General features: G+C 32.5%; 54 protein-coding genes and 2 pseudogenes (2 of these 56 only partly in view). 23 read left to right on the top strand and 33 right to left on the bottom strand.

All coding sequences use genetic code 11. The annotated features are described in order from the left end of the window. On the bottom strand, nt 1-21 hold the 5' end (the start) of the coding sequence (locus IPK06_15665; protein ID MBK7981411.1) for an HAD-IIA family hydrolase. The gene continues 759 nt to the left of window position 1, outside the view; only the first 21 of its 780 coding nucleotides appear in the window; its start codon is at nt 19-21; the stop codon falls past the left edge of the window. Beyond that, nucleotides 8-879: pseudogene (rfbD, locus tag IPK06_15660) on the bottom strand (dTDP-4-dehydrorhamnose reductase). The gene IPK06_15665 and the pseudogene rfbD overlap by 14 nt, the downstream one beginning before the upstream one ends. A 158-nt stretch (nt 880-1,037) precedes the next feature. Between rfbD and bshA the strand changes: the two are divergent. Then, on the top strand, nt 1,038-2,165 hold the full coding sequence (gene bshA / locus IPK06_15655; GenBank protein ID MBK7981410.1) for an N-acetyl-alpha-D-glucosaminyl L-malate synthase BshA: 1,128 nt from the start codon (nt 1,038-1,040) through the stop codon (nt 2,163-2,165). On the opposite strand, the gene IPK06_15650 is transcribed toward bshA, so the two are convergent. Genes IPK06_15650 through galE form a run of 3 tightly spaced genes read right to left on the bottom strand, consistent with a single transcriptional unit; the run spans nt 2,166 to nt 5,036 of the window. After that, a complete protein-coding gene (locus tag IPK06_15650; GenBank protein MBK7981409.1) occupies nt 2,166-3,494 on the bottom strand; it encodes a UDP-glucose/GDP-mannose dehydrogenase family protein in 1,329 nt (442 codons plus the stop codon). It lies immediately after the preceding gene. 16 nt (nt 3,495-3,510) lie between these two features. Further along, the gene (rfbC, locus tag IPK06_15645) at nt 3,511-4,062 is read right to left on the bottom strand and encodes a dTDP-4-dehydrorhamnose 3,5-epimerase (protein MBK7981408.1); all 552 of its coding nucleotides are present in this window, start codon (nt 4,060-4,062) and stop codon (nt 3,511-3,513) included. After that, nucleotides 4,062-5,036 (bottom strand): UDP-glucose 4-epimerase GalE, encoded by a 975-nt coding sequence (gene galE, locus IPK06_15640; protein MBK7981407.1) that lies wholly within the window; start codon nt 5,034-5,036, stop codon nt 4,062-4,064. Before galE ends, rfbC begins: the two co-directional genes overlap by 1 nt. 151 nt (nt 5,037-5,187) lie before the next feature. Between galE and IPK06_15635 the strand changes: the two genes are divergently transcribed. Then, nucleotides 5,188-5,658 (top strand): MarR family transcriptional regulator, encoded by a 471-nt coding sequence (locus IPK06_15635; GenBank protein MBK7981406.1) that lies wholly within the window; start codon nt 5,188-5,190, stop codon nt 5,656-5,658. 33 nt (nt 5,659-5,691) lie between these two features. On the opposite strand, the gene IPK06_15630 is transcribed toward IPK06_15635, so the two are convergent. The 15 genes from IPK06_15630 to IPK06_15560 all read right to left on the bottom strand — a co-directional run bounded on the left by IPK06_15630 (nt 5,692) and on the right by IPK06_15560 (nt 19,922). Further along, entirely contained in the window at nt 5,692-6,348 is a 657-nt protein-coding gene (locus tag IPK06_15630) for a rhodanese-like domain-containing protein (protein ID MBK7981405.1), read from the bottom strand. A gap of 2 nt (nt 6,349-6,350) precedes the next feature. After that, nucleotides 6,351-6,950 carry a YeeE/YedE family protein gene (locus IPK06_15625; GenBank protein MBK7981404.1) on the bottom strand — a complete coding sequence of 200 codons (600 nt, stop codon included), beginning with the start codon at nt 6,948-6,950 and terminating at the stop codon, nt 6,351-6,353. Further along, nucleotides 6,947-7,525, bottom strand: coding sequence for a YeeE/YedE family protein (locus tag IPK06_15620; protein MBK7981403.1), 579 nt, complete (start codon nt 7,523-7,525; stop codon nt 6,947-6,949). The genes IPK06_15625 and IPK06_15620 overlap by 4 nt, the downstream gene beginning before the upstream one ends. Before the next feature lie 15 nt (nt 7,526-7,540). Next, on the bottom strand, nt 7,541-8,488 hold the full coding sequence (gene nrfD, locus IPK06_15615; GenBank protein MBK7981402.1) for a polysulfide reductase NrfD: 948 nt from the start codon (nt 8,486-8,488) through the stop codon (nt 7,541-7,543). A 9-nt stretch (nt 8,489-8,497) separates the two neighbouring features. Further along, on the bottom strand, nt 8,498-9,037 hold the full coding sequence (locus IPK06_15610) for a 4Fe-4S dicluster domain-containing protein (GenBank protein MBK7981401.1): 540 nt from the start codon (nt 9,035-9,037) through the stop codon (nt 8,498-8,500). After that, a complete protein-coding gene (locus IPK06_15605; protein MBK7981400.1) occupies nt 9,038-11,248 on the bottom strand; it encodes a molybdopterin-dependent oxidoreductase in 2,211 nt (736 codons plus the stop codon). Nucleotides 11,249-11,251: 3 nt separating this feature from the next. After that, nucleotides 11,252-11,695: a MerR family transcriptional regulator gene (locus tag IPK06_15600; GenBank protein MBK7981399.1), complete on the bottom strand. Its 444-nt coding sequence runs from the start codon at nt 11,693-11,695 to the stop codon at nt 11,252-11,254. Between the two features lie 237 nt (nt 11,696-11,932). Continuing rightward, nucleotides 11,933-13,123: a YeeE/YedE family protein gene (locus tag IPK06_15595; protein ID MBK7981398.1), complete on the bottom strand. Its 1,191-nt coding sequence runs from the start codon at nt 13,121-13,123 to the stop codon at nt 11,933-11,935. Nucleotides 13,124-13,135: 12 nt separating this feature from the next. Then, nucleotides 13,136-13,648: a YeeE/YedE family protein gene (locus tag IPK06_15590; GenBank protein ID MBK7981397.1), complete on the bottom strand. Its 513-nt coding sequence runs from the start codon at nt 13,646-13,648 to the stop codon at nt 13,136-13,138. Further along, nucleotides 13,648-14,292 carry a cytochrome b/b6 domain-containing protein gene (locus IPK06_15585; GenBank protein MBK7981396.1) on the bottom strand — a complete coding sequence of 215 codons (645 nt, stop codon included), beginning with the start codon at nt 14,290-14,292 and terminating at the stop codon, nt 13,648-13,650. The genes IPK06_15590 and IPK06_15585 overlap by 1 nt, the downstream gene beginning before the upstream one ends. Beyond that, a complete protein-coding gene (locus IPK06_15580) occupies nt 14,285-15,868 on the bottom strand; it encodes a tetrathionate reductase family octaheme c-type cytochrome (protein MBK7981395.1) in 1,584 nt (527 codons plus the stop codon). Before IPK06_15580 ends, IPK06_15585 begins: the two co-directional genes overlap by 8 nt. A gap of 225 nt (nt 15,869-16,093) precedes the next feature. Further along, on the bottom strand, nt 16,094-18,010 hold the full coding sequence (locus tag IPK06_15575; protein ID MBK7981394.1) for a hypothetical protein: 1,917 nt from the start codon (nt 18,008-18,010) through the stop codon (nt 16,094-16,096). A gap of 78 nt (nt 18,011-18,088) precedes the next feature. Then, complete coding sequence (locus IPK06_15570) at nt 18,089-18,709, bottom strand: molybdenum cofactor guanylyltransferase (protein ID MBK7981393.1); 621 nt, start codon at nt 18,707-18,709, stop codon at nt 18,089-18,091. A 66-nt stretch (nt 18,710-18,775) separates the two neighbouring features. Further along, complete coding sequence (locus tag IPK06_15565; protein MBK7981392.1) at nt 18,776-19,324, bottom strand: RsbRD N-terminal domain-containing protein; 549 nt, start codon at nt 19,322-19,324, stop codon at nt 18,776-18,778. Nucleotides 19,325-19,349: 25 nt separating this feature from the next. Next, nucleotides 19,350-19,922, bottom strand: a complete 573-nt coding sequence (locus IPK06_15560) for a hypothetical protein (GenBank protein ID MBK7981391.1) — start codon at nt 19,920-19,922, stop codon at nt 19,350-19,352. 152 nt (nt 19,923-20,074) lie between these two features. On the opposite strand from IPK06_15560, the gene IPK06_15555 reads away from it, so the two are divergent. Further along, on the top strand, nt 20,075-20,866 hold the full coding sequence (locus IPK06_15555) for an alpha/beta fold hydrolase (protein ID MBK7981390.1): 792 nt from the start codon (nt 20,075-20,077) through the stop codon (nt 20,864-20,866). Here IPK06_15555 and IPK06_15550 read toward each other — a convergent pair. Next, the gene (locus IPK06_15550; GenBank protein ID MBK7981389.1) at nt 20,863-21,321 is read right to left on the bottom strand and encodes an 8-oxo-dGTP diphosphatase; all 459 of its coding nucleotides are present in this window, start codon (nt 21,319-21,321) and stop codon (nt 20,863-20,865) included. The two genes, IPK06_15555 and IPK06_15550, sit on opposite strands and share 4 nt — an antisense overlap. A 95-nt stretch (nt 21,322-21,416) precedes the next feature. Continuing rightward, nucleotides 21,417-22,388, bottom strand: a complete 972-nt coding sequence (gene rfaD, locus IPK06_15545; protein ID MBK7981388.1) for an ADP-glyceromanno-heptose 6-epimerase — start codon at nt 22,386-22,388, stop codon at nt 21,417-21,419. A 97-nt stretch (nt 22,389-22,485) separates the two neighbouring features. Here rfaD and metH point away from each other — a divergent pair, with 97 nt between their 5' ends. Next, a complete protein-coding gene (metH, locus tag IPK06_15540; GenBank protein ID MBK7981387.1) occupies nt 22,486-26,148 on the top strand; it encodes a methionine synthase in 3,663 nt (1,220 codons plus the stop codon). Nucleotides 26,149-26,211: 63 nt separating this feature from the next. Here metH and IPK06_15535 read toward each other — a convergent pair whose 3' ends face one another. Next, a complete protein-coding gene (locus IPK06_15535) occupies nt 26,212-27,735 on the bottom strand; it encodes a serine hydrolase (GenBank protein MBK7981386.1) in 1,524 nt (507 codons plus the stop codon). A 266-nt stretch (nt 27,736-28,001) separates the two neighbouring features. Here IPK06_15535 and IPK06_15530 point away from each other — a divergent pair, with 266 nt between their 5' ends. The 3 genes and pseudogenes from IPK06_15530 (at nt 28,002) to IPK06_15520 (ending at nt 32,324) form a co-directional block, all read left to right on the top strand. After that, complete coding sequence (locus IPK06_15530) at nt 28,002-29,153, top strand: T9SS type A sorting domain-containing protein (GenBank protein MBK7981385.1); 1,152 nt, start codon at nt 28,002-28,004, stop codon at nt 29,151-29,153. 135 nt (nt 29,154-29,288) lie between these two features. Next, nucleotides 29,289-31,189: pseudogene (locus IPK06_15525) on the top strand (CocE/NonD family hydrolase). A 1-nt stretch (nt 31,190) separates the two neighbouring features. Next, nucleotides 31,191-32,324: an amidohydrolase gene (locus IPK06_15520; protein ID MBK7981384.1), complete on the top strand. Its 1,134-nt coding sequence runs from the start codon at nt 31,191-31,193 to the stop codon at nt 32,322-32,324. Between the two features lie 85 nt (nt 32,325-32,409). Here the strand turns inward: IPK06_15520 and IPK06_15515 are convergent, their stop codons facing one another. After that, a complete protein-coding gene (locus tag IPK06_15515; protein ID MBK7981383.1) occupies nt 32,410-33,243 on the bottom strand; it encodes an enoyl-ACP reductase in 834 nt (277 codons plus the stop codon). Nucleotides 33,244-33,378: 135 nt separating this feature from the next. Further along, nucleotides 33,379-34,542, bottom strand: a complete 1,164-nt coding sequence (locus IPK06_15510) for a Gfo/Idh/MocA family oxidoreductase (protein MBK7981382.1) — start codon at nt 34,540-34,542, stop codon at nt 33,379-33,381. Between the two features lie 160 nt (nt 34,543-34,702). Here IPK06_15510 and IPK06_15505 point away from each other — a divergent pair, with 160 nt between their 5' ends. Beyond that, nucleotides 34,703-35,122 (top strand): DUF1801 domain-containing protein, encoded by a 420-nt coding sequence (locus IPK06_15505; GenBank protein MBK7981381.1) that lies wholly within the window; start codon nt 34,703-34,705, stop codon nt 35,120-35,122. Nucleotides 35,123-35,167: 45 nt separating this feature from the next. Here IPK06_15505 and IPK06_15500 read toward each other — a convergent pair whose 3' ends face one another. After that, nucleotides 35,168-36,244, bottom strand: coding sequence for a DUF2911 domain-containing protein (locus IPK06_15500; protein ID MBK7981380.1), 1,077 nt, complete (start codon nt 36,242-36,244; stop codon nt 35,168-35,170). A gap of 380 nt (nt 36,245-36,624) precedes the next feature. On the opposite strand from IPK06_15500, the gene IPK06_15495 reads away from it, so the two are divergent. The 9 genes from IPK06_15495 to IPK06_15455 all read left to right on the top strand — a co-directional run bounded on the left by IPK06_15495 (nt 36,625) and on the right by IPK06_15455 (nt 44,757). After that, nucleotides 36,625-37,098: a hypothetical protein gene (locus IPK06_15495; GenBank protein ID MBK7981379.1), complete on the top strand. Its 474-nt coding sequence runs from the start codon at nt 36,625-36,627 to the stop codon at nt 37,096-37,098. After that, complete coding sequence (locus tag IPK06_15490; protein MBK7981378.1) at nt 37,046-37,642, top strand: hypothetical protein; 597 nt, start codon at nt 37,046-37,048, stop codon at nt 37,640-37,642. The genes IPK06_15495 and IPK06_15490 overlap by 53 nt, the downstream gene beginning before the upstream one ends. Before the next feature lie 16 nt (nt 37,643-37,658). After that, the gene (gene argJ, locus IPK06_15485) at nt 37,659-38,873 is read left to right on the top strand and encodes a bifunctional glutamate N-acetyltransferase/amino-acid acetyltransferase ArgJ (protein MBK7981377.1); all 1,215 of its coding nucleotides are present in this window, start codon (nt 37,659-37,661) and stop codon (nt 38,871-38,873) included. 10 nt (nt 38,874-38,883) lie between these two features. Then, on the top strand, nt 38,884-39,636 hold the full coding sequence (gene argB / locus IPK06_15480; GenBank protein MBK7981376.1) for an acetylglutamate kinase: 753 nt from the start codon (nt 38,884-38,886) through the stop codon (nt 39,634-39,636). Beyond that, entirely contained in the window at nt 39,626-40,831 is a 1,206-nt protein-coding gene (locus tag IPK06_15475) for an aspartate aminotransferase family protein (GenBank protein ID MBK7981375.1), read from the top strand. Before argB ends, IPK06_15475 begins: the two co-directional genes overlap by 11 nt. Next, nucleotides 40,816-41,274 carry an arginine repressor gene (locus IPK06_15470; protein ID MBK7981374.1) on the top strand — a complete coding sequence of 153 codons (459 nt, stop codon included), beginning with the start codon at nt 40,816-40,818 and terminating at the stop codon, nt 41,272-41,274. The genes IPK06_15475 and IPK06_15470 overlap by 16 nt, the downstream gene beginning before the upstream one ends. Nucleotides 41,275-41,286: 12 nt before the next feature. Beyond that, nucleotides 41,287-42,510 carry an argininosuccinate synthase gene (locus IPK06_15465; protein ID MBK7981373.1) on the top strand — a complete coding sequence of 408 codons (1,224 nt, stop codon included), beginning with the start codon at nt 41,287-41,289 and terminating at the stop codon, nt 42,508-42,510. Between the two features lie 145 nt (nt 42,511-42,655). Further along, nucleotides 42,656-44,029, top strand: a complete 1,374-nt coding sequence (gene argH / locus IPK06_15460; GenBank protein ID MBK7981372.1) for an argininosuccinate lyase — start codon at nt 42,656-42,658, stop codon at nt 44,027-44,029. A 161-nt stretch (nt 44,030-44,190) separates the two neighbouring features. After that, entirely contained in the window at nt 44,191-44,757 is a 567-nt protein-coding gene (locus IPK06_15455; GenBank protein ID MBK7981371.1) for a hypothetical protein, read from the top strand. A 78-nt stretch (nt 44,758-44,835) separates the two neighbouring features. On the opposite strand, the gene IPK06_15450 is transcribed toward IPK06_15455, so the two are convergent. The 6 genes from IPK06_15450 to IPK06_15425 form a co-directional block, all read right to left on the bottom strand. Next, nucleotides 44,836-46,230: a T9SS type A sorting domain-containing protein gene (locus IPK06_15450; protein MBK7981370.1), complete on the bottom strand. Its 1,395-nt coding sequence runs from the start codon at nt 46,228-46,230 to the stop codon at nt 44,836-44,838. Nucleotides 46,231-46,243: 13 nt separating this feature from the next. Next, on the bottom strand, nt 46,244-46,438 hold the full coding sequence (locus IPK06_15445) for a DUF2892 domain-containing protein (protein ID MBK7981369.1): 195 nt from the start codon (nt 46,436-46,438) through the stop codon (nt 46,244-46,246). 16 nt (nt 46,439-46,454) lie between these two features. Further along, a complete protein-coding gene (locus IPK06_15440) occupies nt 46,455-47,309 on the bottom strand; it encodes a hypothetical protein (protein MBK7981368.1) in 855 nt (284 codons plus the stop codon). A 13-nt stretch (nt 47,310-47,322) separates the two neighbouring features. Beyond that, complete coding sequence (locus tag IPK06_15435) at nt 47,323-47,892, bottom strand: YceI family protein (protein MBK7981367.1); 570 nt, start codon at nt 47,890-47,892, stop codon at nt 47,323-47,325. Between the two features lie 11 nt (nt 47,893-47,903). Then, nucleotides 47,904-48,329, bottom strand: coding sequence for a hypothetical protein (locus IPK06_15430; protein ID MBK7981366.1), 426 nt, complete (start codon nt 48,327-48,329; stop codon nt 47,904-47,906). A 111-nt stretch (nt 48,330-48,440) separates the two neighbouring features. Next, nucleotides 48,441-49,109: a Crp/Fnr family transcriptional regulator gene (locus IPK06_15425; protein MBK7981365.1), complete on the bottom strand. Its 669-nt coding sequence runs from the start codon at nt 49,107-49,109 to the stop codon at nt 48,441-48,443. A gap of 126 nt (nt 49,110-49,235) precedes the next feature. On the opposite strand from IPK06_15425, the gene IPK06_15420 reads away from it, so the two are divergent. From IPK06_15420 to IPK06_15410, 3 genes are all read left to right on the top strand, one after another. Next, complete coding sequence (locus tag IPK06_15420) at nt 49,236-50,474, top strand: arginine deiminase (GenBank protein MBK7981364.1); 1,239 nt, start codon at nt 49,236-49,238, stop codon at nt 50,472-50,474. Nucleotides 50,475-50,495: 21 nt separating this feature from the next. Next, nucleotides 50,496-51,488 carry a DUF1028 domain-containing protein gene (locus IPK06_15415; GenBank protein MBK7981363.1) on the top strand — a complete coding sequence of 331 codons (993 nt, stop codon included), beginning with the start codon at nt 50,496-50,498 and terminating at the stop codon, nt 51,486-51,488. A 248-nt stretch (nt 51,489-51,736) separates the two neighbouring features. Then, nucleotides 51,737-52,909, top strand: a complete 1,173-nt coding sequence (locus IPK06_15410) for a class I SAM-dependent RNA methyltransferase (GenBank protein MBK7981362.1) — start codon at nt 51,737-51,739, stop codon at nt 52,907-52,909. 101 nt (nt 52,910-53,010) lie between these two features. Here the strand turns inward: IPK06_15410 and IPK06_15405 are convergent, their stop codons facing one another. Next, nucleotides 53,011-53,646, bottom strand: coding sequence for a glycosyltransferase family 2 protein (locus IPK06_15405; protein MBK7981361.1), 636 nt, complete (start codon nt 53,644-53,646; stop codon nt 53,011-53,013). A 69-nt stretch (nt 53,647-53,715) separates the two neighbouring features. Between IPK06_15405 and IPK06_15400 the strand changes: the two genes are divergently transcribed. The 3 genes in view from IPK06_15400 to IPK06_15390 are tightly spaced (at most 57 nt apart) and all read left to right on the top strand, a layout consistent with a single transcriptional unit that may run on beyond the window. Next, nucleotides 53,716-54,837, top strand: a complete 1,122-nt coding sequence (locus IPK06_15400) for a glycosyltransferase family 4 protein (protein ID MBK7981360.1) — start codon at nt 53,716-53,718, stop codon at nt 54,835-54,837. A gap of 57 nt (nt 54,838-54,894) precedes the next feature. After that, complete coding sequence (locus IPK06_15395) at nt 54,895-55,113, top strand: hypothetical protein (protein ID MBK7981359.1); 219 nt, start codon at nt 54,895-54,897, stop codon at nt 55,111-55,113. Between the two features lie 17 nt (nt 55,114-55,130). Further along, nucleotides 55,131-57,671, top strand: the 5' portion of a protein-coding gene (locus IPK06_15390) for a DUF2723 domain-containing protein (protein ID MBK7981358.1). The gene runs 351 nt beyond the window's last position; 2,541 of the gene's 2,892 nt are visible here — the first part of the coding sequence; its start codon is at nt 55,131-55,133; its stop codon lies beyond the right edge, outside the window.

Raw genomic sequence — 57,671 nt, 5'->3', positions numbered from 1 at the left:
ATATTTTTCAATTAGATTCATTTTCATTCCAGAATTTCTTAATATTTTGAAAACATTGCTCTAAGCTTTTAGGTTTATAATTAAATTCTGTTTCGGCTTTTAAATTTATCAATCCCGATTTCAACGGTCGCTGAGCCGGTTGATTTAAATCTTTTGTTAAAATCGGTTCAACTAATGAAAAGTCTAAATTAAAAAACTGTGCAATTTTTCTGGTAAACTCAAATCTATTTAAAATTCGTTACCGCCTATATTGTAAATTCCTGTTTTTCCTAAATCACAAACTTCAATTATTGCAGACGCAATATCATTTATAAAAGTAGGATTATTAATTTGGTCCGTTACAATTTTAATTTTCTGGTTTTTAGTTAGTGAATCAAAAACCCATTTTACAAAATCCGGTCTCCCGTATTTTGTTGAGCCGAATAAAACATTCGTCCTTATTATTGTATTTTTAATGTTAAATCGTTTTATAATATTTTCACCAGCTAGTTTGCTTCTACCATAATAGCTTATCGGATTAGGAATATCTTGCTCGGTATAAGGACCTTCTTTTCCGTCAAAAACGTAATCGGTAGAAATATGAATTAAATGTGCATTTGATGGAACCGAGTATTTAGCCAAATTTTCCACACCGTTTACATTTATGCTCCACGCCAATTCCCTTTCGGTTTCACATTTATCTACGTTTGTATAAGCTGCGGTGTTAATTATAAAGTCGGGATAAAAGTTCATAACTAAATTTTTAACATTCTTTTTATCGGCTATGTCAATTTTTGAATAATTCAAATCACCGAAATATGAAAAATCCTCAGCAGATGAAAGACACAGCTCGATATCAGATCTAAATTTTAACATTTCTATGAGACTTTGTCCCAACATTCCATTGGAACCTACAATTAATATTCGTTTTTTAATCATCATAATAAATAAATTTTGTAAAAATATTTTTCAAATATAGTTATAATAAAATAAATAGGAATATTTTAGTAACTTAGTTGTATTATAAAAAATAAGTAAACTTTTTTGAAAGACAATTTATGAAAATTGGAATAACATGTTATCCAACGTATGGAGGAAGCGGAGTTGTTGCTACAGAATTGGGCAAATCCCTGGCAGCTTTAGGTCATGAAGTACATTTTATTAGCTATGCACTTCCTCATCGCTTAACACAATTTGTTGAAAATATTTACTATCATGAAGTTGAAGTAAGCAATTATCCGCTCTTTGAACATCAGCTTTATAGTTTAGCTTTAACAAGTAAAATGTTGGAAGTTATTGAATATGAACAATTAGATTTGCTACATGTTCACTACGCAATACCTCACGCAACAAGCGCATATTTGGCAAAACAAATTTTGAAGAAAAACGGATCGGATATTAAAGTTGTAACCACGCTTCACGGAACGGATATTACTTTAGTAGGACTCGAACCGTCATTTTTACCATTAATGAAATTAAGTATTGAAGAAAGCGACGGAGTAACGGCAGTTTCAAGATTCTTAAAGGAAAAAACTATCACGAATTATCATATTGAAAAAGAAATTGAAGTAATATATAATTTTATAGATACAAATTTATACAAACCAATTTGCAACAAACAGTTTAAGGATCACGTAGCTCCCAATGGAGAAAAAATTTTAATTCATACTTCAAATTTCCGTCCGGTTAAAAGAGTCGGAGATACAATTAAAATTCTAGCAAAAGTTAATAAAGTTATTCCTACAAAATTAATTTTAATTGGTGATGGACCTGATAGATCAGAATGCGAAAGGCTGACAAGAGAATTAAAGTTAGAACACAGCGTTTTATTTTTAGGAAAACAAGACGGCTTAGAAAATCTTTTAAGTGTTGCTGATATTTTTCTATTGCCAAGTCAGCAGGAAAGTTTTGGTTTATCGGCACTTGAGGCAATGTCGTGCGGAATTCCGGTAATTGGCTCTAGTGTTGGAGGTTTGCCTGAATTGATAGTACATAACACAACCGGTTTTATTGCAGAATTCGGTGACGTTGATAGAATGGCAAAATATGCTTTAGAGCTATTGACAAATAAAAAGAAGTTTAATTCCTTCTCAAAAAACTCCAGGAAAAGATCGGAGAATTATTTTGAGAAGGATTTAATAGTTCCGCAATACATTAAATATTACGAGAAAATTTTAAACAGTTGATTATTGTATAATAGGAGTTTTGCCGATACTATAATGCGTAAAACCTAACTCTTTGGTTTTTCTTCTGTTGAATACGTTTCTTCCATCAAAAATTATTGGTTTTGCAAGCAGAGATTTCACTTGTTCCAAATCCGGATTATTGAATTCATTCCATTCAGTTAAAACCAATAGAGCATTTGCGCCTTCAACAGCTTTATATTGATCTTCCGCATATTTTATTCTTTCTTGCAAATAAAATTTAGCATTTTCCATTGCTTCAGGATCATAAGCTGTTACAGTTGCGCCTCTTTTTAGTAACTCTTCAATTATAACAACAGAAGGAGCTTCGCGCATATCATCTGTATTTGGTTTGAATGCCAATCCCCAAATTGCAAATTTCATACCTTTGATATTCTCGCCAAAATGCTGCAATATTTTCTTTACTATAACTTGTTTCTGATCTTTGTTAACTTGATCGACAAGAGTTAGCAATCTCATTTCAGAGCCTTTTTCCTTAGATGTTTTTATTAAAGCATTAACATCCTTTGGAAAACACGAACCGCCGTATCCTATACCAGCATATAAAAATCTTTTTCCAATTCTTGTATCTGAACCCATCCCTTTTCTAACCAAATCAATATTGGCGCCAACAACTTCGCAGAAATTTGCGAGTTCATTCATAAAAGTAATTCTCATTGCCAAATAAGAATTTGCGGCGTATTTTGTTACCTCAGAACTTTCAGGGTTCATTTCAATAATTGTACTTCCTTTAAGAACAAATGGATAATAAAGGGATTTCATCTTTTCCATTGCTAATTCGGTCGATGCACCAATAACAATTCTGTCAGGTTTCATGAAATCATCAACTGCGTAACCTTCTCGCAAAAACTCTGGATTTGAAACAACTTCGAAATTCTTTAAATTATATTTTTTGAGAATGTTTGTAACCGCTGCTGAAGTTCCAACAGGAACGGTACTTTTATTCGCGATTATTTTAAAATCACTATCACCATTTTCACTCAATATTTTTCCAATATCTTCCGCAATACCATAAACATACTTTAAATCTGCAGAACCATCTTCGCCTTGAGGAGTGGGTAAACAGAGCATTATTACTTCACAGTCTAAAACAGCCGACTTTAGATCGTCGGTAAAATGAAGTCTGCTTTTTGCAATGTTTCTGTAAAACAACAAATCCAAACCGGGTTCATAAATTGGAACTTCGGCTTTTTTCAATTGTGCAAGTTTTTGCGGGTTATTATCAACGCAAATAACATCGTTTCCCATTTCTGCAAAACATGTTCCTGATACTAAACCAACATAACCTGACCCAATTACTGAAATTTTCATTTATTCTCCTAATTTTTTAAAAATTAAAATCTTTTTCTATAACTGAAAATACGATACCTTTCAAATCTTTATCAGATATAATCGGATTTTCAATTCCCCAGTTTACATTTAAACTTTTATCATTATATATAATACACCTTTCATTCTCTTTACTATAATAATTTGTGCATTTATAACTAAAAATCGCGTTTTCCGACAAAACCGAAAAACCATGAGCAAATCCGGGCGGAATCCATAGCTGTTTCTTGTTTTCTTGAGATAATTCAACAGCAAAATATTTACCAAATGTAGGAGAATTAAATCTGATATCAACTGCCACATCTAAAACTTTGCCAAGCAATACCTGACATAATTTTCCTTGAGCAAATTCTCCAATTTGATAGTGAAGTCCTCTTATTGTCCCAAAGCTTGATAATGAAACATTATCCTGAACAAATTTTAAATTGATTCCTAATTCCAAATATTTTTTTTCTGAGTAAGACTCATAGAAATATCCTCTATCATCTTGAAAAATATCCGGTTCAATAATAAATAGATCACGAAACAGAGTGTCAACTTTTTTTAACATTAAAAATCCTTATTTTTATGCCATTTATATGCCGATTCAATAATTTCTTCTAATTGGTATTTATTATTCCAGCCTAAAATTTCTTTTGCCTTTTTGTTATCGGCAATTAAAACAGCCGGATCCCCTTCTCTTCGTTCAACAATTTGAAAAGATATTTTCGTATTTGTAATTCTTTCCGCTGTTTCAATTATTTCTTTTACAGAATTACCGTCACCGGTTCCTAAATTGAAGACATTGCTTTTCCCGTTATTATTCAGATATTCAATAGCTTTAAAATGCGCGTCGCCTAAATCATTTACATGAATATAATCTCTTACACAAGTTCCGTCTTTAGTTTCATAATCATCACCAAAAATTAAAACTTTTTCTCTCTTTCCTAGCGCGGTATTTAATACAATTGGTATTAAATGAGGTTCGGGTTCATGACTTTCACCAATTTGTCCCGAAAAATCAGCCCCGGCAGCGTTGAAATACCGAAGAGCAACATATTTTAATCCATATGAATTATCAAAATCTTTCAGCATTGTTTCAATCATTAATTTTGTTTGAGCATATGGATTTATTGGATTGGTTTTTTGATTTTCCGAAATTGGTATAATTTCAGGATTACCGTAAAGCGAACAAGTTGATGAAAAAACGAATTTTTTAATATTATTTTTTACGCATGCCTTAAGCAAATTAAAACTGCCTACTACGTTATTCTCATAATATATACTGGGATTTTCTACAGATTCTCCAACATAAGCAAATGCAGCAAAATGAACTACTGCATCAAAATTACGGCCATTTAAGACTTTATCCAGATTCTTATAATCCAATAAATCGACTATTTCTAATTTAACATTTTGAGGTACTGCTTCTTTATGACCTCTGCTTAAATTATCTAAAACAACAACTTCAATATCTTTTTCGTTTAAAATTTTCACAAAGTGAGAACCAATATATCCGGCGCCTCCTGTTACAAGTATTTTCATTAATATTGTTCCGTTTTTAATTTTTAATAATCAAAAATAATTGAATTTACTAAGTTAAGCTAAATAATAGAATTATTTTATAGAATGTAATATTTGATAATTATATAAGATTATTTTACTTTAGCACGTAAAATAAAAAATAGTGAACAAAATGAACATAACAAAATCTCAAGCAGTTGAAATGTCGGAATTAACATGCCGGCTTTCAAGAGCATGCAATAAGAAAGAAAGCAGTTTTGCGGCATTATTTAATTTGACTCCAACAGAGTTAAAGTGTTTAAGAATGTTTGCCAAAAAATCTACTGTATCTATTAAGGAAATGATAGAAGAATTGGAAATTAGCGCAGGAAGGGTTACTCATATTCTAACAAGTTTGGAAGAAAAAAAGTATATAATTAGAAGAATTGACAATTCCGATAAACGAAATCATCTTGTTGATTTAACTCCGGAAAGTAAAAAGTTTATTGGCTTGCTTACAAAAAAACATATTGAACTTCATCAGAATATTTTAAGCAACTTTGATATAGAAAAGCAAAAATTCGTAAGCGTAATTATGAGTGAGCTTATCAATGCTTTGGAAAAATGGAGTGAACTCAATAAGCAAAAATTAAACGATGAATAAAAAATTCTCCCACATAGTGGGAGAATATAATTCTTAACAACCTTCTCTTTTTTTCTTTCCGGATGTTTTCTTTAACGTTATTCCGCTTTGCGTTGATAATTTTGGCATTTCGTTTTTAACGACTGATTGTACCGTTTCGGTCGTCTGCATACTTCCGCCATAGTATTTACTTACTTCCGCCAATTTATCATGTTTGTGCTTTTGTTCGTCTGTTGGGTTTTCACCACAGTCGCACTTTGGAAATAACACATTATCTTTCCAACTGTTAATTCCGCCTAAAATTATGTTTACGCCTTTATAATCATTTGACTTTAGCAAAAACCAAGCCTGTGTTGCTTCAACGTCGTTATCCGAATAAAGAATTATTTTTTCGTTTCGCTGTAAATCAGATTTCAATATATCATCAACTTGAATATTTTCAGAATTTGGAATATTATATTTAGCAAATTCTTCAGGTTTTCTTAAGTCAATCAGTCTAAAATCCGCTTCAGATTTTATTATATCATCTGCCAAATTTTCAACCTTAATTTTTCCAATATCATCGGATGAGATGAGAGATAATTCCTTAGCATTAATTTTTAACGTATTTTTTCCATAAGGATCACCAGAAAAAAGCGCAATGATTCCAAGCAGAATTGCAAACATCGCCAGCTTCTTTTCCGGACTAAAATTTGAGAAAAACTTTTTCATAATTATTTCCCCACTGATTTATTTGCCATTTTTCTTTCACCCCATTCGGCAGCGGCAAACGCGGCAACAGCCATTAGTACAACTAGAAAAACAACAACTCCATAAGGAATTTTAAAATATTGCGGTAATGTTATACTGCCCATATCCGTTGAATTAAAGAATTTTTCTAACATTGGAAACATTTCGCCAAAAACAAAAATCCCGAATAACATTCCAAGCAGGTAAACCAATGCGTCAATCTTACCGGTAGCAAACGCTACAACAGATGTTCCTGGACAATATCCGCCTATTACAAATCCAACTCCCGCAACTAATCCTCCAACTAAATCCGGCAGCACATTAGTTGGAGTTAAATAAATAAGCGACAAATCTAAAAATCCGATGACGGATAAAAAGAAAACTCCGAGCATTGCGGTAACAATTGCGGTGAACATTACTTTTAGTACACGCATATTTGTAAAATAGAATTGAGCCGCTAAAATTGTCGCTCTTCCAAAACCTCCGCGTTCCAAAGCAAATCCAAATGCAATTCCAATAACAAAAGCAATAATTAAACTGACGTCTGTTCCAAAGTAATCGAACTTAAAAAATGGTGTGTTCATATCCATTGTCTCCTAAAAAAATAAGCTGCTGCATATCCGCCGACAAATACCATCATCATAAAAATCCAGCTGCCTAAGTTTAATACTGCTCCTCCGCTTAGCGCTTGTCCGCTCATACAGCCTCTAGCTAATTTAGCTCCCCATCCAAGTAATCCTCCGCCAATAAATGCATAGACCAATCGCATTTTTGTTGAAATTCTCGGACCTTTTTCAATACCTTTTTTTACTCTGTGCGCAAGTGTACCTGAAATAAATCCGCCGAATAATACGCCAATAACTTGAAAGATAAGCCAATCTTTAAGCGGATTTGTATTTTCATCGCCCAAATATTCATTATAAAAACTATTTTTTGCAGCGTGTTCCGGCGCAATTTTGCTTACACTAACTGCCACGGCTGTAGATAAAGCTCCGGAGGCACCTAATCCTCTTCCCATTATTACGAAAGCCGCGAGTAAAACCAAACCTAATCCAATCCCAACAAAATATGGATTTGAAAAAGGTTTTTCTTTCGCATCAATATGAGCATGTTCACCATGTTCAAATATGTGCGAAATTTTTTCAGTTATACCATTCATAATTTATTTTCTCCATTAGTGAAAATTTGCATTAAACCAATGACTGTATTGACCGGCGGCAACGATAATGAAACGCAAAATTAGTCCCCCAATTATTACCATTAAAGGCGCGAGCGCGGTATGTTTTACTTTATGATTTACGGCAAGAAGCTGAATTATCAATGGAATAACAATTCCAATTCCAATTACAAATACCCAAAAACTTGACGCAAATTGTCCGCTTAACAATAAATCCGCCGCATTAGCTTGAACTTCGGTAGCAGTTTTCAAACCAATGATAAAAAGTGCGATTACAAAAAGTTCTATTATTAAAAATGCATTATCTGCCTTTGCGAGTAATTCGCGTTCAAAAACATCTTTCGCGATCACATGGACAAATGCAGCGGCGCTGGAAAGTCCTGAGATCAAAAATAATAACCAAAGAATTGATGAACTCCATAATGGTCTTGCTCCAAGTGAACTTAACAGAACTCCTGTATACAAGCCAATTCCCGCGCCAAAAAACATTGTGACAATTCCTAAGTTTTTTAATAGAATTGGTCTATCATGCAAATATTTTTTCCAATTTACAATTTGTGGAAATTTATCCTCAAGAAATTTTGGAGGCTTTAGTATAGCGTTAATCAATAAAATGGGATAAACTAAAACCAGAATCCATGACCCCCACGACATTGCGGAAGTAATTTGAAAAGTTGTGTATAATCTCCATACGTAAAATTTATGCTCTAAATCCAAAAATAATGCAAACATACCTATGCTTAACAATATCAGACTGATGTAAGGCAAATAAAAACATGAACAATTTTTTTCAGTTTGTCTGCCTTTAAATAAAAAGTATCCCGAGATCAGCATCATGCCGGCAACCATTCCGCCTAAAAATAAATAAACCGGTATTTCCCATCCCCAAACAGATAATGTTGGATCAATCAAATGATTATGTCTTGTTGTTGTAATTTCGTTCATCGTATGCTCCTAAGTCAAATAGAATATGTTTGGTCTTGTTCCGGCTTCCGGAATTAAAGAATGATATTTTCTTGATTGAAGTAATTGATTTATATGACTGCTCGGATCATCCAAATCGCCGAAATGCATACAATGTGTGGGACAAACAGATACGCATGCGGGATTGAGTCCATCCTCAACTCTATGAATACAGAATGTACATTTATCAACATATCCATCGGGATGAACGTATCGCGCGTCATATGGACATGATGATATACAAGCCTTACAGCCAATACATTCATTATGATTTACAAGAACAACACCGCCGATATCATGATAGTGGCTTGCGCCTGTTGGACAGCAGGAAACACAAGGCGCATCTGAACAATGATTACATCTTTCAGATCTAATTTCTAATTGAATTGTCGGGAATTTTCCTTGAGCTTCCGTTTTTATCCAATCTCTGCAAAATCCATTGGGTACTTTATTTTCAGTTTGGCATGCGATTACACAATCCTGGCATCCAACACATTTTTTAGTATCTATCGCCATTCCAAATCTTGACATTTATGCCTCCGGTTCAATTGTTACAAAATTTACATTCATACCGGTTCCTCCCATTAAAGGATCAACTTTATAATTTGTAACAAGCTGTGTATCGCTTGCCCCTTTGTTAAAAGTTTGCCTGTACATTTTCGACTGCTGTCCAAAGCCGTGAACCATATATACGCAGTCTGTTCTTATCCGTTCTGTAGATTTCACTTTTATTTTATTGCTTACAATTCCATCTTGGTTTTTTAGTTTAACATAATCTCCGTTATTTATTCCAAATCTTTTTGCAATATCGCAGTTAAGCCACAGTTCATTTTCTTCCATCAGATTTGATAAAAATTTGTTTGAAATAGTTTTGCTGAAAGTATGAACCGGAGCTCTGCCGAATAAAAGTCGGTAATATCCTGCCGGAGGTTCCTCTGGTTTTACATATTTGGGAACCGGATCGAATCCCGCTTCTTGCAATGCAAGCGAATAAAATTCAACTTTACCGGATTGAGTAAAAAATTCGGGTATATCATTTTCTCCATAATAAATGGGCTGCTTAGGACCTTTAATTACACCTTTTTGTTTTAATTCTGCAAGACTTAATCCGGCGCTTTTTAATCTTGTATCCAAGTATTCTTCAACATTTTTCCAAGGGAAATAATTACCTAATCCCAGTTTATTTGCAAGCTGTTTGGCAATCCACCAATTTGGCTTTTGATCGTTGGGTGAATCAATTACCGGCTGACGTATTCCTACAAAACCTTCTTTGCATGAAGAAGTATTAAGATCATCATATCTTTCCAAATAAACAGATTCCGGTAAAACTACATCGGCATATCCAGCAATTTCACTCGGCACTACATCCACGACAACCAACAAATCCAATTTTTGTATCGCGTCAATTGTCTCTTGTTTATTCGGCAAAGCTTGAAGTAAGTTCGTAGCATATACTAACCAGCCTCTGATTGGGTAAGGAATGGAAGTTAAAGTTGCGTCGCGCATGCCGCTAGAACTTTTTTCACCTTCCGCAAACGGATATTTATGATTTGGGTTATCCGCAGCTTCTTTTTGTGAATTAGGGTAAGCCGGATAAGGATATTTTGGAATTGCAAAACTGTGCGGAATATAAAATCCTCCTTGTTTTCCCCAATTTCCCATCAGAGCATTAAGTAAAGCAATGGCACGACTTCTTTGCGTATCATCGCCGTACCAGGTTGTATGTCTTCCAGGATGAATTAAAGTGGCAGGCTTATTATTTGCCATTTCATAAGCGGTTTTTCTAATTAATTCCGGATCAATCGTAGTTTCAATATATGCCCATTCAGGCGTATATTGTGATATTTCGTTTTTAAATTGTTCAAAACCAAAACCGTATTTTTCAACAAACTCTTTATCATATAAATTCTCAGATACAATTACGTTCATCCACGACAGCAGTAATGCTATATCCGTGCCCGGTTTAATTGGCAGGTAATATTTTGATTTACTAGCCGCGATAGAAAATCTCGGATCGACAGTTATTATTGTTGCCCCTTTTTCCACTGCTTCCGCAAATTCCTGGACTTGTGTATTGTGCATATTTTCGCCAAGATGAGAGCCAATTAAAACTAAACATCTTGAATTTTGAATATCGGTTCTTTCTGGTGAACCGACAACATCGCCGAATGTTAATTCAAAACCTACTTCTCTGGGTCCGCGGCATTGCGCAAATGAAGGAGCGGTAATATTCGGACTTCCATAAGCGGTAATCAAATGCTGTAAAAAATTTCCGCCGATTCCATGACTAAACAGCACCATCGATTCCGGGCCGTAATCAATTTTAATTTTTTTCATTTTTTCGGCTATATAATCAAATGCTTCTTCCCATGTTACTTGAACAAATTCTTCATTTCCTCGCTTACCTTTTCGTATTAATGGAGCTTTTAATCTGTCGGAATCCGAATATGCTCCAATTCCACCGGTTCCTCTTGGGCACAATCTGCCTTTGCTTAAAGGATCCTCTGGATTTCCTTCTATCTTCCATAATTCTCCATCATTCACATAAGCAACTGCGCCGCATTTCCAAAAACACAGATCACAATAAGTGGGAATTTTTTGAATTCCTTTCGCCTTTTTACCTGTTTTTCCTTCAACTTTTTCGGCACCTTTCACTACTTCACTCAAAGAAGTAACTGCTACGGCCGCTCCAAAAGTCGCGCTTGTAATTTTCAGAAATCTTCTTCTTGATAATGAATTCATAAATTATAATCCCGATATTTTTTTTATTAAATCTTTTATTGCGCCGCATTGCGAATATTCTGAGTAAACCTCACATTCCCTGCAATTATGGTTTTCGCACATTGTATTCGGATGATCAAAAGTCCAGCAAGGCTGTTCATGGCTTTTAAACGCGTTGCAGGATTTTCTGTCATCTTCTCCGCATTTTGCTACTTCCCAGCATGGTATTAAAGAGTAAATTGTTTTTATTCCGTTTATACTTATTTTTGATTCATTTATTGCGCGCCTAATACATCTTAATCTTTCCAGATCGTCTTCGGAATAAACTCTTTGATTACCTTCTGATTTATGTGGAATTATTAAACCTTCTTTTTCGTACATTCGGAGAGTATGAACGGAAATTCCAAGAATTTGAGCGGCTGTTCTGATCGGATAAACGGGAGTTTTCTTGTCTATCACAGTTTCCATAAAATTCTTTAAAAGTTGATAGTTATGAATATCAACTTTCTTGCCATTTAAAAATATTCACAATTTTTTAAAATTTTTTTATTCTCAGGCATTATTTCTCTTAAAATTTGGAAAGGATAAATTATCCTGTTACGAATTTTGGGAAAACTAATATTTGATATCCGAATTTGATTGGATTTTAGAATTGAAAATGAGAATACAATCAACCTCAATTTTTAATATTGAGGTTGATTAAATTTAGCAACCGCCGACAGCGCGTTTTAGTTTTTTCTCAACACCGCCTTTGGGTTTATTATTTTTAATTATTTCCGGAATTTTAATTGATGCTTTTTCTCTAAAGGCAAAAGTCGTTTTTTCAACTTTATTTTTAGGGACTACAGTTTTATCATAATTCAAAATAAGATTTTTAAATGAATTAAATCCGCCGGTAAGAATTTTAATATTATTGTAACCAAGTTCTTTTGCGATAACAGCAATTTTTCTTTCGGTTAATTCATCATCAGCTATAAAAACATTTGTACGGTTTGATAAACTTAAAAGTCTATTTGGTTCTTTTTCAAAAAAATTATCAATTGAAAATAATATAGAATTAGGCAGACTTTGTTTAGTATATTCTTCGGAAGCCCTAAAATCAAATATCTGCAGCTTTTTGTCACCCTCCATAATTCTATATGCCAATTCATCGGATGTAATTTCTTTAATTGAATAAGAATTTACAAACTCAACATTCTTTACTTGCTCAATTAATCCGTCTTTTTTGGATGGAAACATAAATGCCGAAATTGCAATAAAAATTCCAACAGCTGTCAAGCCTAAATAATAAGGCGTAAATCTAAGTGAGGGTTTATTAATACCATTTACTTTATTTTCAATTATTGAAGTAAACCAAAAAGCAATTAAAGCAATTGAAGTAAGGATAAAAGCAAATAATGATTGCGAAATTCCAAATGTATCAAAAATTCTAACTCCGCCATAATTATATGCTTTATAAAAATCTTCCCAAAGTGGATATCCTTCTGCAAAGATTAAAATTCCAATTACCGAGCCGAATATAAAATACATTGCGTCTATTTTACCAATTGCCGCCGCACAAACTGATGTTCCTGGACAAAATCCGCCGATCACAAATCCTAATCCCATTATCAATCCGCCAACAATTGCGGCACCGACAAATGTTGGATTTATATAAATTAAATTTACATCCAAATATCCCCAGTGATCCAACATAATAATTCCGAACATTGCTACTAATCCGGCTGTAAAAAAAACTCTGAGAACAGTAAAATCATATCCATAAAACAAACCGACTAATTTCTTTGAAGTTGAAAATCCGGCTTGTTCAAGAATTGCTCCAAAAGCAACTCCAATAACTAAGGCAACTAAATAATTCAGATCATTACTGATTACATCGGGAACTAAAGGACCCATTTTAAATTCTCCTTATATCCAAAATTTTCTAAAAAAATACGCGAACAAATATGCGCCGCCGAAAATAGCAACCATAGTTAAAATTCCTCCGGTTGAAAGAACTGCCATTCCGCTTAACGCCGCTCCGCTTGTACAACCTCTTCCTAACTGAGCACCAAATCCAAATAATAATCCGCCCGTAATTGCGCCGAAAATTCTAATTTTGGAATTTATTCTCGGACCGTGTTCAAGAGTTAAATTCAACCTTTCTGAAACTAAACCGGAAATAAATGCGCCAATTAAAACTCCAATAACTTCAAAAACCAGCCATGATTTTAGCGGACTACCGGTATGTTCGGATGAATATTCTTTGTAGAATTTTGTATTTTCGGCATGCTGAGGAACAGCTGATTCCACAAGCTGAACCGTTACACTTTTAACCGCGCCGCTCGCGCCTAATCCTCTGCCGGTAATATAAATAGTTGCAACTAAAAGAAGTCCCAATAAAAATCCGGCTAAATAAGGATTCATATATTTTTTCTGCATTACTTTGTCTCCTTTAAATTTATTATTTCTGCATCTTCATGTTCCAATTCCTCATATCCTGTTAGCATTGCTTTCAAGTTAGTTGTAATTTTTTCACCTGTTGTAATTAAATAAAGATGTACAATTAAAAATGAAACAAGAAATAATGCCGCTATGGTATGAACTACCGCAATTATCTCCAAAGATTCAATATTTAAAAATCTTATTTCATGTCGTTGAGGATAACGATAAAGCATATAAAGAAGTCCTGATGTAACTGAAAGCGGGATTACTAAAATTTTTAAACCAAAATAAGTTAATTTCTGCATTGGATTTAATTTACTAAGAACAGTTTTTTTTGTCGGGTGCGGAGCGTTTTTAAATATTCCAAAAAGATAGAATTGAACTTGAGCGATAATGTTTTTATAAGTAGGAATATACTGCCTCCATTCTCCGGTTGTAAAATGCCAGAAAATTGCAAAAACTATTAATACAATAAATAAATAAGCGGCAATATTGTGATATTTAACTGCTTGTTCAAATCCAAAAAACTCATAAGAACCGTGAATCTCAAAACCTGTAAAGCCGAGAAAAATAATTAAAATCGACTGTACCCAATGCCAAAATCTTTCAAAGGATTTATATACATAAACTTTTTTAGTCATTTTTTTTAACTCCATTATTTAATTTTTTTTCAGCATAAATTCTTAAAGAACCATGGATTGCTATTCCAAGTAAAGACAATAGAATTGTCCATTTGCCGATTGTGTCCACTACTTTTGAGTAGTCTCTGCCCGGAATATAAAAATCATTTAAATTTGCCAATCTTCCGTTTTCTCTTGTATGACATTCCGCGCATTTTACTGAATTCTCCGCCGAAGACACTTGATGGTTAACGGGCCAGTTCATTTCAGTTTTAATGAAAGAAACTTTTCCGCTGAAAGGCAGATCGGCATCTTTCATTCCTTCAGCACTTGAAGTTTTCCAATCGAAATCCTGCCAAAATGCTCCTTCTCCTTTTTGATCGGCATATAGTTTCGGCTGTATTAAAATTTTATTTATTGGATCATAAGGCTGAATTGCTCTATGTACTTTTACAGGAATTATTTTAGATTCAGGATCGGAGTAAGATCCGTGAAGCTCATTCATTACCAAAGATTTTGTTGTATCTTCAATTTTATCTCCTTCCAAATAATGTGATGCAGTTCCGTTAAACCATTGATACTCCGGTTTTACGTGATCATTCCATGTAAAGCTTCCTTTGATTGAAAGATAAGTATGGTTTCCTAAACTATCGTCTTCTTCGTAAGGTTCGCCGTTTTTCAATTTACCCGCAGTCGACCAATCCCATGTCATTTTGGTTGACTTACCTTTTGCGTAAACCGGAATATGACAAGTTTGACAAGCAACCTTTAACGTATGCTCATTTAATATTTCATTTTCATGAGGTGTTGAAGTATGACAGTCTTCACAGAAAATTCTATTATGATTCATTGACGAAAGTGAATACATTTTTCCGCCGATTGTATGCTGTTTGGTTGTATGACAGTCAACGCATTGCAAGTCCATTTCCGCGGTATTCATATGAATATCAATTTCCCCGCTTGGTTCGAACATATCGCTGCTCAAGTCCCCATGTTTAACATTGTCTCCGCCGCCGCCAAAAAAATGACACACACCGCAATTTGTTCTTTTGGGTTTGCCCACATTCTGTGCGATTTTATTAAAATCCAATGTTTCTACGGGCGCTCCGCCTTTGTTTTGGGCTTTTGCATATGTTTCGGTATTATCATGGCAAACTAAACAATCAATATTATTTGCGTCGGTAAATGATTTACCGTTTTCATCCATTCCGTATCCAATGTGACATTTCGCGCAGCTTTTAACATTTCCCTGAGTTCCTATGCAAAAATTGTTCATTACATTCTTTTTACCAATTGAAACAATTCCTCGTCCTTCAATAAATTCTTCTCTTTCCCAGTTCCAGTGATTAGAATGCATAACTTCTTCGTGACGTTTGTTGTGGCATGAAATACATTCAGCAGTAACTTCTCTCGGAGAATTAAATTTTTTCTGCAAACCGGAAAACTTTGAATGATCAACTGAGGCAATATGTTTTTCCGAATATTTGGTTTTTAGTTTATCTAATACTGTTTCCTCGCTGCTTTTAGTGGTAAGCGTTCCAATTGCAACAATTATTATCAAAACCAAAACTCCTAACGAACCAATAATTTTTTTCATAAAAAGTAAATTTCCAATTTTAATTTATAAACTAAAATATTGGAAATACTTCCATCAAATAGTCTGCCAATTATTTTTATTATTTTATGCTATAAAACAAATAATTTTTCAAAACTCTTCTTATTTGTGGGAATTTTAGATATTTCATAATTACTTTAGGGAATAAAAGGATATTGTAGATTTTTTATTTTAGGCTATAAAGTTTATTCGGGATTAATGAAATTTCTACCAGCTTGGAAGTACGCAATTTGAAGATAACTTTTTAAGCTGATTCTCAAAATTTGATAATGATTCCGTCATAATTTTAGAATCTGATCTATGGCATGCTAAACATGCGCCGACCGTTAATATTTTCTTTTGCTCATCAATGGAAAAAGGACGAATATTCTTTCTTGTACTAAAATTTTTATCTCCGGATCTTAAAAATCCAATCCAGGCATCTTCGGGTAAATTGTCAAATTCGACTAATTTAAAATTCGGTTTGAAAATCCATTTTCCAATATTTTTGTGAATTATAAATTCCAGTTTTCCCCTTCCGTAGCCAAGCGCCAATGAATTATTATGACATGATTCACAACTTCTGCTTTCTTTTCTTATTGTATGCGCGACAGATGGGGCAAAAAATCTTTTAAATATTATTCCTTTATTTTCTTTGTTAAATTTTGATTTATCTAAAGTCATTATCATACCCGGAACAAATGTATCAACACTTCTTTCAGTTTTTTCGTTTTCCTTCGTTTCCTTTATTCCCAATGTGGGCAATTCTGAAAAATATTCTCCGTTATATTCAACCCAAGAGGAATTTATCATTTTATTATCCAACAGATCAAACCCTTGAATTCCCGTTTCAAATGCGGTATGACAGCCAATGCATTGCGGAACCCATGCGGTATGACAGCTATTGCACGATAATGATCTATGAGCTTTTGAATTATTGCACTCAAATTTCGGCGGTTTTAAATCGTAGACTTTTTTTGTCCGTTTTCCATTTAATTTTGCACTATGATTATTTCTAACCTCAGTATTTATTAAAGGTGTTTGAGATTTATTTACCTTAATAAAATCTCTTTCATCGTCATTTATTCCATTTACTTCGGCTATTTTTTTTGATTCAAAATCGAACTCACTTAATTTCATCGCGGAAAAATTTTCACTATGGCAATCTTCACAGCTTATTAATATTTGTTCTTCTTTATGTTCAAATGATTTTCCGTTTCCCATAACTTCATACGAAATATGACAATCGACACAAACCAACCCCGCGTTATAATGAACATCCGGAATTTTCTTTTGAAATATTCTGCCGTCGTCAAGTAATCTAAAATTAATATTATCAACAATTTTTTTATCAATAAATCCCGTTTCATGCCATCCTTCATAATTTGTTGATATTCTGCCCGAACGGCTGTGGCATCCGAAACAATGATCGTTTGTAACATTAATTGTAAGCGAAGGATGAAATTTTATTAATGCTGAATCTCGTTTTTGCTCCCGCATTAATTTGTAAGTTTCCAATTCATGTTCAGCTTCTATAGAATAATTTAAATGACAAGCGTTGCATCCGCCGCCGCGTGATAATTCCGTTATTATTCCATATTCTTTTTTTTCATTTCCAAGATGACACGAAGCGCATAAATTACGTAAGTGAGATTCGGAAGCTGAATTCCCAATTTTTTCGATATTGAATTTTCCGGAAGGTTCTTTTAATTCGTCAAACGCGAATTTATTTACGCTTATAATTCCGGACATTGTAGACATAAGTGAAGAATCAACTCTTTCGGAAATTCCGGGATGACAATTTGTTTTTCCGCATGTTAATTTTGCGTTTTCTAAATTGCCGGGGATTCTAATCATTCCGGCGTGTGCAAGATCTTTTAATTTATCCTTTGTATTTCCTAAGTGACAAGAACTGCAGCCTATCTTTTGCGGATTGTGATATTTTGAAAATCCTTTAACTTCACCATGGCATTGAACACAACTTTCTGAAATTGCGGTTATATTTTTTGCGGATGATTGATCTTGGTATAATTTTACCCAATTGATCTTAAAGACAAAATAATAAATAACAAAAACAATCAATAAGCTTCCGAAAATTACTAAAACATATTTTTCTAATGTTTTATGATCTAACTTTAAGTTCAAATTCCGATCTCAATTTAATTAGAAAATTATCCTCTGATTTTTATCATATTCTAAAACAGTATTCAACATAAATTTTTATCATAATTTTTTAAATTTATTTAAGGCAAATTTGAAATCTTCAATAGTATTCATATTAAAAACAATATCTTCATTAAAAAATGATTGCTTGGATATTTCAATAAATCTCGTGTTAACAGAATTAATTAGATCAAAAAGTTTGATCTTTGTTTTTCCGGTTTCATTATAATTTATTGGTACTTGCTTAAGTAATTCTTCAATTTTTGGCAGGCAGTTTTTTTTATATACGGCGCAAAGCGAATGAATGTTTTTATTTGATTTTGGAATTAAAATATCTTCTTCAGAAATTTGCCTAATCAGAAAATTTATTAAATCAGAAGTTACGAACGGCATATCGCAAGAAATTATAAAATTATTTTCAGTATCAGAATTTACTAAACCGGAATGAATTCCAGATAAAGGTCCGAATCCGCGGTAAATATCTTCATGAATTTCTACATTCAAAAAATTATAATTCAGCGGATCATTAGTTATCAAAATTATTTTATTAAAAATTCTTTTAAGCAGATTGTAAATATCTTCAATAATTGGAACATCTGTTATTTTCAGAAGTGCTTTGTCCTCACCAATTCTTGAACTTTTTCCGCCGGATAATAAAATCGCGGTTATCTCGTGATTCATAGTTTTACTTGAATAAAAAAATTCCGACTTAAAGCCGGAATTAAATTTTGAAGTATTTCTTAATATTTATACGTGACGCCAAATAAATTCGTCGTCCTCAAGTTTTTCAGCGTCGAGTTTTCCTTTTGTGAGCAAACTTTTCAAATCTTCTTTTGAAATTGATTTATCATCATTTATACTGTTTAAAAGTTCGTTAAAATATCCTTTTGTAATTGAGAAATTCGCGAGATCGAAATAATCATTAAACACGCTCATAATTTTTGTGGCGTTAGAAGTTTCAAAAGCACCCGTTACTTTATCGCGCCAATCAATTCTACTCCAAAATATTTTCTTTAGTAAATAAACCGCGTAATGTACTTCAGTTAAAGGAAACCGTTCTCTAAATCGTGAAGCTCCGACATTCTCAAAATAGTCTTCAGCACTTTTATTGGTTGCACCGTCTTTCAGCCATTCGCTTAAATAGGAAAAAACTGCTTCACCTCTTTTTGTTGTTTCCTTATCATTAAAGGTTTTGTAGGTTTTTAAATATTCAGAATTTCTAACTTCTGTCAGCCATTCTCGTTTAAGTTCTTCAATTTGGTCATCAACAATTTTGGATAAATTTCTTGCCAACATTTTACCTCCCCAAAAAAATTTTTATCTATCTTATTATTCCAATGCTTAATGCTTCACTATACATTTTTTCTTTTACTGTTTTTATACTTTCTTGGTATAAAGCACCGCTAACAAACATCTGCTCTAATTCATCTTTTTCAAATTTATTTGAATCGGCTAATTTAATGTAAAGATTTTCATTATATCCTTTAATAATATAAAAATTACCCAGATCAAAATAATTATTTATAACGGTCATAAACTCAATGGCGTCATAAGCTTTAAGAATTCCTGCAACTTCATCCTTCCAAGCTACGTAACTCCATAAAACTTTTTTCTCCAGATGCAAAGCGTAATAAACTTCTGTTAAAGGCGCGCCTTCGTTTATTCTATCTTCGCCAATTTTCTTAAAGTAAACAGCGGCGTCATCATTTGATGCGCCTTTTAAAAGCCAATTTAACAAATTATTAAAAAGAACATATCCTCTTAAATAAAGTTCCTTCTCTTCTAATTTTTGATACGAACTTAAATATTCGGATTTCTTTACTTCCTGTACCCAAGTTTTTGTAAGATCATTTAAATGACTTTCAACTATCGCAATTAAACTTTCGTAAACCATTTTATCCTCCCGTTTATTTTAGATAATAAAATGTTACTATGATGAATATCATACTTATTTATCTTGTTAAAATCAAGTACATAATTTTCATTAATTATGTATTCAAAGGAAATAAAAGAATGTTATATTTGAATAAAATATTTGAGGCTGATATGGAAATTATTATCAATGATCTACGAGTTTTTTTGGAAGGCGACAATAAGAATAAATCAATTATTTTTTTGCACGGCTTTCCTTATGACCATACAATGTGGGATGAACAGGTAAATTTTCTAAAAGATAAATTTTATTGCGTAAGATATGATATTCGCGGTTTGGGAAATAGTCCCGCCGGTAACGGACAATTTACAATGGACTCTTTTGTTGATGATTTGTTTTCAATAGTAGATGAATTGAAATTGGATAAGCCAATTATTTGCGGACTTTCAATGGGCGGATACATTACTTTTCGGGCATTGGAAATTGATCAGTCAAAATTTTCAGCGGTAATCTTAATGGATACAAGATCTGAAAGCGATAATAACGAAGGAAAAATTAAAAGACAAAACGGAATCGCAAAGATTAATAAAGAAGGCGTAATTGCTTTTGTCGATGGCTTTGTTCCGACTTGCTTCTGGGAAGATACTATCAAGAACAATCCAAATCTTTACAATACTGTATTGAATAAATCCAGAAAAAGCAACTCAATCGGCGTAAAAGGAAGTCTGATTGCAATGTTAAGCAGAACAGATACAACTTCAACGCTAAAGAATATTAGTCTGCCAACTTTGGTAATTTGCGGAGAATTTGATAAACTAACACCGCCAAATGTAATGAAAATTATTGCTGATGAAATTAAAGACGCAAAGTTTGCAGAAATTAAAAACTCAGGACATATGACGCCGCTTGAACAGCCGGATGAAATTAATAAAAATATTATGACATTTTTAGAAGGAATTTTCTAATAAAATATTACTGAATAATCTATATATTTTCCATTTTCGTAATTGAATTTTGCGCTGAAAATTTTATCATTGAAAAGCCAGGGAATAAATATTTTATCACCTTCCCATAAATTCAGCTCATTTAGTTTTTCATTTGGTATCCACTCCAGCCTGCCTTCGGGAGAATCAATTAAATTTCCTTCAAAGTCGTTAAAAACATAAAGCCAAACGTACCAATCATCTTTTCCATCAAACATTGGAAAAGTAATGTGACCTTTTAAAACCGGATCTTTTACTTTTAATCCCGATTCTTCAAATACTTCACGAATCGCGCATTCTTCCGGTGCTTCACCTTGTTCAAATTTTCCGCCAAGTCCGTTCCATTTCCCTTCATGATAATCATTTTCTTTTTTATTTCTATAAAGCATAAGTGTTTTATTATCATTCATTACATAACAAAGAGTCGCAAGTTTCATAAGTTTTAATTGAATTGAAAAATGAAAAAATATAAATCAAAAAATAAAATTAAAATGATACAAGTAAGCTTTAGATCTATTCAACTTTACAATTTTTAATTTGTTAAGTGTCTTTCCTTGATCAAATATTCTTTAACATAATCGTCAATTGAATTTTCCATGGAAATTATTTCTTTGTTATAACCGGCATTTCTTATTTTATCAATTTTCGCTTCTGTAAAATATTGATACTTCCCTCTTAAAATTTCCGGCATTTCTATAAACTCAATATTTGTTTTAATATTCATTGCTTTAAAAATAGAACCAACTAAATCAACCCAAGTTCTTGTTTTTCCGGTTCCTACATTGAATAAACCATTTTTGTCTTTATTTAAATAAAAATGAATAGTCATTTCTACCGCGTCTTTTATATATATAAAATCACGCATTTGTTTTCCGTCTTCATAATTTGGCAAATATGACTTAAACAAATTTACTTTTCCTGTTTCTTTTATTTGTCCAAACGCTTTATGAACAATGCTTCTCATATCGCCTTTGTGATATTCGTTCGGACCAAAAACATTAAAGTATTTTATACCAACAATTTTATCGTCGATTTTAAGTTTCTTTGCCCAAAGATCAAACATGTGTTTGGAATATCCATACATGTTCAGCGGTTTAAGAATTTCTAATTTTTCTTCATCATCATCATAACCGTTTTCGCCATTGCCGTAAGTGGCCGCACTGGATGCGTATATAAATTTTACATTATTTTCTAATGAATATTCGGCTAATGTTTTTGTGTACTTAAAATTATTATACAGCAAATAATCCGCGTCTTTTTCTGTAGTTGAAGAGCAAGCACCCAAATGAAAAATTGTATCAATATTTTCAAACGAATTTTCGGTTATTAATTCTAAAAATTCATCTTTATGAAAAATGTCCAAATATTTTAAACCCACTAAATTTTTCCATTTTTCACTTTCACCAAGATGATCAACAATAATAATATCATCAATTCCCATATCGTTCAATTTCCAAACAATTGCGCTTCCAATAAATCCGGCTCCGCCGGTTACAATAATCATTTTAACTCCTATCCGTATATAATGTAAAGTAAAGTTATAAAATTTCATTAAATTATATTTTTAAAAAATCGATAAATAGTCAGAAAGTCAGGAGAAAATGCAATTCGATATATTAAGTGAAATTCTTAGTCAAAGGATATTAATCCTTGACGGCGCAATGGGGAGTTTGATTCAACGTTATAAATTGACTGAATCCGACTTTAAAGGTGAAAGATTTAAAGATCATGCAAAATCACTGCGCGGCGATAATGATCTGCTCTCAATTACTCAGCCGCATGTTATTAAGGAAATTCATAAACTTTATCTTGAAGCAGGCGCAGATATTATTGAGACAAATACTTTTAACGCGACTTCAATATCTCAAGCCGATTACGGCATGGAACACGTAATTTATGATATGAATTTTGCGTCGGCAAAATTAGCAAAAGAAACTGCAAATATTTATACCGCTAAAAACTCCCAAAAGCCGAGATTTGTGGCGGGTTCTATTGGTCCAACAAATAAAACGCTTTCAATGTCATCCAAAGTTGAGGATCCGGGAGCCAGAGATTTAACTTTTGATGAAATGAAAAATTCATATTATGATCAAGTAAGAGGATTAGTCGATGGCGGAGTAGATATTCTTTTGGTTGAAACAATTACCGATACTTTAAACGCAAAATCCGCACTGTTTGCCATTCATCAATATTTTGCCGAAAAAAATATTTTGCTTCCGATAATGATTTCAGGAACAATTGTAGATCAAAGCGGAAGAACTCTATCCGGACAAACATTCGAAGCATTTTGGAATTCCATTTCGCATACTCAAAATTTATTGAGTGTTGGTTTAAATTGTTCTTTAGGTCCAAAACAAATGCGTCCTTTCATTCAAGAAATTTCCGATTTAGCAAGCTGCTTTGTAAGTATTTATCCAAACGCGGGACTGCCGAACGAATTTGGCAATTATGATGAAACTCCGAATCAAATGTATGAAGTCTTGGCAAAATATGCCGAATACGGAAATTTCAACATTGTAGGCGGATGCTGCGGAACCACTCCGGAACATATAAAAGTATTCTCGGAAATTGCCAAAGAATTCAAACCCAGAATTCCAAAAGAGAAAAGTAAGCTGCTTTCTTTAAGCGGATTAGAACCATTAGTTGTTCGTCCGGATTCTAATTTTATTAATATCGGAGAACGAACAAATGTGATGGGTTCAAAGAAATTCGCGAGATTAATAAAAGAAGATAAATATTCAGATGCATTAAGCGTATCAAGAGAACAAGTCGATAACGGCGCTCAAGTCATTGATATAAATATGGACGACGCAATGATCGATGCCGAATCGGCAATAACAAAATTTTTAAATTTAATCGCATCAGAGCCGGATATCGCAAAAGTGCCGATTATGCTGGACTCATCAAAATGGAATGTAATTGAAGCAGGACTTAAATGCCTTCAGGGAAAAGGAATTGTAAATTCAATAAGTTTAAAAGAAGGCGAAGAAATTTTTAAGTACCACGCGAGAAAAGTTTTAAATTACGGTTCAGCCGTAATAGTTATGGCTTTTGATGAAATCGGTCAAGCTGATTCTTATGAACGCAAGATCGAAATCTGCAGCAGAGCTTATAAAATATTAACGGAAGAAATAAATTTCCCTCCTGAGGATATTATTTTTGATCCTAATATTTTTGCAATAGCGACCGGAATTAAAGAGCACAACAATTATGCGGTTGATTTCATTAATGCAACAAAATGGATAAAGCAAAATCTTCCTTACGCAAAAGTTTCCGGCGGAGTAAGTAATTTATCATTTTCATTCAGAGGCAATGATACAGTGCGCGAAGCAATGCACTCTGCATTTTTGTATCACGCTATAAAAGCCGGAATGGATATGGGAATTGTCAATGCCGGTCAACTTGGCATTTATGAGGAAATTCCTAAACATTTACTTGAACTTGTTGAAGATGTTATATTAAACCGCCGGGAAGACGCGACAGAAAGACTGATAGAATTTGCGCAGCAGATTGACAAAAAGGAAAGATCAGAAATAAAAATTGATGAGTGGCGAAATTTATCGATTGAAGAAAGGCTGAAACATTCTTTGATTAAAGGAATTGATACATTCATAATTAACGATATTGAAGAAGCAAGAATTAAAATTAAATCACCGCTACAGGTTATTGAAGGTCCTTTAATGGACGGCATGAACATAATCGGTGATTTATTCGGCTCGGGTAAAATGTTTTTGCCTCAAGTTGTAAAAAGTGCCCGCGTAATGAAAAAAGCTGTCGCGTATCTAATTCCTTATATTGAAGAGGAACAAAGATCGACGGGAGAAATTAAAAAAGCCGGAAAGATTTTGCTCGCGACTGTTAAAGGTGATGTTCATGATATTGGCAAAAATATTGTAGGCGTTGTTTTAAACTGCAACAACTACGATATTATTGACCTTGGTGTTATGGTGCCTTCAGAAAATATAATTTCAAAAGCAAAGGAAGAAAATGTTGATATTATTGGTTTAAGCGGATTGATAACTCCATCGCTTGATGAAATGATACATGTGGCAAAGGAATTAGAAAGAGAAAAAATGAATTTACCTTTATTGATTGGAGGAGCTACAACTTCCAAAGTGCATACAGCGGTAAAAATTGATGAAAATTATTCCGGAAATGTAATTCATGTTTTGGACGCTTCAAAAGCTGTTGCCGTAGCGGGAAAATTACTTAACGTTAATTCAAAAGAAAATTTTGTAAACGAAGTTGCCTCCGAATATGAGACAATAAGAGTTCAGCATAAAAGGAAAAATAATAATCAAAATTTAATTTCTATTGTTGAAGCAAGAAAAAATAAATTGGTTTTGGATTGGGGTAAAATTCAAATAACTGAACCAAATAACTTTGATTTAATTATTGATAACGAAGTCCCGCTTGAAAAATTAAGGGATTACATCGATTGGACACCGCTCTTTATAACTTGGGAATTGAAAGGAAAATATCCTTCAATATTTGAAAATAAAGATTACGGCGGCGAAGCAAAAAAACTTTTTGATGACGCGAATAAATTATTGGACAAAATAATTTCCGAAAAATTATTGACTGCAAAAAGCGTATGTAAAATTTTCCAGGCAAACAGTGTTGAAGATGATATCCAGCTTTTTGAAAATGGAAAAGTTGTTTCAACATTGCATACTTTAAGACAACAGACAGATAAAAACAATAAATTCCCGAATTTGGCATTGGCTGATTTTATTTCTCCGCTAAATTTAGGCGAAAAAGATTATATTGGACTATTTGCGGTTACCGCTGGAATCGGTTCAAAAAAATTGGTAAAAGAATTTGAAGCGAATCATGATGATTATAACGCTATTATGGTTAAAGCTTTGGCAGATAGATTAGCCGAAGCTAACGCTGAATTACTTCATAAAAAAGTTAGAACCGAAATTTGGGGATACGCGAAAAGCGAAAATCTATTGAATGACGATTTAATTAAAGAAAAATATATTGGGATTCGTCCCGCGCCAGGTTATCCGGCACAGCCTGATCATACAGAAAAATTTACACTGTTTAATTTACTTGATATCGAAAAAAATACCGGTATAACTCTAACGGAAAATTTAGCGATGGATCCGCCTGCTTCAATATGCGGATTATACTTTGCTAATCCGGAATCAAAATATTTTTCCGTTGGTAATATTCTTAATGATCAAGTTGAAGATTACGCTAAAAGAAAAAATATGAAAACAGAAGAAGTTGAAAAATGGCTGCGACAGATTATTTAAATATCTAAGCAGTTATTTTCATTTTTATATAATTTAAATTCTACATTATATTTTGTGCCTTTTTCAATTAGCTGTTTTAACAAATTTATATGCTTGATAATCAACAAAATCATCAACGTATAAATCAAATGAATTTACTTTTCCGTTATTTAAGTAAAATTGAAAAACCTTTTTTCCGTAAGTCGGATCAGAATAAGTACAGAAAAATCTGTTATTACCAATATACTCTAACTTTCCCGTTAATTTGGAATGGTGTTCTAATTTAAGCTCAAGAGTATTTTTAACTTTCTTTAATTCCGCAAAACCGTATACTTCATTTTCATATTTGCCTTCAAAATTTTCCAATTTGGTTTCTGCTTCAATATTCATTTTAACCGAATCTTGAATTTCATTTAGTCTGTGCTTTTTTGTTTCTCTTTCTTTTAATTCAGCATTAAAATACGTCATATCATAATTTCTAATAGGCAGCTCTAAAAATGCGTCTAAAATTTCCCATCGAAGAGACCAAAAAAGCGCGTTTTGATCGGTATTTGTTAGTACAACAATTCCAAGATTTTCTTCCGGCATTAATGTTACCGAAGTCAAAAATCCGTTTACTCCTCCGGTATGAGAAATTATTTCTCTTCCTTCATAATCCTGCAGTTCCCATCCCATTCCATATAATGTATAATGAGTTCTATTATACGGATGTCTAACGCGTTTTTCAATTGTTAATGGCTGTCGCGTTTTTTGAATTACGGAATAAGGAATTATTTTTTCGCCTTTGTATTTTCCACTGTCAAGCTGCGCGATAACCCAATGACTCAAATCGTGTATTGATGAACCAATGCTTCCGGCAGGAGCGAGATTATCAATATTCTGAAGTTCAAGCAAAGTCATTTTATCGTTTACAAAACTATGAGGCTTAGCAATGTTTACTCGGTTTTTAAAATCTTGAGAATAAGCAATTGTTCTATTCATATCTAACGGAGTAAAAATTTTAGTTTGTAAAAAGTCGCCCCACGTTTTTTCCGCAATCTTTTCAATTACTTTTCCGGCAATTACAAATCCGGCGTTTGTATATCCGTATTTAGTTCTAAAGCCGTATTTTGGCGTAAGCAATCCAAATTTGGCAATAACTTCATCACTTGAAAGATCGGAAGTCCAATAAATAAAATCACCTTGAAAAGTTTCCATTCCAATACGATGAGAAACAATATCTTGCAAGTTCAGTTCATTGTTTACCCACTTATCTTTCATTTTAAAATCAGGCAGATATTTAATTACTTTATCATCGAGTTTTAATTTCTGTTCAAGTTCAAGCAATGCCAAAGCCGTTCCGGTAAACGCTTTTGTGTTTGAGCCGATCATAAATAAAGTATTTTCATCAACCTTATTTTGTTTACCCAATTCAGTAACGCCGTATCCTTTTTGGAATACAACTTTCCCGTCTTTTACAATTAAAACGGCGGCTCCGGGAATTTCCCAATTCTTCATTCCTCTTTCAATATAAAAATCCAAACTGTCGTTTATAAAATTCGGCAGCTGTGCGTTTATTTCTAAAGCCATTATTGTTAGGAATAAAAAGATAAATCGAAGTCTTTTCATTTTATATCCTTTATGTTTTTCTGCAAAAATAGAAATATTTCTTAAATTTATTAAAGTTTCATAGGAATTTTATCATTTAATTACACATTAATTTCACAAACTGATTTGAATTTTCCCAGTAATAACATATCAAAACGATAATTTCTACAAGTAATTTTTACTTATTTTTTTTTAAGTTAAATAAACTATATTAATTATATTACATTTTTAAGCTTGGTTTAATTTTTGTTATATCTTAATTACGGCAATATTTAATTGAGGTTTTAATGAAAACAAAATTTCTTATCATAATTTCACTTTCCTATTTATTTTCAAATCAATTTTTTGCGCAAGGAATTAAGGCAGATCATAACTGCACAAAAATTAATCAAATATCTGAAACAGCAATTATAGCGGCTAAAGAAAATTTACACATCGCTTACGGACACACATCGCATGGAAGTCAGATTATTTCAGGAATGGAAAATCTTGATAATTTTATGGGCGGTAACGGTTTATATAATTTCCATAATGGAGGCGATGAAGGATATCTTGATATTGATGATTATTTCGTTTACGGCGATTTGGGAAATCCCGACCTCACAACATGGGCAGAACTAACACGAACTTATTTAAACGATTCGCAAAATTCCGACGTTAATGTTGTGATGTGGTCTTGGTGCGGTGAAGTCAGCTCGGCCTCGGTTGAAGATATAAATACTTATTTGGATTTGATGGCGGAGCTTGAATCCGATTTCCCAAATGTTAAATTTGTTTATATGACTGGACATCTCGACGGTTCAGGTTTAGAAGGAAATCTGCATTTAAGAAATCAGCAAATTAGAGATTATTGCTCGGTCAATAATAAAATTTTATTTGATTTTGAAGATATTGAATCTTATGATCCGGACGGTAAATATTTCGGCGATAAATATCCGACAGATAATTGCGATTACGATTCAGATGGTAATGGATCTCAAGACGCAAATTGGGCAGTTGAATGGCAGAATACGCATACTGAAAATGTTGACTGGTATTATTGCGACGCGGCTCATTCTCAATCCTTAAACGGAAATCAAAAAGCCTATGCGGCTTGGTGGCTTTGGGCTAAAATTGCCGGATGGAATGATGCAACTTCCGCACAAAAACAAATCAATTTCACATTATATATTTTAGGAAACAATTATCCGAATCCTTTTAATCCTTCAACTAAAATTGATTTTACAATAGCGCAAAACGAAAATGTAAGATTAGAGATATATAATTCGCTTGGTCAATTGGTTAAAAGCTTGCTGAATGAAAATCTTTCGCATGGAAATCATTCCGTTATTTGGAATGGTGATAATTTTGAATACGCTAAAGTATCTTCAGGCGTTTACATTTATAAACTTCATACTGACAATTTCACACAATCCAAAATTATGATAATGCAGAAATGACATTTAAAAATTCCCCATGTGTTTAAGCATTGGGGAATTTTCACTTTTCCAAAATATCTAAGTTTTAATAGAAACTGAAATCAAAAAATAATAACTATATTTTCATATAGATTTATTTTCTTCGTTGGATAGATAATGAAAAATTACTCTTTGAAATTGTTATTTGTTTTTGGAATTCTATTTTTAATCTTAACGGCGCGCTTCACATATTCACAGAATAATGATTCACTTTACTTTGCGCAAAATTATAATAAGCAAGAAGTGAATATTAAAATGCGGGATGGAATAAAACTTTACACAGCGATTTATTCGCCTAAATACAGCAAAGAAAAACAACCTATAATTATTTGGAGAACTCCTTATAGTTGCCAGCCTTACGGCAACCAAAACTATTTTACAAGAAGCTTGAATACATTTTTTCATTTTATAAAAAATAATTATATAATCGTAATTCAAGATGTCCGCGGAAGGTTTATGTCCGAAGGAAATTTTGTTGACATGCGTCCCTACATTCCCAATAAAATTAATAATTCTCAAGTTGATGAAAGTACCGACGCGTATGATTCAATTGAATGGCTTGTAGAAAATATTGATAATAACGGCAACGTTGGCGTTTGGGGAATTTCTTACCCGGGCTTTTATGCCGCTATGGCTGCGATTGACGCGCATCCAAATTTAAAAGCCGTTTCTCCGCAAGCCCCAATCGCCGATTGGTTTATTGCGGATGATATGCATCATTACGGCGCTTTAAGTTTATCAATGACATTTAATTTTTTCAACCAATTTGGAGTAGCAAGGAATCAACTAACAAAGATTTGGCCTGACGGCGTTAAATTTGATTCGCCCGACGGTTATAATTTTTTCTTAAAATTAGGTTCATTAAAAAATATTAACAAATTATTTTTCAAAAACGGCATCGCGTTTTGGGATAGTGTTATAACGCATCCTAATTATGATAAATACTGGCAGGAAAAAAATACACAACGTCATTTCAATAATATTAAACCCGCAATTCTAACTGTCGGCGGATTATTTGACGGCGAAGATCTTTACGGTGCAATTAACACTTTTAAATCAATTGAAAATAAAAAACATTATTCAAATAATTTTTTTGTTTTCGGTCCTTGGCCGCACGGCGGCTGGACGCGAGTTGATGGCAATAAATTCGGCGATATAAATTTTAATTCATATACGAGCAAGTATTATGTTGATAGTATTGAACTGCCTTTCTTTAATTACTATTTAAAAAACAAAGGTAAGTTAAATTTAGCCAAAGCTTATATTTTTGAAACGGGTAAAAATGAATGGAATAAGTTTGACCAATATCCTCCCAAAAATATTGAAGAATCAGTTCTTTACGTAAATCCAAAAAATAAATTAACATTTTCGCCTCCGCAAAATTCAGAAAATAGTTATGATGAATATATAAGTGATCCAAATAAACCGGTGCCTTATACCTCCAAATTTATTGGCGCAAAAGATTATTATTATAAAGAATATCTAAATGAAGATCAGAGGTTTGCTTCAACACGAAACGATGTTTTGGTTTATGAAACCGATATTCTTAATAATGATATAAGAATCGTAGGCGGAATTGAAGCTGACCTTTTCGTTTCCACTTCCGGAACTGACGCTGACTGGATAGTAAAAGTTATTGATGTATTCCCTGATTCATGCCAAGATATAAATGACGGGGATAAAAAAATTGAAATGGGCGGTTACCAAATGCTCGTAAGAGGTGAAATTATGCGAGGTAAATATAGAAATAGTTTTGAATTTCCCGAGCCGTTTACACCAAATGAAATTTCAAAAGTGAGTGTAAAGTTAAATGATGTTTGTCATACTTTTAAAAAAGGTCATAAAATAATGGTACAGATCCAAAGCAGTTGGTTTCCTATGTTTGATAGGAATCCTCAAAAGTTTTAAATATTTATACCGCAGAAGAAAGTAATTTCCAGAAAGCAACTCAAAGGATTTACTTTAGTAAAAATTATTCATCTCAAATTAAAATGAACAAAATTATATCTGAAAAATAATATGACAAATCTTGAATCAATTTTACCGGAAATTACAGAGATCAGACGAAATCTGCATAAATATCCCGAATTATCTTTTAAGGAATTTGAAACAACAAAATTATTGGAAGATAAAATAAAATCTTGGGGATTACAATTTAACAGATTTAAAAATATGGAAACTGGCGGATACTGCGACATTGGAGAAGGTGAAATTATCGGCTTTCGTTCCGATATTGACGCGCTTCCTATTTTAGAAGATCCTTCTCATGATATTTGTTCGGAAATTAAAGGCGCAATGCACGCTTGCGGACATGATTTTCATACAGCGATTGGTTTAGGATTATTAAAATACTTTAGTGAAAACAAAAATGAATTAAAAAATAAATTAAGAATAATTTTTCAACCAGCGGAAGAAGCCGCGCCTGGCGGAGCCGAACAAGTTATTAAAGAAAATATCTTGGAAAATGTTATATCGGTTTTGGCTGTTCACGTTGATCCAATGCTGCAAATCGGAAAGCTGAATATTGTTGAAGGTCCGGTTCAAGCTTCTTCTACGTCAATTCATATCGGATTTTTCGGTCCTGGCGGACATACATCAAAACCTTCGGAAACTGTTGATCTTATTAACGCTTCTGCATTTTATATTACGCAAATTCAAAGTTTCATACAACAGAATATAGATTCAAGAGAAACCGTTGCGTTTGCATTCGGCACAATTTCCGGGGGCACAACTCACAATATTATTCCGCAGCACATTATTTTAAAAGGCACTTTGCGCACTCACAATAATATTGTATTAAATAAATGTATTGAGTTGATGAATTCATTTACAAAATCATTTGCGGAATTGTACAAAATTAAAATTGAAATTAATTTTCCTACAAACTGTCCGGCAACAATTAATGACACGGCGTTGACAAGAAAGTTCATTGAGTTTGTTCACCATTCGGGCTATGAAAATAAATTGGTATTAGACGCAAAGCCTTCAATGGGTGCCGATGATTTTGCTTTTTACGGTTTAACAGTACCAAGTTTATATTTGCAGATTGGCGCCAAAGGAGAAGGAACTTTGCACAGTAAAGATTTAATTCTGAACGAAGATGTTTTGAAATACGCGTTGGAAACACTGATCGGTTTTATTTCAAAATATTAAAGACTTCTTATTTTTGCAAGAAGTCTTATTGGAATAAATATTTTTTGAAGTGTGAGTAATTTGAACAGATTTATCTAACTATTCTTTATTCAATTATTTCATCAAAACTTTTTTCGTATTGGCGTTTTGCTTTTTGACTCATGCCCATACTTGAAAATCCGCCGTCGTGAAATAAATTCTGCATCGTAACTTTTTTTGTAAGATCGGAAAATAACGTAACACAATAATCGGCGCATTCATCGGCAGTTGCGTTTCCCAGCGGCGACATTCTATCAGTAAAATCGAACAATGAATCAAATGCGTCAATTCTGCTGCCGGCTGTCGTTCTTGTCGGTGATTGCGAAATTGTATTTATTCTAATAAATTTCTCCCTTCCATAAATGTAACCAAAACTGCGCGCTATAGATTCGAGTATGGCTTTTGCGTCAGCCATATCATTATAAAGATCCAAAGTACGCTGTGCGGCAATATATGATAAAGCAACAACAGATCCCCAATCATTAATCGCATCGTAATTTCTGCAAGTCTGCAGAATTTTATGTAAAGATAAAGCTGAAATATCCAAAGTTTTTAAAAAATTTACATAATTTATATTGTCATACGGAATATCTTTTCTAACGTTTGGCGACATTCCGATTGAATGAAGCAAGAAATCAAATTTACCGCCGAAATGTTCCATAGATTTTTTTATTAAGTTTTCAATATCATCAAGACTTGTAACATCGCATGGAATTACAATTGCATTTAATTTTACCGCAAGTTTTTGAATTTCACCCATCCTTAGAGCAAATGGAGCATTTGTTAAAATGATTTCAGCTCCTTCTTCAAAAGCATGTTCGGCAACTTTCCAACCGATAGAACTTTCGTTTAACGCGCCAAAAATAATCCCTTTTTTCCCTTTGAGTAAATTATATGCCATTAGTTTTTTCTTCCCCATTTTTATTGATATTCACTTACTGCAAATAAATAATTTAAAATTTCGATGTGTAAATTCTTCAATAATTTTAAATTTTAATATTCGATAAAAAGAAACATACAAATAATATTTAATATTTTAAATAACCGGATATTTGAAAGTAGAACTGAGTAAAATTCTTTCACCATTTTCGCCCGATTTTCTCGCCGCTTCAATTATTTCTAATACATGCAGCGCGTGTTCCGCCGCTATTAACGGTTCAATTCCGGTTACAAGACTTTCCGCAATAACGGAAGCGCCCTGCTGCCAAACATAATTTTTTGGATCGGTCTCAAATCTTTCGCCTTCGGGCTTATCCCAAGAATTTGAAATGTGAACTCCGAAAGGCGACCAATCGTAACCGATCAAAGCCATATTCCCGTTTGTTCCCCAAATTGTGATTGTCGGTCTGTCTTGCCCTTCGCCGCTGTGTCCGAACGGATCAAAATAATTAAATCCGCATTGTACGCTTGATAATACACCATTTCCGTGATCCATTACAACAATCGCGTTATCTTCAGCTTCAACATTTATTTTACCTTTGTTATCTACGATTCTTTCTTTTGTTACAATCGAAGTCATTGCAATTACAGATTTTGCCGGTCCTAATAAACCGGTCAATGTTGCCAAATTATAAACACCAAGATCAGGCAGACTACCGCCGCCTTTTTCATAAAAGAAAGCCGACCATGTCGGACCGGTATGTCCGTAATGAGCATGTGCGGCGGAAACTTTCCCCAATTTTCCTTCTCGAATTGATTTTGACATATAAGCAAATTGCGGACTATTAACAACCGCGGGCGCACCCCAAATTTTTAAACCTTTAGATTTTGCTAAATCAAGCAGCGATTTACCTTCAGTATATGAATTATGCATTGGCTTTTCACTCCAAACATGTTTCCCCGCATTTAAAGCAATTTCATTCAATTTACCGTGTTCCTGCATATCGGTCAAATTTACCAAAAGATCAAAATTCGCGCCCTTTAACATTTCATGTATATTTGGATAATAATTTGAAATATTAAATTTTTCGGCTTGTGATTTTGCTCTGTCAAAAATTATATCACATGTGCTTACAAGTTCCACATATTCACATTTTTCCAAATGAGGAAGATACATATTGGACACACTTCCACAACCTATTACACCAATTTTTATTCTTCTATTTTGAAAAAATAATTTTTCGGATTTTGCAATAATAGGCGACAGAATTGAAGATGCACCTAACAATCCAATTGTTTGCAGAAATTTTTCACGTGAAATTTTTGCCGTTCATAAATTCCTCAAAAAAACTTAGATAATTTAATAAATTTGCCAAGCAAATTTGCTGAAAAATTACTATTTACAAATCAGAAATTTATTTTGCTCTTAAAATTTATAATGATTTAGTTTTTTTTCTTACAAAAAAAGAAAGGTAAGAATTATGTACGAATTAAAAACAAAGGTCAATGATGCAAGTATTAATAATTTTCTTAATACAATTGATGATGACAAAAAAAGAGAATTCACTTATAAAATAATTGACATAATGAAAAAGGTAACAAAGGAAGAACCAAAAATGTGGGGAACAAGTATTATAGGATTCGGTTCTTATCATTATAAATATAAAAGCGGTCACGAAGGAGATATGTGTTTGGTTGGATTATCTCCAAGAAAACAAAGTATCACATTATATTTATCATATGATATTACTCAACATCAGGAACTTTTAACTTCTCTTGGAAAATACAAATCAGGCAAAGGTTGTTTATACGTTAATAAAGAAGAAGATGTAGATTTAAAAATTTTGGAAAAAGTTATTTCCAACGCATTTAAAAACAAAAAAAATATGAAATGGGATTAAAGTTTTCCTCCTCAAGAAATTTGAGGAGGATAACAATATTTTGAATTATAAATTTTCAAGAATAGTTTTAATTCTTTGATGTTGTTCTTGTGGAGCTTTTTTAAGAGCGGTATTATAATTTTCTTTCGCTCCTTTTTTATCACCCTTTGTATTTAAAGCTTCACCGAGACTATCATAAACATTCCACGCATCCGGATGCCTTTTGATATTTAGTTTAAAAATATCAATTGCGTCGTCCATTCGTCCTTGATTCATCAATTGGTATCCGTAAACGTTCAAATCATTTTCGCTCGCATTCTCCATCGAGGATTTCATAAGTTCATCACTTTCTTTTTTCATTCCTTTTTCTGATAACAGTCCGGCTTTAATTGATTTATTTTCAAAGTTATTTCCGCCATTCATGCTTATTGCTTTATCTATCCAAACAACAGCTTCATCTAAATTGATTTTGTTTTGTAAACAATATCTGGAAGCCGCACTCCACGCGGCAGGATTAAATCCTTGAAGATTCGTGAGTTCATTTCTAAATTTTTCAAGTGCAATTGCTTGTCCGTCAAATTCAAATTTTATTGGGATTGTCAAATCAGCCCATTGCATTACCAAATCCACAGAATTTAAAGTGAAATTTTCAAATTCATATGTTAGCCATTCTTTAAATTCGGATTGAACAGGCTTAACCTCAATACGCAGAACATCTTTGTTTTCATCATAGAAAAAACTTCCCCAACTTTGTACATCACTATTAAAAATAACTGTCCACAAATCTTTATTTACAATTGCATGCATGCTGTATGTACCGGCATTTAACTGTTTTCCATTTATCATTGCATTATTGCTAAGTTCAATAATTGTGCTTTCATTTGCACCCATTCTCCAAGGCATTGGTTTGCCATTGCCGAAGGGATTTGGCGCTAAACCAAATGGAACCAGTTTACCCCAAATCTCTCTGCCGTTTACTGCCGGTCTGCTGTATTCAATTTTAATATTTGCGAATCCCACATCTTGAGAAATTTTTGTTTTTGGACTAACTCTTACAAATGATAAATTTGCCTGCGCGAATAAAATTTCCGCGGTAAAAAATAAGATTAAAATTGAGATTTTGTAGTTTATATTCCGCCTCATTTTGTCCCCTCTTTTATTGTTTTAAATTTATTTGTTAAGCAAATTTTTAGACGAAAACATTACAAATTTGTTTACATTATTTCAGAGTAAAAATATTTCCCCTTTTTTTAAATATTTTTAAGACGTATGAATATGTTTACAATATTTTGCATAAATAGTTCTAATATAGAGCATATACTGAATTTATACACAATTTTTTCTTGTTTGACTTTCCAAAATTTACGAATATAACGCACATGAATTTTAAACTTATAAATATTACAAATCATTTTAACTTTTCAAGAATTGAAATCATTCTTTTAGCACCGCCGCGCCCCTTTTTGGGGTAATCATTTCTACATATCATAAAATTGTTATCAATTATTATTCAAGAGGAAAAAATGATTTCTGTTGGTATCGTTGGTGGTTCCGGTTATACGGGAAAATATTTAGTAAAATTTTGCAATGAACATCCTAATGTTTATGAATTCAGCATTTATGCAAATAAAAGCGCCGAATTGAATATTCACGATGTTTTTCCCGATTTAATCGGTGAAGTTACAAATCAAAAAATTAAAAGCGTTGAAAACTTAGACAATAAACATGACGTTTATTTTTTTGCTCTTCCACACGGAGAATCGTTTAAATATATTCCATCGTTAATTGAAGCAGGAAAAACAGCTATTGATCTTGGCGCGGATTATAGATTGGACAGCGCGGACATTTTCCAAAAGACCTATGGTTTGGAACACACTTCAGCTAATTTATTAAATTCGAAGATTTACGGTCTAACAGAAATTGCTGATAATTATAATTCAATAAATTTACGGATGTTATCCAACAGCTGCGCTGCTTTCATCTATTCCGGTTGTTAAAAATTTTGGCGGTAATATTCGAAGCATTTCAACAGTCTCTTACTCAGGTTTAAGCGGAGCAGGCAAAAAAGCATCCACCGATTTATTATTCGCTGAAAATTACAACAGCGTTAAAGCATATAATGTTGGTACGCACAGACATGAAATTGAAATTGAGCAGGAATTGAAAAAATTCGATCAAAATATTGAGTATTCTTTAACAACACATTTACTTCCCGTTTTCAGTGGAATATATTCTACCACAATTATTCATGTAGATAAAAAAATTGAGCAAGCTGAAATTGATGAAATTTTTTCAAATCAATACAATCAGAAACAATTTATTCGATTGAGAAAAACTCCTCCGGAATTAAAATGGGTAATTGGTACAAATTACTGCGATATAAATATAAAATCCGCGAAAAGTAAAATTATTATTACTGCCGCAATAGATAACCTAATTAAAGGCGCTTCCGGTCAAGCAGTTCAAAATATGAATAAGATCTTCGGCTGGAACGAATCTTTGGGAATTAAAAGTATTAAGGAAGAATTTGAAAATGTCTAACTCAACAATTACTGAAATGGAAACAAAAATTACTTATATCGAAAATGGTTCCGTAACATCGGCAAAAGGATTTCAAGCTTCGGGAATTCACTGCGGATTAAAAAAGAAAAACAAAGATCTTGCTTTGATATATTCGTCTATTCCATCTGAAGCCGCGGGCGTGTATACATTAAATAAAGCAAAAGCCGCGCCGGTTACAATATCAGAAAATATTACAAAACAAAATGGGAAAGTTCACGCAATAATTTGTAATTCCGGAAACGCAAACGCTTGTACGGGTGTAGACGGGCATTTAGACGCTTTGGAAATGCAAAAAAGCTGCGCAGATATTTTAGAAATTAATCAAGATGAAGTATTGGTAAGTTCTACAGGCGTTATAGGTTTAAAACTTAACATTGATGCAATTAAAAATTCACTTCCTCAATTAAAAGAAAATTTAAGTGACGACGGCGGATTGCTTGCGGCTGAAGCTATAATGACAACAGATTTAGTTAAGAAAAACTTTGCGGTAAAAGTTGAACTTTCCAAAGGTGAAATTGTTATTGGCGGAATTGCAAAAGGCAGCGGAATGATAATGCCAAACATGGCAACTATGCTTGGTTTTGTAACTACAGATGCAAAAATTTCGAAATCTTTATTACAATCTGCTTTAACGGAAGCGGTTAACGATTCATACAATAAAATTTCTGTTGATGGCGAAACAAGTACAAATGATATGGTTATTCTTCTTGCAAACGGAATGAGCAATGTAGAGGTTTTGGAAAATTCCGATGACTATCAAATATTTGTTTCCGCGTTAAAAGATCTTTCAATAAAAATGGCAAAGTCAATTGTCGCTGATGGTGAAGGAGCAACAAAATTTATAACTCTAAATATAACTAACGCCCCGAGCGATAAAGACGCAAATATTATAGCAAAAGCAATTGCAAATTCTCCATTGGTAAAAACAGCTATTAATGGCGGCGATCCAAATTGGGGAAGAGTAATTTCGGCGGCAAGCAGTTCCGGCGCAAATATAAAACCCGAAAAAGTTACTTTATATTTTGATGATTTAGCTCTTATGTCACCAAATTATAAAATAAATGATGTTGAAAAAGAAGCTGCGAAAATTTTAGAAAACAAAGAAATTACCATTACACTTGATCTTAATGACGGAAACGCGAACACAACTTGGTGGACGTGTGATTATTCCGAACAATATATCAAAATTAACGCTCACTATAGAACTTAAGAGAACTATTATGAACTTAGCAATCGTAAAAATCAGTGGAAAATATTTAGAAGAATTTACAACTACAATGGCAGGCGTAAATCTTATAAAAAATTTACAGCAAAAATATTCATCAGTAATTCTTATCCACGGCGGCGGAAAACTAATTACCGAATGGGCTGAAAAAATGGGAATTAAATCCGATTTTTTTGAAGGTCAAAGAATTACATGTAAAGAAACAATGGAAATTACCGCGGCTGTTCAAGGCGGATTAATCAACAGTAAATTAACAGCTTACCTACATAAAAATAGAATTAAGGCAATTGGATTAAACGGAATTGATATGGATTCTTTTGTTGCCGAATATGTCAATGATAAATTGGGATTTGTTGGTAATCCGGTATCAAATATTGATGACGCAATTTGGATAAAAGATTTACTTAAAGATGATGTACTTCCTGTTTTTTCAAGCATATGCAGAGATAAAGACGGAAATTTAATGAATGTTAACGCCGATCTTTTTGCCGGCGCAATCGCAAAATTACTTAAAGCGGATTCTGTATTTTTTGTTTCGGATATCGAAGGAGTAATATTAAACGGCAAATATCAAAATTCACTTTCTGCAAATGAACTTAAAAATGGAATATCCACCGGTGAAATAAATAATGGAATGATACCTAAAATTAATTCATGCTTGAATTTATTGTCAAACGGAGTAAACAATATTTGGATCGGCAATGAAATAAATAATAATAACGTAAAAGGAACTTGGATTGTCAACTAATTCTGAAATTAAAAGTTATCAAGTAAATACTTATAAAAGAAATTCCGTTGAATTTATTAAAGGTGACGGAGTTTACTTATTCGACAAGGACGGAAATAAATACTTGGATTTTCTAAGCGGTATCGCGGTTACCGGTTTGGGTCATAAGAATAAGAAGTTGGTTAATGCCGCTATTTCACAAATTGACAATTTATGGCACGTGTCAAATTTATTTACATCAACTCCACAGGAAGAATTGGCAAAAAAACTTTGCGATAAATCGGGATTGGATAAAGTATTTTTCTGCAATTCGGGAACCGAAGCAAATGAAGCCGCAATTAAATTTGCAAGAAAATACGGTATGGGAAAATCAACAATAATTTCCGCAAAAGGAAGTTTTCACGGAAGAACATACGGAAGTTTATCCGCATCCGCCCAGGAAAAATTATGGGAAGGGTTTTATCCGTTAACTCCGGGATTTATAAGCGTACCATACAATGATTCCGAAGCTATTAAAAACGCGATTGACGAAACAACAATAGCCGTTATGCTTGAGCCAATTCAAGGCGAAAACGGAATATTGATTCCATCTGAAAATTACTTGAATGAAGTTAGAAAAATTTGCGATGAAAAAAACATATTAATGATAGTTGACGAAATTCAAACCGGAAACGGAAGGACGGGAAAATATTTTGCGTATCAGCATAGTAAAATTATTCCGGATATTGTAACACTGGCGAAAGGAATAGCAAACGGTTTCCCGCTTGGAGCGGTTATCTGTTCGGATAAAGTTGCCGAAGCTATAACGCCGGGAAGTCACGGTTCAACATTTGGTGGTAATCCGGTTTCTATTTCTGTGGCAAATAAAGTTACAGATTTAGTTTCCAATGAAGTTTTGGAAAATGTTGATAAGCTTGGGAAATTATTTATAGAAAAAATTTCACAAAAGAAAATTCCAATAATTAAAGAAATTCGCGTTAAAGGATTAATGATTGGTATTGAATTTAATGAATCAATTGATGCAAAAAATATAGCCGCTAAATTAATTGAAAATAAAATTGTGGTTGGCACTGCCGGAAATAATGTATTAAGAATTCTTCCGCCTTTTATAATTGACGTGTCACATATTGATTATTTTGTTAATAAATTTGTAGAGGTATTATTAATTGATAATTTAATAACAAACAAAAGTGAAGAATTATGTCATCAAAATTAGTAAGGCAGAACAAAATTAAAAGAATTTTAACTGAACGAATTATTTCAAATCAAGAACAAATTCTTAAATTACTTCAAAATGAAGGAGTAACAATAACTCAAGCGACATTGAGCAGAGATTTTGCTGATCTAGGTGTAATTAGAACTTTTACAAATTTAGGCGTTCAATATATTTTGAGCAGTACTGATTATGGTAAAGAAATTGCAAAATTAGTTGGACTTGAAATATTAAACATCGCGCAAAATGAATCAATGATAGTTTTAAGAACTCTTGCCGGAAGAGCTCAAGGTGTAGCGCATTATATCGACAGACTTAACCGTGAAGAAATTTTAGGAACAATCGGCGGCGATGATACAGTTTTAATTATTCCCAATAAAATTTCAAGCATTGATAAAATAATTGAGATACTTAAAAATTTAATTACAGATAATTATAAAAAATGAGGTAACAAAAAGATGCAGAACAACAAAATAGTTGTAGCTTATTCCGGCGGCTTGGATACAAGCGTAATGGTTAAATGGCTCAGTAAAAAATATAATGCCGAGATTATTACCGTAACCGGAAATTTGGGACAAAAAACCGAGATAGTAAATATTGAAGAAAAAGCTTTAAGTACGGGCGCTTCAAAAGCATACGTAGTTAATTTACAAAAAGAATTTATTGAAGAATATGCATTTAAAGCACTTAAAGGCGGAGCTCTTTATGAAGGCGAATATCCGCTCGCTACCGCTATCGGTCGTCCTTTATTAGCTAAACTAATGGTTGAAATTGCGCAAAAAGAAGGCGCGAATATGATTGCTCACGGATGTACCGGAAAAGGAAATGATCAGGTTAGATTTGAAGTAGGAATGAAAACTTTGGATCCAAGCATTCAAATTCTTGCGCCTTTAAGAACTTGGGAATTTAAAAGCAGAGAAGAAGAAATTATTTATGCAAAAGAAAATGATATTCCGATTTCCGCTAACTTGCAGAAACTTTATTCAATTGATGAAAACATTTGGGGCATTGCGACTGAATGCGGTATTTTAGAAGATACAGCAGAAGCGCCGCCGGAAGACGCATATCAAATCACCGCCAATCCAAAAGACGCGCCTCAAAAATCGGAAATAATTAAAATTACATTTAACAAAGGTATACCAACAAAGATAGACGGGGTTGAAATTCCCGGCGCTCAATTAGTAAGCACTTTAAACGACATCGGCGGAAAACACGGAATAGGAAGATTGGACATTGTTGAAAACAGAGTTGTCGGTATTAAATCAAGAGAAGTTTATGAAGCTCCCGGCGCGATAATTCTTCATGAAGCACACAGACAATTGGAAAAACTGACTTTGGATAAAGATACTTTCAGATATAAACAAAACGCATCCAATACTTACGCTAATTTAATTTATGACGGTTTTTGGTATTCACCTTTGTTTGAATCCTTAACTGCTTTCTTCGATAAAGTTCAAGAAAGAGTGAGCGGTGAAGTAACTTTAGAATTATATAAAGGCACAATAAAAGTTCTTGCGAGAGTTTCGGAAAACAGTTTATATAATCAGGAACTCGCGACTTATACCGAAGAAGACACTTTTAATCATAAAGATGCCGAAGGCTTTATTAATATTACAAGTTTACCGCATCAAGTAATTACAAGACATACGAAAAAAGAATATGAGAAAGTAAAAAGTTTATAAATCTTTAGTATAAAATCCTTAAGACAAAATGCAAACAACTTTTTAGTTAAATAGCGTTTTGTCTTTTTTATTATATTCATTTGAATATTTTTTGATTAGTAATTTTTTTTGATTTTTCTACTTATTCAATTAAATGGAGCTTAACATGTTGTGGGGTTCAAGATTCAGCAAACAATTTGACAGTAAAGCGTTGGAATTTTCCTCTTCTCTCTCTTATGACATAAATTTGATAGAATGGGATATTAAAGTCAGTAAAGCTCATTCAAATATGCTGAATAAAATTGGAATAATAACAAGCGAAGAAAATCAAAGTATTCAAAATTCTTTGGACACAATACTTCTTCAATTTAATGAAGGGAATTGGATTCCAAGTGTTTCAGAGTTTGAAGATGTTCACTCCGCCATTGAATCTAAACTTACAGAACTAATTGGAAATACCGGAAAAAAATTACACACGGCAAGAAGCAGGAATGATCAAGTAATTACCGATGTAAGACTTTGGATTAAATTTGCTTCAATAAAACTGCGGGAGCAAATAATTGATCTACAAAAAAGTTTGGTCGAAGTAGCCGAAGATAATATCAACACTGTAATTCCGGGTTACACACATCTTCAAAGAGCTCAGCCGATCTCGTTTGCTTTTCATTTATTAGCGTATTTAGAAATGCTTGAACGGGATAAATCAAGATTTGGTTTTTCGTTTGATCAAGCCGATGAAAATGTTTTGGGATCGGGCGCGTTAGCCGGATCAACAATTGCCTTAGACAGAGAATTTACTACGCATGAATTAGGATTTTCAAATATTTCTAAAAACGCGTTAGACTCGGTTTCCAATAGAGATTTTATTTTGGATTTCCTTCATTCGTGCAATTTAACGATGCTGCATTTAAGCAGATTGAGTGAAGAAATAATTTTATGGACTTCCTACGAATGGAATTTTATTAAACTCGGAGATGAATATACAACAGGTTCATCATTGATGCCGCAGAAAAAAAATCCGGATTTGGCTGAATTGATAAGAGGCAAAAATGGCAGAACTTTCGGAAATTATTTTGCGTTGTTATCTACTATTAAATCTTTGCCTTTGAGTTATAACAGAGATCTGCAGGAAGACAAAGAAGGAATGTTCGATTCGTATTTTACACTTTTCGATTCGCTGAGTCTTATGTCGGAAATGATCAAAAGCATAAACGTAACTAAAGATAGATTTGTTCAAGATATAGACGGAAGTTTTATGCTGGCAACAGATCTTGCTGATTACTTAGTATTAAAAGGCATTCCCTTCCGAGACGCGCATGATATACTTGGGAAAATTGTGAAATTTGCGACTGAAGAAAACAAGAAACTTAATCAAATAACTTTACATGAATTTAAATACTTCTCTCCCCTTTTTGAAGAAGATGTTTATAATTCATTATCAGTAGTAACGTGTTTGCAAAATAAAAAAACTTACGGCTCGCCAAATCCAAAATTTGTTTCAACAGCAATTTCCGACTATAAAAAGATGTTAAATATGTAAAATTATTTTTTTTAATTATTATTTAATATTTCAATATTTATTTTTGACTTTAAGTGTATTAATATAAATATTTGTAATTTAGTTTTGATTTAATTAATCAAATCAATAAATTATTTTTTTTAAATAATAATTTAGATCAAAATGATTACAATAAATCTTTATTGCTCATACTTTTATTACTTCTTATAAATAAAAAAATATATAGTCAAGAATTTAAACCGTACATTGGAATTAATTTTAACGCGGTTTCCCAAACTTTAACATTTTCACCAATTGGCTTAAAGTTTTTCTGGGATTTAATATTTAACGATAAATTGAATTTGAGAACAAATCTTTCCGCGAATTACCACAGTGTTTCAACTAAAGAATATAATAGTTTATCATCTTGCATTTTTACACAATTAAAAGAAACAGCAATTTATTCTTCAAACAAATATCTTACAGATTTTTACCTTGGCGCTGGTGTTGGTTATTATGGAATTGTTAACAACGAAGAAGCCAGCCATTTATATCAACCTGATCCAACAAATTATAATTTGGATGTTGGTCATGAAAACTATGATTCAAATATTGGCTTTAATATTTTAATAGGGAAAGATGGCGGAAGCGTAATTATTGAATTAAAATATTTGTATACAATTTTTCACCATAATCAATATCAACAAGAAAGTAAAGAATCCAATACTATAGAAAGAATTATTTCTAAAAAAAACAATTCATGTTATTAGTTTCAGTATAAGTATTTAAAAAATCTATATAGAAAAGTAAAGCCGAATAAAATTATTCGGCTTGTTTAGTAAATTAAATTACTTCATTAATATCATTTTTTTCGAATCAAAAAAATTATTCGCGGAAATTCTATAAACATAAACTCCGCTTTCTAAATTATCGGCATTAAATGGAACAATATGTGCACCGGCAACTAATGATTTGTTAAGAATTGTCGCAACTTCTCTTCCGATAATATCGTAAACTTTAATCTTTACTATTGAGGCTTCCGGAATTGTAAAACTTATTTTTGTCGACGGATTAAACGGATTGGGATAATTTTGGTTTAGATAAAATGATGATAATGCATTATTGTTATTTTCATCCAAAATATCTGTAGCTAATCCAAGATCGATTTTGGCAACCGGCCAAACGCCCGGAGCGGGAAAACTTATTCCTTTATTATATCCACGTGTCAGACTATCCTGACCGAAATAATATAACGGCCAGCCTTTATATGTAAGTTGTTTTTTACCAAAAATATCAATTGATTTGAAAAGCGACGTTTCAATAATAGATGGAACTGTTATGTTTTCATTTTCATAAATTGGCCATACAGCATTATTGCTGAAATCTTCTTTAGTAAATTTATTTTTCTCAAACTCATCGTTAATAAAAGTATATAGTGTTCTTCCGTATCCATCTACAAAATATTGAATTTCTTCCTGACCTTCTTCGTAGTTTCCGTTATATTGAATTCCGTTGTGTCCAACAAGCTGGTTGTTTACAAGCATTATTGAATAATTCGGTTTTGCCACAAACCAAACGCCGTTAATGTTCTCGCCATTTGTTTCTCCGGCGGATTTATCATTAAAAAAGTAATATAGCGGCCAGCCTTTATAAGTTGTTTGTTTAGTGCTGTCATTTCTTATTATAGTATTAAAATCCTCTGAATTGAGTTCGCTTCCTGCTATAACAGTTTCACTGTAAAAAACCGGCCAATTAACTTCGCATTGATCATTGCATACCGATGCTTCAAAGGCATCTTTTGTGAAAAAATATAATGTGTTTCCCGCTATATCGGTAAGTAAATTTCCGTATGTAGAATTATTTGCTATAAGAATATTTGCGTCGGGCAAGCTTGTTGAAATTCCTGGTCTAGTTACCAAATCTGAATTTCCGGGATTTGCCGTACCCGAACTCCAAACTCCTCTTGGATCTTGAAGTTCTTCGCCATTTGTAAATCCATCGCCATCTGAATCAATCATTGCTAATTCTTTTCCCCAAAGAACGTTTCCCGCTCCGTCCAAATATTTGCTTTCCACCAATTGCCCAAAAGCATTTCTAGCCGTACCGCCGCCGTTTGTATGACATGTATTGCAGCTGAACTTTGTACCATTAGGAATTTGCAGTACTCTAAATTCTCTAGCATATGTATTAACAAAAACCATAAAAGTATAACCAACAAGTAAAGGTAATATAAGCTTTTTCATTAATGCAGCCTTTCTATTTATTTTTATTATTAGATATAGTTGATAATTTTAACGGAACATAAAGAGGACACCATCCAAGAAATGCCGTTAATATTGGTACAATCCCAATTATGCCCCACCATGAATTATTTAAATAACCAATGATCAAAATTAGTATGCCTAAACCGAATCTTATTTTTTTGTCTATGCCGCCTACATTTTTATTCATATAACCTCCATTTGGTTTATAAAAGTCTGGTAATATTAAATCCAATTCTCATATTCTTTAAGGATATTGGTAAATCAGCGCCAGTTGTAAATTGTGTTGGATTTAATTTTGTATTATTTGTAAAAATTATTTTAAAGAAATGTCCTCCGGTTTCTAATTCAAATCCAAAACTCAGCGAGTTGTATTTATCTCTAAATCCTGTAACGGTTGGATTCCATTCTGCTAAAACACTAAATAAATCTGTTAGGTAATATTGCATATAAGCGCCGAGTGTAAATGAATATTGTTTTTCAGGACAATAAATATGGCTGTTGTATGAATATGTGGGAACCAGACCAATGCCAAGTTTCTGTTCAATTAATGAATTAAAAATTAGCTGACCGTAGTATTGGAAATTTTTATTGTCATCCGAACTTCTCCCTATCGGATCGGTATTCCACGCGGCTCCACCCTCTAGCGCAATTTGTATTGGGAAAATTACATTATCAAATTGAAAAAATTGATATTTAGTTTTAAAAAGTAAATTATCATCAACATTGCTTCTTGCTATTGTAGCAATAAGATAATCTGTAATTGCGTATCCTAACGAGAGCTTAATATTTACCGGACCGTCAAAGCCGTAAAGCGCATCAATTCCATCACTTATTCTAGGAATGAATCTGTGTGAAATTTCAAATTCAATATCGCCTTGTTGATTTGTTTCTGATGTTGGAAGATTTATAGAATGAGTTGAATGAAATAAATGTAATTGTTCTGATTCTGTTTCTTCACTTTTTTGCCAAGAGATTTTATTCTCTTGTGCAATAATATTTAATGATAAAATCGATGTTATAAAAATTGTGTAAACTAAAACATTTGCAAATTTTCGCATATTATCTCCAAAATTATTTTGCTTTTTCTAAATTAAAGTTGAGCCGCAAATCCATATTTTCATCAATCTTCATAAACATTAAACTCGGCACTTCAATTTTATGATCCGAAAGTTTAACTATAAAATTTGTTGATATAATTATTTCATCTCCAATAATTTCAACTGTTCCTTCAACATTTTGCTTCCTAGTTACACCGTGTATATTGATTTCGCCATTTACAAAGACTTTATATTTATTTTCTGTGATCTTTTCCGATCTAACAATTTTGCCTTCGTAAACAGCCATTGGGTATTTTTCGGTTTCCAAATAATTTTCACGCATGTGCCTATTGCGCAAGCCTATTCCGGTATCAAGAGTCCTCAAATCAACTTCAAAGTGAAGCTGGCTGTTATTGTCAATTTCATTTTCAAAATAAAGATATCCGTCAATTTTATTTGTAACCCCTTCAAAGTCTTCAATCGGTGCGTCAGATATAAATTTAACCGAGTTTTTATCTGATTTTTTAATATGAAATTCTGAAGCATTTAAAATCGATATTGATGCAAACGAAAAAAGTAAGAAAAAAAATATTTTTGATTTCATGACATATCCCTTTAATTATTTAACGCTCCTCTGTTAATCCAAGCTGAAATTGAATCAATTACCGAACTCTTTAGTTTTCCAGACGGCGGCATTATAGTTGTTCTTTCACCTGTGTTCTTTAGCATTTTAATTATAAAGCTATTTTCGCTGTTACCCGGCTCAACTAACTTATAATTTGAATTTAATGAGCTAGTTTTATTAACTAACGCGTTATAACTCTTACCGTTTGATAAATTTAACCCCGCGCTTAAAAATGTACCGGCATGACATCCGGATAAAGCGCAGTTTGTATCAAATACATTTTTTTGAATATCTGAAAATTTTGTAAGTACTGCGGTATTCATTTTTTCTTCTTCACATTCCGTGGTAATGTTTTCTTCGCAGGAAATTGCAAACGAAATGGAAAATAACAAACAGAGATATTTTATTTTTTTCATATGTTTTAAACTTTAAATATTGGTTAAACATTATTTATGATGAAAACATAGGACTTTATATCTTATTTGTATGTGACAAAATCACAAAGGATTTTTTTTAGTATAATTTTTTTACTGAAGATATGTAAGTCTTTTATTTAACTCGGAATGTTCGTTGATAAAAATTTTCCCGCGGACTTGAGAAATAATATTTTTTGATTCTAATTCTTTTAAAGTTCTGCTGACTACTTCCCTCGCGGTTCCAATATCATATGCAATTTGCTGATGAGTTAAAACCAATGTTTTGCCATGCTTTGAACTCTGCTCTATTAGATATTCTATGATTCTTACGTCTATTCTTTTAAAGGAAATATTTTCAATTATTTTAAGAACATTCATTAATACTTTTGATAAGTAATTATAAATATATTCCGCCCAAATATCATATTTTCTAATCCATTCTCTAATTTTTTCTGCGGATATAAGCAGAACTTCACAATCCTTTTCAACGACAGCAATTGCCGGAAAGTTATTTTGAGCCAATAAACATGAAATTGTTAAAATACAACTCTCTCCGGAATTTATTCTATAAAGTGTAATTTCTTGTCCGGTATAACCTACTTTGTATACTCTAATAACTCCGCTTTTTATTATTGGAAAATAATTGCATTTATCACCCTCCATTGTAATTACATTGCCTTTTTTAAATGAATGTGATATAACGTTTTCGGAAAATTCTTTTTCTATCGCAATAGAGGCGTTATTAAAAAATGGGATTATTTCCTTTAAATGATTATTCATAGATTTAAGTTAATCAAAATATTAGTCTATAATTTATTTAGGTTTTACAAAAAAAGATATACAAATTTTTAACATTAGTTATAATTATGTAAATTTAACTATATATTGTCAATAAAAGGTCATTCTATGCAAATAAATGTAAACTCAGAAATTGGCGAATTAGAAAAAGTCATTATTCATACCCCGGGACATGAAATTGAAAATATGACACCGCAAAATGCTGAAAGAGCTTTGTACAGCGATATTTTAAATTTATCGGTTGCAAGTAAAGAATATTCTCAATTCAAAAAAATACTTAAAAAAATAACAAATACTTATGAAGTTATTGATTTGTTAAAAATTGTTTTAAGTGACGCCGAATCAAAAAGTGAATTAGTAAAGAAAATTTGCCTTAAAGAAAATGCACATGAAATTGTTGATCTTTTGTTAGAATTACCTAATAATATTCTTGCTAAAGAATTAATTGAAGGAGTTCCGCTAAAGGAATTTAATCTTTCAAAATATTTTAATGATGAAAGATATGAATTGCATCCTCTTCATAACTTTTTTTTCACAAGAGACGCGTCCGTTTCATTTAATAATAAAGTTTTAATCGGGAAATTTGCCAATCAAGTAAGAGAACGAGAGGCAATAATTATGGATGCCATTTTTAATTCTAAAAAGATATTTAATACAAATGTTATTAATCCGAATAAATTGGATAATTCTAAAATAACAATTGAAGGCGGTGATATAATTGTTGCAAGAGAAGATATTTTAGTAATTGGAATAAGCGCGAGAACTTCTCCGCAAGGAATAGATTATTTAATTGAGAATATCAAACAATCGAAAAAAACGATGAACATTATCGCGCAAGTTCTTCCAAAACAGCCGGAATCGTTTATTCATCTGGATATGGTTTTTACAATTTTAGATAATGACAAATGTTTAATATATTCACCGGTTATCTTAAACAATCACGCGTATGAATCAATACATATAAAAGTTGATAACGGTAAAGTAAAAAGTATTAATGAAGAAGATAATGTAATTCAATCTTTATCTAAACTAGGAATGGATCTTGAGCCGATTTACTGCGGCGGGAAAAGCGATCATTGGATTCAAGAAAGAGAGCAATGGCACAGTGGAGCTAATTTTTTTGCGGTCGCGCCCGGTAAAATTATAGGTTACAGCAGAAATGAATATACAATAGATGCGATTAACAAAAAGGGATTGGAAGTTATTAAGGCAAAAGACATAATCAATAATAAAATAAAACTGAATAATATAAAAAAATATGTAGTTACAATTGAAGGTTCAGAACTTGCACGAGGCGGAGGCGGCTGCCGATGCATGACAATGCCAATTTCAAGAAAAAATATTTAGGACTAAAATAAAAGAGTACATATGAAAATTCTTAAAGTATTTGCTTTGATCATTTTATATCCGGTTATTTTAAATTCACAAACATTTTTAACATCAAATCCCTTCGCTCATACTTTTTCTATTGTTGCCAGAGATTCAATTACCGGCGAAATGGGAGTTGCGGTTCAGTCACACTGGTTTGCCGTTGGAACAATAGTTTCTTGGGGTGAAGCCGGCGTTGGAGTTGTTGCCACTCAATCCTTTGTTAATCCATCATTCGGACCAAGAGGTTTAGCATTGTTAAAACAAGGTCTGCACGCAAAGCAAGTCCTAGATCTTTTAATAGAATCCGATGAAGGTAGAGATTACAGGCAACTGGCAATTCTGGATTCAAAGGGAAATGTGGCTGCCTATACAGGTAAACTTTGCGTTGATGATGCCGGACATATTGAAGGTAATAATTATTCAGCTCAGGCAAATATGATGCTTAATAACACAGTATGGAAAGCAATGTCGGATGCTTTTAAAAATTCAAATGGAAATTTAGCAGATAGATTAGTAACAGCATTAGAGGCGGCTCAAAATGCCGGCGGTGATATAAGAGGAAAACAATCGGCAGCCATATTGGTAGTTAGAGCCGAACCAACAGGAAATATTTGGCAAGACAGAATTGTTGATATTAGAGTTGATGATAACTCGGAACCTATTAAAGAATTAAAAAGAATATTAAATGTTCACAAGGCATACGAGCATATGAACAATGGCGATTTGGCTGTAGAACATAACGATATGGATTTGGCAATGAAGGAATATTCAACTGCCGAAAATATGTTTCCCGATAATGAAGAAATGAAATATTGGCATGCAGTAACTTTAGCTAATATCGGAAAGGTGGATGAATCATTGAAGATATTTAAAGAAGTTTTTACTAAGAATGAAAATTGGATTACTCTGACACCGAGATTAATTAAATCAAAATTATTGACTGTTAATAAAAACGATCTAGCCAAAATACTAAATCAGGCAAGCAAATAATAGTTGATAATCGAAAAATTTATTTTTACGTTTACATTAGGTGAGGAGCTAAGTAAGTTAAAAAAAGGGTTTATTTAAAAACCGAAAAAACAATAACAAAAGGCAAATCATCTGGGAAGTATCTCCACTTCTTATTTTATAGATGTAACTCACGCAATGTGAGGGGAGGTTAGAAAGCCTTCATTTAAATCCAAGTGATTTTATGAGGGCTTTTTTATTGTTCGCAAAATTACCATATATTTACTTTCATGAAAAACGATAAAAATCTGCAAGTATTTATTGCCAAAACGCCATTCGGCTTAGAAGAAATTCTTGAAAAAGAATTATTGAAAATTGGAGCCGTTGATGTTGTAAAATTAATTAGAGCGGTAAAATTTAAAGGCGATCTATCACTTCTATATAAAGCTAATTTGGCTTTAAGAACATCCTTTAGAATTTTAAAACCGCTGTTTGAATTTAGAGCGCAAACAGCCGAACATCTTTACAAAAGAACAAAAGAATTTGACTGGAATAATTTAATTTCGCCAAACGATACGATTGCGGTCGATGGTGTTGTCAGTTCCGAATTTTTCAAGCATTCCAAATATGCGGCATTAAAAGTAAAAGACGCCATAGTTGATCAAATTCGAGAAGAAAAAGGTAAACGACCTAACGTTGAACTTAACTCGCCTACATTTAGAATTAATGTGCATATTGAAAATAATAACTGTTCAATTTTACTGGATAGTTCGGGAGAATCTTTGCATAAAAGAGGCTATAGAAAAAATATTGGCGAAGCTCCGCTTAATGAAGTGCTGGCAGCCGGAATGATTCAGCTTTCTGAATGGGATTTAGATTCTAACTTTGTAGATCCAATGTGCGGAAGCGGAACTTTAACAATTGAAGCCGCAATGCTAGCTAAAAATATTGCGCCGAATTTTAATAGAAACAATTTTGGATTTATGAAATGGAAAGATTTTGATAAAAATCTGTTTGAAAAAGTTAAGGTTGATTTGAAAAAAAATGAAAAAAAGTTTTCACATAAAATAATCGGCAGTGATATAAGCAATAAAGCAATTGATAATGCAAAAGAAAATGTAAAATTGGCAAATTTGGAAAACGAAATAGAATTTGAAATCGGTGATTTTAGAAATTTAGATCCGCAAATTGAGCCAGGAATAATAATTACAAATCCGCCTTACGACGAAAGAATGAAAATTGAAGACATTAAAAATTTCTACAAAGAATTTGGCGATACGCTGAAACAAAAATTTACCGGATTTGACGTTTGGATATTAAGCGCTAATACAGAAGCTCTGAAAAGCATTGGATTACGGACTTCAAAAAGATTACATTTATTTAACGGTGCTCTGGAAAGCAGATTTTATAATTATAAACTTTACCAAGGAACTTTGAAGAAAAAATTTATTGAAAAAAATTAGTAAACATATTTAATAAAGTTATATACTCAGAACGACTATTTTCCATTTTCAAATATAATAATTCAAATTTTTGAAAAACTTCAGCCATTTAGAAAATACTTTTAAACGTTATTGCAAATACTATCAGGTGTGTTTCTATAATAAATATATGTTCGGAAATCTACTTTCTTAAAAGTGTAATTTGATTTTGCCCTTTCGTAAAAATCCGAATCCTCGGCATAATTTAAATTTCTAAAACCGTTTAACTTGATAAACATTTCCCTCTTTCCAAAAAATGTCCCTCCTACTTTGCAGTCATCCAAGTGAATTAATTTCGTTAAATCATTTTTATCTTTCACAAATTCATCGCCTATAATTTCCAATCCTCCGTGCAGACAATCAATATCTGCATTTTTTTCCATTTCCGTATATCTTAGTTCAATATGATCAGATTTATATTCATCGTCGCTGCCCAAAAAAGTTACATATTTTCCTGACGATATCTGAATGCCCGTATTTAATGAAATCGGCAATTTTTTATTTTTATGCTTAAGATATTTTATTCTGTCATCATTTTGCAAATACATTTCAACAATTTCAAATGTCTCATCGATGCTGCCGTCGTCGATTATTAGCAATTCCCAATTCTTAAAGGTTTGCGTAATTACGGAATTTATGCTTTTTTCAAGGTAATTTGCTCTGTTAAATGTTGGAAGAATTATAGAAACATCCGGTATAAAGTTTTTGTATAATTGCATATTCATTTTAGTTTTTTAATTATTTCTAAATAATCTAAATAATAAAATCTCCTAATTCAATAATTTATCTTGAATATTTTAGCAATTAATTGGCGCTGTATTAAAAATCCGGAAATGGGCGGTGCGGAAATTCATTTTCATGAAATTTTTAAAAGAATTGCCGCAAAAGGTCATAAAGTAACTTTAGTTGCCCATCATTTTGATAATGCGCCGCGCAGAGAAATTATAGACGGAATTGAAGTTTTACGATTTGGAAATAAGTTTTTATTCAATAGGCAGTTTAAGCAATTCTATAAAAAAAAATTAGAACAAAAAAATTATGATTTAATAGTTGATGATATTTCAAAAATTCCGTTAAATACCCCAAATTATATTAGAAAACCAATTGTCGGAATTTTACATCACATTCACGGAAATTCACTTTACAAAGAAATTCCTTTTCCGCTTGCATATTATATAATTAACAAAGAGCGGCAAATTCCTCAAAATTATAAAAACACGCCGATTTTCACCGTTTCTGAAAGTACAAAAAACGAGCTTATAGAATTAGGATTTAATAAAGATTTAACTTCAATTTTACACAATTCTATAAATCATAAATTGTTTGAAAAAATTGAAATTAAAAAAAGTGAAACGCCGGTTATAACCTACGTTGGAAGAATTAAAAAATATAAAAATATCCAATATATTATTGAAGCTATGCCGATGTTAATAAAGGATTTTCCAAATTTAAAATTATTTATTGGCGGCAAAGGCGATGCCGAGGAAAATTTAAAACATTTAACTTCGCAGAAAAAATTGCAAAATAATATTGAGTTTTTGGGATTTTTGACAGAAGAAGAAAAAGCTCAGTTATTGGGCAAATCATGGCTTTTTATAACAATGGCAGAAAAAGAAGGCTGGGGAATTACGGTAATTGAAGCAAACGCCATGAAAACACCCGCAATTGGATCTAATGTTGAAGGTTTGCGCGATTCAATCAAAAACAACGAAACGGGAATTTTGGTAAAACTCGGTGACATTAAAAATTTGGCTGAGAAAATATCCGAATTATTAAAGAATAAAAATGAACTTAACAGAATTTCGGAAAACGCTTATAAATGGTCTCAAAAATTCAATTGGGATAATTCGGTAGACCATTTTCTGGAAAAATCAATTTCATGGTATCCTGAGCTAAAGTCAAAAATTTAATCAGATAAGAGACATTTTATTTATATCTTTTGGAATTGCAAAATTTAGAATTTTAAAATGCGTAATTCAGACCAAAAAAAATATATTGAAACTCTTTTACGGTATGAAAAGAAATTTAACCAAGACGAATTGAAAGATTTTAAAATGTTTGTAAAAAGAAATAAAGATGATGAAGATTTGGATAATATTTCTTTCCAAAAGTTGAAAAACCTTTATACAAAATATTATGTAAATAGAGAAAAAATAGATATAAACGATTTTTTTAAAAAGAATTAAAATTTACTGAGGATTGAATGACTAAAAAAATGCTTCACAAAATTATTGGCGGATTTGTGTTTTTTATTACCGCCTTGGTTTATTTTTTAACAGTACAGCCATCGGTTTCATTTTGGGATTGCGGAGAATTTGTCGCATCATCAAATTTACTGCAAGTACCACATCCTCCGGGAACGCCATTTTTCTTAATTCTTGGAAGATTTTTTTCAATGATCCCTTTTGCGGAAAATTTAGCTTTTCGCGTAAATACAATTTCGGTTTTATCAAGCGCATTTACAATTCTTTTTCTTTATTTAACCGCCGTAAAAGTAATTGAGTATTATAAAAAGAATGAAAGCGAAAATTTATTCGATTCTCTTATAACATATGTCGCAGCTGCTATCGGCGCTTTATCTTTAGCATTCAGCGATACTTTCTGGTTTAATTCAATGGAAGCAGAAGTTTACGCTTTGGCTACTTTTTTTATAGCATTTGTTACTTGGTTAATGGTAGTATGGAATGAAAAAGCCGATGAAGAAGATAATGAAAAGTATTTGTTAATGATCGCGTATTTAGTTGGTTTATCTACAGGCGTTCATCTTATGGCGGTTTTGGCTTTAGTTCCAATTGTTCTCGTTATTTATACAAGAAAATATTTAAAGGACGAAAATCATTTTAAGCAAACCGCATATATTTTTCTTGGTCATTCAGTTGTAATATTGATTGTAGCAGCGGCTTTATGGGCTTCTGCTCCAAAAAATCCGCCTTCATTAGAAGAGAATGCCGCATTTGATTCAAAATTTTTAATGTTTTCAGTTATCACAAGTATAATTGTCATGGGTATATTTTATAAGAAAATATTCCATAGAGATTCTTTTTATCTGCCTATTGTAATCGGTGGAATTGCTTTATTCGCAACATATCCCGGAATCGTAAAACATGTTCCAAATTTGATTTCAAAATTAGGCGGAAATGATTTAACACTCGACATAATAATTATTTTATTACTCGCAGCCGCAATTGGATTTTTAGTTTATTGGTCGGGAAAAGAAAACAAGCAGACACTACATTTAGTTTCAAAAAGTTTGATGTTCGCATTAATAGGATTTTCATCATATGCAATGATAATCATTCGCTCTAACCAAGATACTCCTATAAACTTAAACAGTCCAAAAACATTTCCTGAATTGGTTAGTTATTTAAATAGAGAGCAATACGGCGATCAGCCGATTTTCAAAAGAAGATTTACAAGAGAACCTCATCAGCAGGAAGTTTATACAAATTACTCAAGTGATTTAGACTTTTTCTGGAATTATCAAATGAATCACATGTTCAACAGATATTTATTGTGGAATTATGTCGGACGCGTTTCAACCGAAGAAGATGCCGGAGTGAATTTATCTCAGCTTTGGGCAATTCCTTTTATTTTAGGACTTTTCGGAGTTTTTTATCATTATAAACGTGATTGGAAAATGGCGTCTGTTTTTCTCATCATGTTTATTTTCTTGGGTTATTTGACCGCGTTTTACCAAAATCAGCAGCAGCCTCAGCCAAGGGAAAGAGATTATTTTTATGTTGGTGCATTTTTAGTTTTTTCACTGTGGATAGCCATCGGCATTAGAGGAATTTTTGATCTGCTGCAGGAATCATTAGCAAATTCAACAATTAAAAAACCTTTGTTCACTGCAATTGCACTTCTTATGATGATTTTAGTACCCGCAAATATGCTTGCTACAAATTATTTTCATAATGATAGATCAAGAAATTTTGTGCCGTGGGATTATTCTTATAATATTTTACAAAGTGCTGCGCCAAATGCAATTATTTTTACTAACGGCGATAATGATACTTTCCCACTTTGGTATTTGCAAGATGTTGAAGGCGTTAGACGCGATGTAAGAATCGCAAATCTAAGTTTACTTAATACACCTTGGTATATTTTCCAACTCCGTGATACAGAGCCTCACGGTACGCCCAAAATCAAAATGAATTTAACTGATGCGCAAATTAATTCTATTGCGCCTGCGCAATGGAAAACAAGAACAATTACGGTTCCAATTTCACCAAAGGTATACAAAGATCTTGGAATTACGGATACAGCAATAACAAATAAAGGCGTGATATCATGGAACATGGAACCTTCTGTAAATTTCGGCAGCGTTCAAGCTGTTAGAGCACAAGATATTGTTGCTATGGATATTGTTAGAGCAAATATTAATGATAGACCGATATATTTTGCGGTCACTACTCCGGATAACAGTAAAATAGGATTGAACAACTATCTTGAAATGGAAGGTTTAGCATATAGAGTTATGCCTTATAATCACAAAGATTTCTTTTCAGCAATAAATTCTAAAATTTTATGGCAGCAACTAATGGTTGAACCTGTTGGATTTGATAAAAATTATAAACCGGGATTTAAGTTTAGAGGATTGAACGACAGTACAATTTTTATGGATGATAATCACCAAAGGTTAACTCTAAATTACCGCCACGCATATTTACAATTAGCAAATTATTATCTTGAGAAAAAAGAAAATGATAAAGTCATACAAGTATTAGATAAACTTGAAGAAAAA

The organism is Ignavibacteriota bacterium (assembly GCA_016713565.1).
Taxonomy (GTDB): domain Bacteria; phylum Bacteroidota; class Ignavibacteria; order Ignavibacteriales; family Melioribacteraceae.
Note: the sequence above shows the minus strand (reverse complement) of the source record. Positions and strands in the feature narration are given on the sequence as shown.

Coding starts and splice junctions, on each gene's coding strand:
- IPK06_15560 (MBK7981391.1), bottom strand. CDS start 19,922: ATGGTTTACGAAAGTTTAATTGCGATAGTTGAAAGTCATTTAAATGAT.
- IPK06_15445 (MBK7981369.1), bottom strand. CDS start 46,438: ATGAATAAAAATGTAGGCGGCATAGACAAAAAAATAAGATTCGGTTTA.
- IPK06_15580 (MBK7981395.1), bottom strand. CDS start 15,868: ATGAAAAAAATTATTGGTTCGTTAGGAGTTTTGGTTTTGATAATAATT.
- IPK06_15555 (MBK7981390.1), top strand. CDS start 20,075: ATGGAAATTATTATCAATGATCTACGAGTTTTTTTGGAAGGCGACAAT.
- nrfD (MBK7981402.1), bottom strand. CDS start 8,488: ATGAACGAAATTACAACAACAAGACATAATCATTTGATTGATCCAACA.
- IPK06_15420 (MBK7981364.1), top strand. CDS start 49,236: ATGCAAATAAATGTAAACTCAGAAATTGGCGAATTAGAAAAAGTCATT.
- IPK06_15430 (MBK7981366.1), bottom strand. CDS start 48,329: ATGAAAAAAATAAAATATCTCTGTTTGTTATTTTCCATTTCGTTTGCA.
- IPK06_15620 (MBK7981403.1), bottom strand. CDS start 7,525: ATGAATGGTATAACTGAAAAAATTTCGCACATATTTGAACATGGTGAA.
- IPK06_15500 (MBK7981380.1), bottom strand. CDS start 36,244: ATGAGGCGGAATATAAACTACAAAATCTCAATTTTAATCTTATTTTTT.
- bshA (MBK7981410.1), top strand. CDS start 1,038: ATGAAAATTGGAATAACATGTTATCCAACGTATGGAGGAAGCGGAGTT.
- metH (MBK7981387.1), top strand. CDS start 22,486: ATGCAATTCGATATATTAAGTGAAATTCTTAGTCAAAGGATATTAATC.
- IPK06_15530 (MBK7981385.1), top strand. CDS start 28,002: ATGAAAACAAAATTTCTTATCATAATTTCACTTTCCTATTTATTTTCA.
- IPK06_15570 (MBK7981393.1), bottom strand. CDS start 18,709: ATGAATCACGAGATAACCGCGATTTTATTATCCGGCGGAAAAAGTTCA.
- argJ (MBK7981377.1), top strand. CDS start 37,659: ATGGAAACAAAAATTACTTATATCGAAAATGGTTCCGTAACATCGGCA.
- IPK06_15410 (MBK7981362.1), top strand. CDS start 51,737: ATGAAAAACGATAAAAATCTGCAAGTATTTATTGCCAAAACGCCATTC.
- IPK06_15605 (MBK7981400.1), bottom strand. CDS start 11,248: ATGAATTCATTATCAAGAAGAAGATTTCTGAAAATTACAAGCGCGACT.
- IPK06_15505 (MBK7981381.1), top strand. CDS start 34,703: ATGTACGAATTAAAAACAAAGGTCAATGATGCAAGTATTAATAATTTT.
- IPK06_15495 (MBK7981379.1), top strand. CDS start 36,625: ATGATTTCTGTTGGTATCGTTGGTGGTTCCGGTTATACGGGAAAATAT.
- argH (MBK7981372.1), top strand. CDS start 42,656: ATGTTGTGGGGTTCAAGATTCAGCAAACAATTTGACAGTAAAGCGTTG.
- IPK06_15520 (MBK7981384.1), top strand. CDS start 31,191: ATGACAAATCTTGAATCAATTTTACCGGAAATTACAGAGATCAGACGA.
- IPK06_15610 (MBK7981401.1), bottom strand. CDS start 9,037: ATGTCAAGATTTGGAATGGCGATAGATACTAAAAAATGTGTTGGATGC.
- IPK06_15470 (MBK7981374.1), top strand. CDS start 40,816: ATGTCATCAAAATTAGTAAGGCAGAACAAAATTAAAAGAATTTTAACT.
- IPK06_15550 (MBK7981389.1), bottom strand. CDS start 21,321: ATGAAACTTGCGACTCTTTGTTATGTAATGAATGATAATAAAACACTT.
- IPK06_15625 (MBK7981404.1), bottom strand. CDS start 6,950: ATGAACACACCATTTTTTAAGTTCGATTACTTTGGAACAGACGTCAGT.
- IPK06_15465 (MBK7981373.1), top strand. CDS start 41,287: ATGCAGAACAACAAAATAGTTGTAGCTTATTCCGGCGGCTTGGATACA.
- rfaD (MBK7981388.1), bottom strand. CDS start 22,388: ATGATTATTGTAACCGGCGGAGCCGGATTTATTGGAAGCGCAATTGTT.
- IPK06_15585 (MBK7981396.1), bottom strand. CDS start 14,292: ATGACTAAAAAAGTTTATGTATATAAATCCTTTGAAAGATTTTGGCAT.
- argB (MBK7981376.1), top strand. CDS start 38,884: ATGAACTTAGCAATCGTAAAAATCAGTGGAAAATATTTAGAAGAATTT.
- IPK06_15650 (MBK7981409.1), bottom strand. CDS start 3,494: ATGAAAATTTCAGTAATTGGGTCAGGTTATGTTGGTTTAGTATCAGGA.
- IPK06_15595 (MBK7981398.1), bottom strand. CDS start 13,123: ATGGGTCCTTTAGTTCCCGATGTAATCAGTAATGATCTGAATTATTTA.
- IPK06_15450 (MBK7981370.1), bottom strand. CDS start 46,230: ATGAAAAAGCTTATATTACCTTTACTTGTTGGTTATACTTTTATGGTT.
- IPK06_15395 (MBK7981359.1), top strand. CDS start 54,895: ATGCGTAATTCAGACCAAAAAAAATATATTGAAACTCTTTTACGGTAT.
- galE (MBK7981407.1), bottom strand. CDS start 5,036: ATGAAAATACTTGTAACAGGAGGCGCCGGATATATTGGTTCTCACTTT.
- IPK06_15565 (MBK7981392.1), bottom strand. CDS start 19,324: ATGTTGGCAAGAAATTTATCCAAAATTGTTGATGACCAAATTGAAGAA.
- IPK06_15440 (MBK7981368.1), bottom strand. CDS start 47,309: ATGCGAAAATTTGCAAATGTTTTAGTTTACACAATTTTTATAACATCG.
- IPK06_15405 (MBK7981361.1), bottom strand. CDS start 53,646: ATGCAATTATACAAAAACTTTATACCGGATGTTTCTATAATTCTTCCA.
- IPK06_15635 (MBK7981406.1), top strand. CDS start 5,188: ATGAACATAACAAAATCTCAAGCAGTTGAAATGTCGGAATTAACATGC.
- IPK06_15630 (MBK7981405.1), bottom strand. CDS start 6,348: ATGAAAAAGTTTTTCTCAAATTTTAGTCCGGAAAAGAAGCTGGCGATG.
- IPK06_15425 (MBK7981365.1), bottom strand. CDS start 49,109: ATGAATAATCATTTAAAGGAAATAATCCCATTTTTTAATAACGCCTCT.
- rfbC (MBK7981408.1), bottom strand. CDS start 4,062: ATGTTAAAAAAAGTTGACACTCTGTTTCGTGATCTATTTATTATTGAA.
- IPK06_15590 (MBK7981397.1), bottom strand. CDS start 13,648: ATGCAGAAAAAATATATGAATCCTTATTTAGCCGGATTTTTATTGGGA.
- IPK06_15600 (MBK7981399.1), bottom strand. CDS start 11,695: ATGGAAACTGTGATAGACAAGAAAACTCCCGTTTATCCGATCAGAACA.
- IPK06_15515 (MBK7981383.1), bottom strand. CDS start 33,243: ATGGCATATAATTTACTCAAAGGGAAAAAAGGGATTATTTTTGGCGCG.
- IPK06_15435 (MBK7981367.1), bottom strand. CDS start 47,892: ATGAAATCAAAAATATTTTTTTTCTTACTTTTTTCGTTTGCATCAATA.
- IPK06_15415 (MBK7981363.1), top strand. CDS start 50,496: ATGAAAATTCTTAAAGTATTTGCTTTGATCATTTTATATCCGGTTATT.
- IPK06_15535 (MBK7981386.1), bottom strand. CDS start 27,735: ATGAAAAGACTTCGATTTATCTTTTTATTCCTAACAATAATGGCTTTA.